This window comes from Rhodopseudomonas rhenobacensis (assembly GCF_014203125.1).
Lineage (GTDB): Bacteria > Pseudomonadota > Alphaproteobacteria > Rhizobiales > Xanthobacteraceae > Rhodopseudomonas_A > Rhodopseudomonas_A rhenobacensis.
The window spans coordinates 113,672-170,397 of sequence record NZ_JACHIH010000005.1 but is presented as its reverse complement, the minus strand read 5'-3'; the positions used below and the strand labels follow the sequence as shown (position 1 = coordinate 170,397).

The following is a 56,726-nucleotide window of genomic DNA, read 5'->3' as shown; positions in this document are numbered from 1 at the left end:
GCGGTCAACCCACCGCTTTCCTGCAAAATCGAAGACTTGCACGAACTCGATTAACCCGAAAAATCAGGCGCTTCCGAATTGTTCACGGACGACTCTGGACGTGTCAGGCTATGATGCGTGCAAGATTATCGAAGAACAGGGCTGCTTCTCAAACATTCGCGAAGGCCGGATCTTTCCCTACAAGGGACGATCTGTTGGCACAGCATTCCGTCGCCAGTGTCGAGAACTGAAAATCGCAGACCTTCATTTCCACGATCTACGCCACGAAGCCACCAGCCGCCTATTTGAAGCAGGTTTTTCGATAGAACAAGTGGCGTTGGTGACTGGGCACAAGGATTGGACAATGTTGCGCCGTTACACTCACCTTAAGCCCGAGACCCTGCATCAAATACGCGCGACGCGGATGGCGTGATTCAGTCAATCATCGGTGATGACGTCGTATCGCTACTAATGAGTCTCGCTGCCAAAGAGTTTGGGAGGCGAGTCGGTAGAGCGCTACAGCTTTTCCTCACACCACCCAACTCTGCGATATGTTCTCCGATTGTTTGCTTCACCATTCTCCTGCGCAGGATCGCTCATCTCTGAGATCCCCCCAAAAGAGTCTGTCTAAAAGAGCCGAGCGGCCGCTGCATCCGCTGCCAACTTGTTGAGCGAACGGGCGATCCGCTCCAGGATGAGGTCGATATCCGCGCGCGTCACCACCAGGGGCGGCGCGACGATGAACCATTGTCCGAACCGCCCGCCCGCCGTCTCGCGGGCGTAAACCAGGAGGCCGAGGTCGAGCGCGTGACGACGCAGCCGGTTGAGGGCCTGAAACTCGCGCGGCAAGGGTGCTTTGGTCGATTTGTCCGCGACCAGTTCAACCGCGAGCAGCAAGCCCAATCCACGAACGTCGCCGACCAGCGGACACGATTCCTTCAGCGCCTCAAGACCGATCCGCAGCTCTGTTCCCCGCCTTGTGGCGTTGGCGCAAAGATCGAGCCTGTCGAATTCGTCGAGTACCGCAAGCCCCGCTGCGCACGACACCGGGTTCGCATTGTAGGAATAGCTGAAATTGAACCCACTCAGGCGCGCCAGCGTATCGGCATGAGTTGCTGACACGAACATCGCTCCGAGCGGCGCGTAACCGGCGCCCAGACCCTTGGCCTGCACGATGATGTCGGGCCGGCTGTCGGGCCAATGATGCGCTGCGAAGAACTTGCCGGTTCGGCCGGTGCCGCACACCGCCTCGTCGAATATCAGGAATACGCCGTGACGGCTGCAGGTGGCGCGAATGGCCTTGAAGAAACCCGCCGGCGGCACCACCGCGCCGGTGGAGACCCCGCCGATCGGCTCGACCAGGAGCGCCAGAACGGTCTCGGGGCCGAGCGCAACGATCGTTTGCTCAATGGCCTGGGCGCAGGCCGCGGCACTCGACTCCGGCGTCTCGCCCGGATTCAGGCGATAGGTGAACGGCGCCGGCACCGCGTGCGCCGCTTCGGCGAATCCTTCGAAGAAAGGCTGCAGCAGATCGTTTCCGCCAGCTGCCAGCGACGCGATCGTCGCCCCATGATAGGAGGGATTGAGTGAAATGATCCGGCAGCGCGATGCCTGATTGGTCGCAAGCGCATATTGGCGCGCAAACTTCAGCGCATTGTCGATCGCTTCGCTACCCCCCGACGCGAAACTGACACGTTCGAACCCGGCGCCGGCCATCCCGCACAGCCGCGCGGCGTAATCGAGGTTGGTCCGGCTTCGGGCGACCTGGGTGTAGGCGTAATCGAGTTGCAAAGTCTGGCGCGTCATTGCGGCGACGACGTTGCGATTGCCGTGCCCGAGCGCGCTCACCATGGGGCCGGACGATGCGTCGATGTATTCCTTGCCGTCCTCGTCCCAGAAACGAATCCCCTCGGCCCGTGCCATCATCGGGAGCGGCACCGCCTGCGGCCGGGCGTAGAACACATCCTGGGTCCCGCCGATCTCGGGGAAATCGATCGCCATCAACATCCATCCTTCGGAAGGCCGGGTCCGACCGTCGTCAGGTCAACACCATCCCGGACTACGGCTCGCCTTCCTCCGCAGGGCATCAGTCCAGCAGGCATTCTGTAAGCGCATGTAGCGGAGCTGTTCGATCGCGGTCGCCGGCCTGCTCGAAGGCAAACCGCTCGCCCCCGAATGCCGGCCGCATCTGATCGAGCCAGGTTGCGCCGGGATCGAAGGCGGCGAAGAACACCGTCTGGTTCAGTCTCGCGTCCCGTGCCTGAAGGAAATCGCAGACCAGAATCTGCTCCCGCGGATCGGCCGATGGCATGGCGCCGCCGCCGTTGTGCAACACCGCGGGCAGTTGGCGATCCAGCAATTCGCTGCGCGCGACGACCCCGAGGATTCTGATCTTTCCGGGAAGCACGGACATCGTCGGCCCTTGCGCCGCGCGCGCCAGGCCGGAGACGTTCGCGGCGGCACGCCGGAAAATCTCGTGGGCGCGGACCAGCGGCACCGAGAAATAGTCGCGGGGGCCGGTGTCTCGCTCGATGAACATGTAATACGGGATCAGTCCGAGCCGCACGCCGCTGCGCCATAGCTCCGACCACAGCTCGGGGGCATCGTTGACGTGACGGATCAGCGGCGCCTGCATTCTGATCTGGGCGCCGGTGTCGCGGATGCGCCGGATCGCCTCGCGGGCGAGCGCGGGCTTAAGTTCGACCGGATGAGTGTAGTGCCCCATGATCGCGAGATGGCGGTTTGCCGCAGCAACCTCCTCGAACAGCCTGAGGCAATCGTCGGCGTCGGCATCGGACACGAACCTGTGCGGCCAGTAGGCGACCGATTTGGTACCGATCCGAATGTTCTGGATGTGCGCCAGTTCGGGTGCCAACAGCGGCTCGATGTAGCGCCGAAGCGTTCGGGTTGCCATGATCATCGGATCGCCTCCGGTGATCAGAACGTCGGTGACTTCCGGGTGCGCACGGAGATAGGCGACGAGGTCGGAGGTGCTCCGCGTTTCGATCCGCATGCCTTGCATGCCGACAAACTGCGCCCAGCGGAAACAATAGGTGCAATAGGCGTGGCAGGTCTGGCCCTGGGCCGGAAAGAACACCACCGTCTCACGATATTTGTGCTGCACGCCCGGGAGCGGACGACCGGCGAGCGTCGCCGTGTTGTGGGTGAGCTGGCCGCCGGGATGCGGGTTGAGGCGGCGGCGAATCCGATCGACCGCACGCGCCAGCGCCTCGCTATCGTCGGCGCTCTCCACCAGGGTTCGAACGTCGTCGAAATCAGCCTCCGACAGCATGCCACGCTGTGGGAATACCAGCTGAAAGATCGGATCGTCCGGCACCCGCGACCAATCGATCAGGTTCTCTACCACGTAGCGGTTGGTGCGGAACGGCAGCACCCGCGCCACGATGTCGATCTCGTGGCGAAGCTGCGCGTCGAGCTTCTGCCACTCCGGCAGCTCGGAAAGGTTGCTGCGGCCGATCGCGTGATAGTGGGTCGGCTCTGTCGAGCCGGGCATCGTCACGGTCGTCATGCTCGCCCCCCGAACAGGCCGTTGTTTCGCCATCGCGCGACACAATGCATGATCAGGCTTCTCGGAGTCGTCCCGCTCCGCCCCTGCCGCTGCAGCCTGGCCTTGTTCGAGGATCGCTGCTTGGTTCGCCGCATCATGCTGTGAGTTTCCATTTCATCTCGATCTTCGATCGGACGGTCGGCTGTGATATTCCGGACCGCCTCAGGCCAGTCGCTGGGCGATGTAGGCGGCACCGATCGCGCCTCGCACCTGCGGATTGTCGACGATGTAGATGCTGGTCTGCAGTTTATCTTCGAGCGCGCGGACCACGCCGCTGTTGAGCGCCACGCCGCCGCTCATCCCGACCGGCCCGCTGATTCCGACCTGGCGCAGCAGCACCACCGCGCGCTGGGCGATCGAGTCGTGAACGGCGCGGACGATGTCGGGCACCGGCGTTCCGACGGCGACCAGGGAAACGATCTCGGTCTCGGCAAAGACCGCGCAGGTGCTGCTGATCCGCAGCGGGTTGCGCGCCAGCGCCGAGGCTTCGCCGAGCTCGGAGAGCCCGATGCCCATCGCACGCGCCGTCACCTCGAGAAAGCGTCCGCAGCCGGCGGCGCATTTGTCGTTCATGACGAACTGTTCGACGCGCCCGCCGTCGTCGATCCGGATGGCCTTGCTGTCCTGGCCGCCGATCTCAAGAATGGTCCGGATGTCCGGGTTCCTGAGATGCATGCCGATGCCGTGGCAGGTGATCTCCGAAACGTGCTTGTCGGCGAACGGCAGGTTCTCCCGCCCGTACCCCGTCGAAACCACGAATTTGACGTCGCCCCGCGTCAACCCGGACGCCGCGAGCACGTTTTCAAACGTCGTTTCGGCGGCTTTGCGGTTGGTGCCGCCGGTCAGGACCACGTCGAAAGCCACCACCTCGTCGTTCTCCATCAGGACCGACTTGGTCGACAGCGAACCGATATCAATGCCGAGCGTAATCATCGCATCCTCTCATTCACTGCAATGTTTCCAGAAACGCGTCGACGCGGTTCTTGATATGGGGGAAGGCGTAATTGTTGCGATCGACGGGATCGATGCTGATCGTCAGGTTCTTGATTCGCTTGCGAGCCGCCAGAGATCGGAACGTCGGACCGATCGCCATCATGTTGCGGCATCCCCAGGTGTTGGCGATGATATATCCCTCGACCTGGTACGCGTCGCTGATGTGATCGAGGTCGCGTTCCATTCGTTCCGCGTTCCAGTGATAGCGGATCGCGCGCTCGGCAATGCTTCGCAGCGGTTGCTCTTCGTCGAGCGCCATCAGGTTCGCTTCCCACAGCGGCGCCCAGTACAGCACGTCGACGGATCGGCCGAGATGACGAAGCAGTTCGTCGGATTCGCCCGGGGTCTGGCCGATCCACATCACCCGCGGGCGCGTCGGCGCCTCAGCCTTGGCCAGTACCACCGCCTCCTCATACAAGGTCTTGCAGAGATCGATGTTCTCCGCGGCGCCAAAATAATTCATCCCGAAGATCTCCAGAAGCTCGCGCGCCACGCCGGGCAAGGCGTGGCGTTCGAGCAGCAGAGCCGCTTTCCGGTAGTACTCACGGGCGCGATTCGAATTCACGATGCTGCTGCGCAGGAACTCCGGATCCGGATCGGACTGAAACACCCCGGCGATCCGGGTCAGCATGATCTCGATCTGCTGGACGAGATAGTCGAGCGCATCCTGATCCAGCAGGTTCGGCGTGTGCAGCGCGAAGGTCGGCACCCCGTAGCGCTTGCCGGACATGAAGATGGTCTTGAGAAGCCCCTCGCAGGGCTGGTCGTTGGTGAGCACGAAGTCGGGCCGCGGATAGCATTCGGCGAGCATCATCCCGAACGGCCCGCGAAGGAACGAACAGATGTCGCGGGACAGCTCGCGCTCCTGGGTGAGCCGGAACACCTGGTCGATGTCAAGCGACTGCGCCAGCATGTTCGACATCGACTCGATGTTCCACGGCAGAACACCGGCGGCGAAGACGATCTCGGTCGGGAACTGCTCGGAAACATAAGCGACCTTCGCATCGGCCCTGTAGGCCTCGGCGATCCGGTCGCAGTTCACGACCGAGCGCATCCGGGTCGCGGCGAGCGCCGGCGCGGCATCCTCCGATGGCGCCCGCTGGCGTCCGATGAGACGTAGCATGTTCTCGTATTGAGTGGCGCGCTGCTGCGCGATGCTGTCAAAGTCCATCTCGCCTCCTCAGAAAAATCGCGGCTCCAGGAACGTCTCGATGCGCGTCTTGATGCTGGCGATATTGCTGCCGTTGTGCTCGCCTTCGATGAACAGAACGGGGATCTGCTGCTCGCGCAATTTTTCCTTGATGTAGGGGTAGTCGTGCAGATTGGTGTCGCAGAATTTCAGGGCGAAGTAGATCACCGATTCCACGCGATAGTCCCGCACCAGGTCGAACAGGTGCCGCAGCCGAATGTCGGTGTCGATGCAGCGCGCGCTGGTGTGCTTTTCGAGATAGTAGTCCGCGATGGCCGCGACCGGCTCCGCGTCGGCATCGATCCGCCCCTCGAAATACTTCACCCCGTTGCTGATATCCCCGCAGACGATGTCGGCGCCGGTGGCCTCGATGACCTCCACGATCGCCGGCTGGTCGAAATAGCTGCCGCAGATCAACACCCGGTGCCGCGGCCGGCCGGCCCGGGGTTGCTGCGACGCCGCGGCGTCGAGCAGCGCCGCCAGGCGATCGTTGAATTCGTCCTTCAGCCCCGTTGTTGCCGCCTTCACGAGGTCGATCGACTGCTGGCCCGTCAGCAGCGGGCTGCCGCGCTTGTTGCCGTCGTAGAGCCGCTGCATCAGCTCGCGCGTGCGGTTGCACCGCGCGATGCCGTCGCGCAGCGCACCCTCGCCGATCGGCCGGCCGTAGCGCTGCTCCAGCCGGCGGATCAGCTTGCGAAGCTGACCGGCGAAGAACGATTTCGACAATGGACTCGCGTCGTTGGGAAGTTCGAGGAACCAGCTTTCACAACCGGGAACGGTCCGGGCCCAGGTCTCCCACAGCCGCTTGCGCATATCGCAGGCATCGACGAACACGACCGCGTCCGCGAAGCCATAGACGCCGGCGAGCCCCTCGCCGAAACAGCTCAGCACGTAGGAGCAGTAGTTGCTGCCAAGATGCACGCTCGCCCCGTCGGTTTCGGTGCTGAACTCGCCGGTCAGCCGGAACGGGATCGCGCCCGCGGCCAACAGGATTTCCTCAGGGGTCTGGATCGACAGGTAACCGATCTTCGGCCGGTCGATGCCGGCGAGGAGCGCAAGGCGATCGCGGTGCAGCTCGAGCACATCTTCAACCGCGGCGGCGATGGAATCCGGTCGCGTCATGGCGGCGTCGTTTCCCCTGTTGGCGTGATGGCCTGGCGTTCGCCGCGCAAAGCCTCCGAGAGATGGCGGGAAAGGTTCGCGATCGACGGCGCCTGCAGCCATCGGCACAGGTCCGGGGCGACGCCGAACCGGGCCGCGAGGCGCGCCTGCAACGTCATCGCCGCAAGCGAGGTCAGGCCGACACTGCGCAGGTCGGCCGCGGGGTCGACTGCGGACGCCCCGACAAGCTCCTCGACGATGGTCCGGATCTCGGGAACGAGGCTCGGCTCCGCGGCATCTTCCGCCGGCATCGGCGGCGATGGCTGCTCCGGTATCGGCAGAGCCTCGACTTCGACCCGATCCGTCTCGTCGCGCTGGATGGCGGCGACCTGGACATAGGCCTCCGGGATCATGTACCGCGGCAGCCACTCGGCGAGATGTCGCTTCAGGTCGCGGACCAAGGCCGAGGCCGATTCCGGCAGCACGCCGGTGGTGACGATGAGCGCGCACAGCGTCGGCTGGAGCTGATCCGCCTCGCCCTGCACGATGGCCGCGTCCGCAACGTTTGCATGCCCGCGCAAGCAATGTTCGATCTCGGCCAGATAGACGCGATGGCCGTCGATCTCTACAACGCCGCCGCGGTCCATCAGTTCGATGCCGCCGTCCGCGAGCCGTTTTGCGCGAAGACCGGAGCGAAAGATGCGACCGTCGGGGACGTGCGGGTTTGCCGTGAAACGCCGCGAGGTCGAAGGCTCCTCGCCGAGATATCCGCGCGCCAGGCCGGCCCCGCCGAGGCAGAGTTCGCCGGTTACCCCGATCGGGAGAAGGCTGTCGTCGTGACCGAGGATATAGGTCTGCGAACCGACAATAGGCGCGCCGACGAGGCTTCCGGCGGTCTCGGACGTCACCGGCTTGCACGTCGTCACCTCGCTGTGCTCCGGCAGGCCGAAGCAACTGACGAGTTCGTAATTGCCGCGCCGCAGCGGGGTGATGGCGCCGCCGGTTGTGATCAGCGTCCGCAACGGCAGATCCGCGGTCCCGGCGAGCCGATCACATAGCATCGCCGGCAGCCAGCCGACCGTGACGCCGTGGTCGCTCACGCCCTTCGCCAGCGTCGTGGCAGACCGCCGCGCCTCCTCCGGTGCGATCCAGACCGAGGCGCCGGCGCACAGCGTCGCGATCAGCGTGAGCAAGGCGGCGCCCGAGCTCAGGTCGCCGTACATCACAGTGCGATCAGCCTCGACGATCGCGAACCTGGCGATGAACCATCGGGCGCGGTCGAGCAGTGATCGGTGCTCGATCATGACGTGCTTGCGAATGCCGCTGCGGTCCGTCGCCACGCCGACGACGGCAAGCGCATTCGGATCAGCCGGACCATCGGGGAGAGCCGCGACCGTTTCCGCTTCGCTCGCGTCGTCGAGCAGCAGCGCCGGGATGCCGAGTTCGGCCAGCTTGGCGTCGTGGTCGCAGACCAGCAGCGCCGCGCCGGTCTCGGCGAGCCGGGCCGCGACCCGCCGCGGCGGATCGTCGGCTGCGAGCGGAATGCAGACTGCGCCGGTCGCCCAGATTGCAAGGACCGCGGCGACCATCTCTACCGAGGGACGAGCGAGGAGCGCCACAATCATTCCCGGCCCGACACCTTCCGCCGCCAACCGCCTTCCGAGCCGCTGCGTGCATTGGTGGAGGGCGCGGTAGGTTACGGTGCCGCCGTCAAAGGCCACGGCGACGCGATCCGGAGCGGCGCGGGCCCGCCGCTCGAACGGGGTGGCCACGGTTGCCGCCGCCCAAGCGTCGTCGTCGCCGGCCGGAGCGGCGTCCCCGATGCCGGTTAGCAAGGCCGCCTTTTCGGCCGGCGTCACGATCTCGATTTGCCGCAGCGTCCGGCTGGGATCCGCAACGACCTGGCCGAGAATGTGCAGATATTGGCCGACAATCCGCGCCGCCGTACTGCGGCGGAACAGATCCGTGTTGTATTCGATTTCGATATCGAGGCGCCCCGGACGCTCGACCGCCCCCATCGTCAGGTCGAACTTCGCCACGTTGTAATGCGGGTCGATCTCTTCGATCTCGAGCCCTGGAATCTCGATACTGGTGAAGGCTTGATCCTGAACGACGAACACCGCGCTGAACAACAATTTCCCGGTGGCGGCGTTGTGCTGCACCATGATGTCCCAGAGCTGATACTCCTGGTGCTCGACGGCGCCGCGCACCCCGGCCTTGACCTCCTGAAGGAATTCGTCGAAACGCCGCTCGGCGCGCGGCCGGCTGCGGATGACGTGGGTGCTGACGAACATCCCGACCACGTCGTGAACGTCGGCGAGATAGCGGCCGACCGTCGGGACGCCGACGATGATGTCCTCGCTGCCGCTGTATTTGGAGAGCAGTACGTTGTAGGCGGCGAGCAGCAGCACGTAGAGCGTGACGCCCTCGCGCGCGCAAAGCGCCTTGAGGCCGTCGTGCAGCGCCGTCTCCGCGGTGCAATTGATCCGGCTTCCGGCGAATGCGAAGGCCTCTTTGCGCGGAAAATCCGACTCAAGCCGGATCGTGGCGGGAGGCGAATCCAGGACCCGGCGCCAATAGGCTTCATGGGCGCGCATCCGATCGCTGCGCAGATGGCCTTGAAGCCACTCCGCAAAATCCTTGTAGGTGATGGCGGGACACGGCGGATGCGAACCGGCATAGAGCGCCGCGATCTCCTTGAACAGCAACCCCATCGAGGTGCCGTCGCTGACCAGGTGGTGCATGTCGATGAGGAGAACATGGCGGCCGGGGCCGCGCGGCACCACCGCCGCGCGGATCAGCGGCGGCGCCGACAGCTGGAACGGCCGGATGAAGTCGCGCGTCACCTCCCCGATCTCCGCATCGCCGCAGCCGGGCAGACGGGCGATCGAGAAACCCACCTTCGGAACGACGTATTGGACAACACCGCCGTCCACGCTGATGAAGCCGGTGCGCAGCGCTTCATTCCGGTCGATGACCTCGCGGAACGCGGCTTCGAGCCGGGCAATGTCGAGGTTGCCGCCGATCTCGAACGCCATCGGAAGATTGTATTCGACGCCGCCGCGGGCCGTGCAGACCGCATAGAGCAGCGCCTGGGTCGGCGTTGTGGCGTAGTGCAGGCGGTTCTCCACCGGCACCAATTGCGGCGTCGCGCTCTCCGACCCCGCCGCGAAGTCCTCCGCCAACCTGGCGACGGTCGGCCGGTCGAATACCGCGCCGAGCGCGACGGCGGAGCCGAACGCCTTGTTGGCCTTGGCGATCATGATGGTGGCGCGCAGCGAATCGCCGCCGATCGCGAAAAAATTGTCGTGAATGCCGACATGCTGCCGGTCCAGAACCTGCTGCCAGATCGCGGCCAGCCGAGCTTCGGTGGAGGTGCGGGGAGCCTCGCCGGTGTCCGGGGCGTCGCTGTCCGCGGGCGGCAGCGCCGCCAGATCGACCTTGCCGCGCGCATTCAGCGGGATTTCGTCCAGCGTCACGAAAAACGCCGGCAGCATGTAGTTAGGAAGCCGCTGGCCGAGAGAGCCGCGCAGATCGGCGAGGCGCGCGGCGTCGCGCCAGGCGATATAGGCGCAGAGCTGCTTGTCGCCGTTGCGATCTTCGCGGGCGACGACGACGGCATCCTGCACCGCCTCATGGCCGAGGATCGCGGTTTCGACCTCGCGCGGCTCGATGCGGCAGCCGCGAATCTTCACCTGGCCGTCGCTGCGTCCGAGATAGTCGATCGATCCATCCGGCCGCCACCGCGCCACATCCCCGGTCCGGTACATCCGTTCGCCCGGTTCGAACGGGTTGGCGACGAATTTCTCGGCCGTCCGCACCGGATCGCCGAGATAGCCGCGCGCGAGCCCTGCTCCGGCGATGCACAGTTCGCCCGGAACGCCGATCGGAACCAGCTTGTCGGCCTTGTCGAGCAAGTAGACGCGGATATTGCCGATCGGCTTGCCGATCGAGATCGGTCCGTCTGCCGCGACGACAAAGCCGCTGGTCGCCACCACGGTGCTCTCGGTCGGCCCGTAATTGTTGACGAGCTGGTAGCGGCCGCGGCCGCCGCGGCGCAGCCGGTCGCCGCCGGTCAGCAACAGCCGCAGCGACCGATTGTCGAACGGCAAAAAGAGTTCGCAAATCTGCGTCGGCAGGAAGCTGACGGTGATGCCAGCGTCGTCGAAATAGCGCGCCAGCCGGGCGAGGTCGAGCCGGATCTCATGCGGGACAATGTGCAGCGCGGCGCCGGCCTGCAGCGAGGGAAGGATCTCCCACACCGAGGCATCGAAACTGAAGCGGGCGTATTTGGTGGTGCGGTCGGCGCTGGACAGCGCGAAGCTGCGGATGTGCCAGGCGCAAAGGTTGTTGACCGCGGAATGCTCGACCATGACGCCTTTCGGCACCCCGGTGGTGCCGGAGGTGTAGATGACATAGGCGAGGTTTCGGCTGGATGCGGTGCCCCCGAGATTGCTGTCGTCGCCCTGGTAGAGCGCCGGCTGGCTGAGGTCGAGCGACGGCCGGCCCGCCTCGCCCCACGGCTCGACGCCGGCGAAAACAACCAGCTTGGCCTTGCTATCCTCCAGCATCATCGCGGCGCGATCGGCGGGGCAGTCGGCATCGATCGGCAGATAGGCCGCCCCGGCCTTGAGGATCGCCAGGATGCCGATCATCATTTCGGGCGACGGCTCTGCCACGATGCCGACCACATCCTCGACGGCGATGCCGGTGCTAACCAGCAGGCGCGCGAGCTGGTTGGCGCGTCGGTTCAATTCCCCGTAAGAGAGCGTCTGCATGCCGGACACGACGGCCGCTGCGTCCGGCGTCCGGTCCGCCTGCTCCTCGATGAGTTCGTGAACGGTACGGTCTGCCGGATAGCTGGCCTCGGAGCGGTTGAACTCCACCAGGACTTGCCGGCGCTCCTGCTCGGTCAGCGGATCGAGATCGCGGAGCATCCGCGCTGGGTCAGACGCAATCTGCTCCAGCAGATGCACGAAGTGGTCCGCCATGCGCTCGATGGTGTCGCGCCGGAACAGGCCGGTGCAGTATTCCAGTTCGAAGACGATGGAGTCGTCGCGCTCTTCGGCCAGCAGGGTCAGGTCGAACTTCGAGATCTTCCAGGGCACGTCCTCAAGGCGAAGGGTGACGCCATCGGCCTGGAACGCCCTGCGTCCGCCCTCGAGCGTCGCAAACACCGTGTCGAACAGCGGATTCCGACCGAGATCGCGTTCGATCTCGAGCCTGTCCACCAACTCTTCGAACTGGTAGTCCTGGTTGCTGTAGGCATCCAGCGCGTGCGCCTTCACGGTGTCGAGATAGTCGACGAAGCGAAGCTCGCCGCGCGGCCGGTTGCGCGTCGCCAACGTGTTGACGAACATCCCGACCACCCGCTGCAGCGAGGCCATCCTCCGCCCCGCCACCGGGATGCCGACGACGATATCCTCCTGGCCGGTGTACTTCGACAGCAGCACCGTGTAGGCGGCCAGCAGCGTCATGAACGGGGTCGCGCCGGCCGCCCGTCCGATCGCGCGCAGCCGTTCGGCGAGCGCCGCATCGATCGTGAAGCGCACGAGGTCCCCATCGAACGAGCGGATGGCCCCGCGCGGAAAATCGGTGGGAAGCGCAAGGACCGGCGCTCCTCCCTCGAACACCGCTCGCCAATACGCCTCCTGGTCCCGAACCTCCGCGCTCGCGGAACGGGCATGCTGCCAGGCGGCGTAGTCCCTGTACCGGACAGCCACGCCCTCCAGCGTCTGGCCTTCGTAGAGCGCGCGCAGATCGTCGATGATGATGTCGATCGAAAGCCCGTCGGCGACGCTGTGGTGGAGATCGACGAGAATCGTGTGCTCGACCGGGCCGGCCTCCAGGATGGTCGCTCGGAGCAACGGCGCCCGCTCGAGGTCGAACGGGCGGACAAACCCCTCGATCGCCTGCGCAAGCGATGCAGAGGCGCTGGAAGGCTGGCCTTCGAAGGCGAAATCGACCTTAGCATGCACCTTCTGGACGATCTGGTCGTCGATCAGCAGGAATGAGGTCCGCAGCGACTCGTGCCGCGCCAGCAGCGCGCGGAAGGCGCCGAGCCAGCGCGCACGATCGAACGGCCCGGTCACGTTCAATGCGAACGGGACGTTGTACTGAACATCCTGTGGCGCCAGTTGATGGATGATGAACAGCCGCTTCTGCGCCGCCGAGACCGGGTAATATTCCCGCGGAGCGACGGCTGCTATCTCTGCGCACGGGTCCTCCCTGGTTTCATCGACCAGGCCGGCGAGGCCGCGGATGGTCCGGCGCACGAAGGCGTCGCGCAACGTGACGCCGGCGTGCAGCTCGCGGTTGACGCGGGCAATCATCAGGGTCGCCTTCAGCGACTGCCCGCCGAGATCGAAGAAGTCATCGTCAAGCCCAATCCGCTGAACGCCCAGCACCTGCTCCCAAATGCCGGCGATCGCGCGTTCCGCGGCGGTGCCGGGCGCGGCTGAGCCGCGGCTTCCGGTCGGCTCGCCCGGATCGGGCAGCGCTGTCCGGTCGACCTTGCCGCTGCGCCCGATCGGAAGGCGATCGACGAGAACCACGCGCGCCGGGACCATGTGCGCCGGCAGGCACTGCGCCAGATGGCGACGGAGGACGGCGGTCTCGATCGCGCCGGTCGCGACGACATAGGCGCACAGATAGCGATCGCCGGCGGCGTCGGTCCGCGCCGCCACCACGGCATCGATCACCCCGGCGCAACGCAGCAACGCCGTCTCGATCTCTCCGAGTTCGATCCGGAAGCCGCGCAGCTTGACCTGGTCGTCGTTGCGCCCGAGGAATTCCAGCGCACCGCTTGGCAGAGCGCGCGCGAGATCACCTGTCTTGTAGAGACGGATCTCGCGGCCACCGAGGCGCTGCATGACAAACCGTTCGGCCGTCATCTCGGGATTGTTCAGGTAGCCGTCGGCCAGGCAGGCCCCAGCGATATGCAATTCGCCGATCGCTCCCCTCGGCACCGGCAGCCCGTAGCGGTCGAGCACCAGGACCGCGACATTGTCGATCGCCGTTCCTATCGGTACCGACGCCGCCTTGTCGACCGCCGGGTCGAATTTGTAGATCATGCAGCCGACTGCCGCCTCGGTCGGTCCGTACTCGTTGTAAAGCTCGACACGGCCGTCGAAGCCGCTGTCGACTTTCCTCGCCAGGCCGGTCTTGAAATCCTCACCGCCGACGATCAGCGTGCGCAGCCGGCGGTTGGCGGGAGCACCATCGCGCATTGCCTCGGCGAGCAACGCCAGATGCGTCGGAGTGAGCTTGAGCACCTCGATCTGATCGTCGCGAAGAATATCCCGCATCAATCCCATGGCGTCTTCGTTCCGGTAAACGACGATCCGGTTTCCCGAGACCAGCGGCGCGAAAACAGATGTAATGGTGAGATCGACCGAAAGCGGCGAATGCAGCGCGAAGGCGGCGGGCGCATCGCCGATATAGGCCCGCACCGCCCAGCCGACGTAATTGGCGAGCGCGCGGTGCGAGATCATCACGCCCTTCGGCACGCCGGTCGAGCCCGAGGTGTAGATCACGTAAGCAAGGTCGCCGCCGGTCACCGCGGCGGGGTCCGGCAGCTCGCTCCCCACGTCGCTGGCGGCGAGGTCGAGGATGAGATCCACCGGACCGAGGCCCGCGAGCGGATGGGCGTCGCTCGGCAGCAGCGCCACCGCCATCCCCGACCCCGCCGCGATCGCCCGGAAGCGGTCCGCCGGCGTGCTGGGGTCGAGCGGAAGGAATGCGGCGCCGAGTTTGAGGATGCCGAGGATCGCCGCAACCGCCTCGATCGACGGCGCGGCGACGAGGCCGACGATCGCCCCCCGTCCCGCTCCGGCCGCCTGCAGCCGCACCGCGACCGCGTTCGCGAGGCGGTCGAGCGTCGCGTAGTCGATCGTCTTGCCGTCGCAGGCAATCGCGGGTGCCGCCGGATTTGTGCGAGCCTGGATCTCGAACAGTTCCACCACGCTCCGCGCCGCCTCCGTCGGCTGCGGCAAACCCGTGACAACGGCACGCCTTTCCTCGACGCTCGACACGTCGATGTCACGCAGCGAAATTGCGGGGTCGGCCACAACGGCCTCGAGCGCCGTGACGTAATGGGCGGACAGGCGTTCGATCGTGTCGCGACGGAACAGGTCGGTGCAATACTCGAAGTCGAATTCCAGCTCGCCGTGCTGTTGCTCGATCACGGTCAAGGTGAGGTCGAACTTGGCGATCGCATAATCGAGCTCGTAGGGGCTGAATTCGATGCCGCCATAGGCCGTCGGCGTTGCATTCGAGGACAGCGCGGTGAACATCGTGTCGAACAGCGGGCCGCGGCCGAGATCGCGCGGCGGTGCGATGCGATCGACGAGATCTTCGAACTGACTGTCCTGGTTCTCGAATGCGTCGAGGCACTCGTCGCGAACCTGCTGCAGGTAGTCGCCGAAAGCGAGCTCGCCGCGAGGCCGGCTGCGCAGCGCCAGGGTATTGACGAACAAGCCGACCACGCCCTGGAACCGCTCGGCGTTGCGGCCCGCTGCGAGCGTGCCGACCACCAGGTCGTCCTGGCCGGTATATTTCGAGAGCACGACGTAGTAGGCGGCGAGCAGCAACATGTACATCGACACGCGGTGGCGCGCCGCGAGTTCGCGCAACGCGGCGCTGAGCCGCGGATTGGGACGAAGCCTCACCCGGTCGCCGTCAAACGATTGCGTGCTCGGCCGCGGGAAGTCGGTCGGCAGATTCAGCGCCGGCCGCTCGCCCGCGAGCAGGCCGAGCCAATAGTTCTGCTGCTGCCCGGCCGCCTCGCTGCCGGCGAAGTCGCGCTGCCAGAGCGCGAAATCCTTGTAGTCGGCCGGCAGCGGAGGCAGCGTCTGGCCGTCGTAGAGCCGGCCGAGTTCGTCGCTCAGGATGTCGATCGACACGCCGTCGCAGATGATGTGGTGCAGATCGAGCAAAAGCACGTGCTCGAGCGAGCCCAGCCTGATCAGACAGGCCCGCAGCAGCGGCGGGCGATTGAGATCGAACGGCCGGACGAAACGCCGCTTGATCGCTTCGACCTCGCTCTTGCTGCGCGCCCTCTCGACATCGAGCGGGACGCGGAGCGGCGCCTGACGCGTCTGGATGATCGTCTCGTCAGCGATCCCGAACGACGTCCTCAAGCTGTCATGGCGCGTCACCAGCGCCGACAGCGCGTCCTGCAGCCGGGCCGTGTCGAGCTTGCCGTTCAGCCGGATCGCGACCGGCACGTTGTAGGCGATACTGTCCGGCGACAGCCGGTTGAGGACATACATCCGCCTCTGGTTCGCGGACGCGGGAAAGTTGCCCTGCTCAACCGGCGACGCCATCTCGGTGCTCCATTTGCGCCAGTGAGCCGACCAGCCGCGCCAATTCCGCCACGGTCGGCGCATCGAACACGTTCCTGAGCGTGATCTTCAGTCCGAACATCTTGCTCAGGCGCGAAGCCAGGGCGCTGGCTTTCAGGGAATGGCCTCCGATCTCGAAGAAATTTGCGGTCGCGCCGACATTCCGGGTCTCAAGCAGCTCTTCCCAGACCCTGGCGATGGCGATTTCCGCCGCGCTCTCGGGGGCGCGGACGGACCGCGGTTCGGCCATCCACCGCCGTGGCTCCGGCAGCGCGCTGTAATCGATCTTGCCGTTCTCGGTCAGCGGCATGAAATCGATGCGGCAAAAGGCGGACGGCAGCATATAGGCCGGAAGCCGAGCCGCCAGTCGCTGCCGCAACTCCTGCGCGCCGACATCGGTGGCGGCAATGTAATAGGCGCACAGGAACACGCCGCCGTCGTCGGCCTTGGCCGGGACGACGCAGGCCTCGCGAAGGCGGCCGTCCTCGAGAAGCCGGTTCTCGATCTCGCCGGGCTCGATGCGGAAGCCCCGGATCTTGATCTGCCGGTCGGCCCGGCCCACGAACTCCAGCACCCCGTCGGCGCGGCGGCGGACCAGGTCGCCGGTGCGGTAGAGCCGCTCCCCCGCCACGTGGGGATTCATGACGAAGCGCTCGGCGGTGAGTGCGGGACGATGAAGATAGCCCCGCGCAAGGCCGACGCCCCCGACGTAAAGCTCGCCGACCACGCCGATCGGGGTCAGCAGCATGTCGCGGTCGAAGACATAGGCCGTCGCGTTCGGGATCGGCCTGCCGATCGGTATCGTCCGCGGCTCGACCCCGGTGACCACGTGACAAGTCGAATAGGTGGTGTTCTCACTTGGGCCGTAGGCGTTGATCAGCGTCAGCCGGGGGTTGGCTTTCCGAATCCGTTCGACGTGCCGGGTCGACGCCACGTCGCCGCCGGTGATGAGATAGCGCAGCGGACGGAACACCGCGGGGTCGGCATCCGCGAACTGGTTGAGCAGTGCCGGGACGAGAAACAGGATCGTGATGTTGTGCCGGGCGAGTTGCTCGCCAAGTGCGGTGTAGTCCAGCAGGGTGTCGTCGTCGATCTGGTAGAGCGGCAATCCATTGAGCAAGGCGCCCCATATCTCGAATGTTGTCGCATCGAAGGCGGGCGCCCCGGTCTGAAGCATCCGGTCGTCCGGGCGGAATTCGAGATAATCGACATTGGTCACGAGATTGACGACGCTGCGGTGCTCGACCATGACGCCTTTGGGTTTCCCGGTCGAACCCGACGTGTAGACGACGTAAGCCAGATTGGACGGCCCGGTCACATTCGGCAGCGGCCCGTCGTCGAGGCCTGGAGCCTCGGCGTCGCGCAGACGCAGCACCGGGACGTCGAGATCGAGGTCGCGCCGATCGTCATTCGGCATGATCACGACCTGCGGCCGCGCATCGCGCAGAATGTCGTCCAAAAGCCGGCTCGGGCTGTCCCGGCCGAGCGGCAGGTAAGCGCCGCCCGCTTTGAGAACGGCGAGTTCGCCGAGCACCATCTCCACCGAGCGGCGGCCGATGACCGCGACGATGCTGTCCGGCCCGACCCCGCGGTCCCGCAACAGCCGGGCGAGCCGATTGGATGTGCGGTCGGCTTCGCCATAGCTGATCCGGTCGATGCCATCGGCCAGCGCGAGCGCCGCCGGCCGGCGGCGAGCCTGCTGCTCGAACAGCTCGTGGATGCAGCTCTGCGCAGCGAACGGCGACGGCGGCGGGTTGCATCCTTCGAGCAACTGACGCGCCTCGGCGTCGCCGACCACGGCGAGACGATCGAGAGCAATGTCCCAGCCACCCGCCAGCCGATCGAGCAAGGTGACGTAGTGGCGCCCCAACCGGGCGACCGTGCCGCGTTCGAAAATATCGGTGTTGTGCTCGATCCGGATCTCCGCCCCCGCCGATCCCCAATGGATGTCGAAGATCAGATCGACCTGAACCGCTTGGGTCTGGGTGGCGACATCGACCCAGCGGGCCTGCGCAACGCCATCGAATTCCGTGGCATCCTCGGGGTCCGGCACCAGGTTGAACATGGTTCGGACCAACGGAATGCGGCCATTGCCGCGGGCCGGAGCCAGCTTCTGAATCAGCCGCTCGAACGGATAGTCCTGCATGAAATAGGCTTCTTCGACCTGTTCGTGCACCGCCTGCACCAACCGTTCGAAGCTGTCGTCGAAGCGGACGTCGGCGCGCACCGCCACCATGTTGACGAAGAATCCGACGGTGTTGGCGAGTTCCGCGCTGTAGTGCCGGCCCGAGAACAGCACCCCGGAGGTGATGTCCTGCTGCTGACAGATCTTCTGCAAGAGCACGAGGTAGGCGGCGAACAGGCTGGAAAACAACAGAACGCGCTGTTCCCAGCTCTGCCGCTGGAACGACTCGATCAGGTGGAGTGGAATCGCAACGATCTCCAACCCGCCGTTCAAGGACATCGCCGGCGACGGCGCCGCATCGGTGGGCAGATCGAGCGCCGGCGGTTCGCTTTCGAACCGTGCCAGCCAATAGGCCTCCTGCTCGCGGGTCCGCTCCGCATCGAAATGACGGCGCTGCCAATGCGCGTAATCCGAATAAGTCAGCGTCGTCGGCGATGCCGCGACCGGCGCATCGCGGCTGAGCTCGTTGTAGATCGACGTCAGATCCCGCCACAGGATCAGCACCGAGGCGGCGTCCGCGATGATGTGGTGGACCCGCAGCAGCAACGCCTGATCGTCCGGGCCGAGCCGCAGCAGCACCACCTCGAACAATGCATCGTCGGGTCTCCATCGCGTGATCGGATTTCGGCAGATCGCCGCTATCTCACTTGCCAGTGCGGCATCGCGGTCGGGGCCGGCCGCCGCCGCCGCGTCGATGTGCCGGACACCGCGTTTGAGATCCTGATCGAAGCTCTGCACCGGGCGCTCGCCGCGCCGTGACACCCGGGTACGCAGCACGGCATGTGCGGCGGCCAACAGCTCGACCGCCCGGTGCAGCCGCCGCAGGTCGAGCTGGCCGACCAGCCGCTTGCAGGTGTTGATGTCCCAGATCGAGCTGGCGGGATCTAGCTCGCAGAAATGCAGAACCCGCTCCTGCTGAAAGGTCAGCGGACAAGGAATGGTCCGGTCGCCGGCTGGGATCGGCGGATATCTGCGAATCCCGATCGCTGTCATGGCGAGCCGTCTCGGCAAGACATGTCGGCGGGCGGCGCCGGTCGGGCCGGAATCTGCACGATGACGATGCGATCCTTGATCGACGATGGCTGCTGAAGCATCGGTTCGATCAGCACAGCGATCTCGGCGATGGTCGGCAGCCGGAGAAAGTCCATCGCCCTCAGCCGGGTCCCCAGCGCCTTGTCGAGGGCGGCGATGAAACGCAGCGTCAGCAGCGAGTTGCCGCCGAGGTGGAAGAAATTGCTGGCCGGGGTCAGATCGCGGAGGTCGAGCAGGTCTTCGGCGATCGCGATGATCTTGCGTTCGAGCTCGGTCGCCGGACGTTGCGCCGCGGCCGCCGGCGCGCCGGTCAGGGTCGGGGCCGGCAGGCGTTGGACGTCGATCTTGCCGCTCGGCAGCCGTGGCAGGCGGTCGAGCGGCACAAACGCTTCGGGAATCATGAAACCTGGCAGCCATGCGACCAGGTCGCTCGAAATCCGCTCGATCGAGGTCGGACGATCCTTGTCGAAGGTGAGATAGGCGACCAGGCTGTTCTGGCCGAACGCGTCGCTCCTGACGGTCACGGCGGCCTCGGCTACGCCGTCGCAGGCGCGCAATTTCTGCTCGACCTCCGCGACCTCGACGCGGAAACCGCGGATCTTGACCTGGGTGTCGGCGCGGCCGAGGTAGTAGATCAGCCCGTCGTCGCCCCATTTCGCGAGGTCGCCGGTGCGGTACAGGCGGCGCCCCGCCAAATCGGGGCTCGGGCAGAATCGCTCCGCCGTCAGGTCGGGCCGGTTCAGGTATTCCGTCGCAAGCCCGACGCCGGACAGGCACAATTCGCCGATCACACCGACCGGAACCGGACGCAGCGCCTCGTCAAGGATATGCGCGCCGGTGTTGGAAACCGGCCTGCCGATCGGCACCCGCGCCGCCTCCGTGCCGCGCGGCAGCGAATGATAGGTCGCGTAGATCGCGGCCTCGGTCGGACCGTACAGGTTTTCGAGCCGGACCTTGGGAATCAGGCGATGGAAGCGATTCACCAGATCGGGCTTCAGCGCCTCGCCCGCGGCGAAGACGTAGCGAAGCCGATCCAACGGCGACGCGGCGCCCGCCGGCTGGCTCTCCAACAGCACGTCCAGCATCGAAGGCACGAAATTGACGTGCGTCACCGCAAATTTTTCGATGGCCTCGAGCAGAGCGCGGCTGTCGCGCTCGGCGCCGAGGTCGAGCACCGCGAGCCGGCCGTCGTCGAACAGCCAGCCGAACAGTTCGGCGGCCGACACGTCGAATGTGAAGTTGGTCTTGAACAGGATGGTCTTGCCGGCCAGCGGATAGCTCGCCTCCAGGAATTCGAGCGTATTCATCAAGGCGCGATGGCTGACCACCACCCCCTTCGGATGGCCGGTCGAGCCCGAGGTGTAGATCACATAGGCCGGCCGCTGAGGGTCGAAGCGGTGGTCCGGGTCGATGCCGGGTCCGGCGTAGGACGCCGCATCGTCGACGCGGATCACCGGCAGCGGGCCTCGCCGCCCCTGCCGATCGGATGGCGACTCGCCCGCCGCCAGCAGGCAGCGGACGCCGCCGTCCTTCAGGATGAAGTCGATCCGCTGCGGCGGAAAGCTCGGATCGATCGGCAGGTAGGCCGCGCCGGCCTTCAGCACCGCCAAGATCGCCACGACCATCTCGGGCGAGCGTTCGAGCAAGACCGCAACGATGTCGCCTTCGGCGACACCGGCCTCGACCAGCGTGGCGGCCAGCTGGTTGGCCTTGCGATTGACCTCACCGCAGCTGAGCGTGCCGGCGGACGAGAGCAGCGCCGGCTGGTCGGGGGTGAGCGCCGCGCGGTGTTCCAACAGGCCGACAATGCCGCGGCCGGGCGCCGCCGGGACCACATTGCCTTCGGCGAACGAACGGACCAGTTGCCGCTCGTCCGCGTCCAGCATGGACAGATCGCGCAGGATTGCGTCCGGGCGCTCGATCATCGCGGTGAGCAGCACCTCGTAGTGGTGGAGAATGCGCCGGATGCTGCGCGGCTCGAACAGCTCGGTATTGTATTCGAGGCGCAGCTCGGCGGCATCCGGACCCGTGTGAAAATCGAGCAGCAGGTCGACCTGCGTCGCGGTGATCTCAGGCTCCAGAACGCGCTCGCTGCGAATGCCGCTGAACGCGTGGGTCGGCTCGAAGTCGGTGACCATGTTGAACATCGCCCGGAACAGCGGATTGCGGCGATGTTCGCGATCCAGCGCGAGGCGGTCGACGAGACGTTCGAGCGGATAATCCTGCATGCGATGGGCGCCGGTCACGCGGTCGTGGACCTGGCGCACGAAGTCGCTGACGCAGGCCTGCGGGTCGACCCGCAGCCGCAGCGCGACGCTGTTGGCGAAGAAGCCGGCGAGCGCCTTCAGCCTGGGATCATGGTGCCGCCCGGAGAACACCGTCCCGATGATGATGTCGTCCTGCCGGCAATATTTGCACAGCAGCAGAGCCTGCGCGCCGAGCATCGTCGAGAACGGGACGACGCGATGCTTCAGGCTGAACGACTGCAGCCGGGCGACGAAATCGGGCGACAGCGGGCGCGATTCCACGGCGCCGCGAAATGACAGCTGCGGCGGCGTCGGAAGGTCGGTGGGAAGATCGAGCTCCGGCGGCTTGTCGGCGAACTGTGACAGCCAATAGGCCTCCAATTCGTGGGTGTTGCGCTCGGAGAAGCGGTCTCTCAGCCAACTCGCGTAATCGACATAATCGAGGTCGAGCGGCGCCGGGTCGCCGGTGCCGGCGCGCCGCGCATTGTAGAGACGCTTGAGGTCGTTCCACAGGATGCGAATCGTGATCGCGTCTGAAATGATGTGATGCAGCTTCAGGATGAGTTGCCACTCCTGCTCCGACCAGCGCACCAGGACAACCTTGAACAGCCGGCCGCCGTCGAGCGTGAAGGAGAGCCCGTACTCCTGGTTCAGCAGGCTCTGCGCTTCGGCCTCAAAGGCCGCGGCGCTGTCTGCGCCGCCGCGGTCCGGGCCGGCAGAGCGATCGACGAACGCGAAGCTGCCGTCGGCGCCGTCGAGCCGTGACTGGAACAGGGTGCCGTCGACGAGGGTGATCCGGGTGCGAAGCGCGGCGTGACGATCGATCAGCGCCGCGACCGCATCTTTCAGGGCATCGATGTCGAGCACGCCGGACAGCCGGCGGCACGATGCCCGGGTCCAGATCGATTTCTGCGGCGAGATCTCGTCCAGGTAGAAGATGCGTTCCTGCTGGAACGACAGCGGATACAGCGCCGTGTCCGAAGCCTGCGCGAGATTCCGGTTCGCGATGTTGATGGTGGGCATCCCCGTCTCCCTTCACCGACCCGGAATCCGGGGCGAACGCGCCTTGATCATCTCGTCGGCGATGATCAGACGCTGGATTTCCGATGTGCCGTCGCCGATCTCGGTCAGCTTGGCGTCGCGATACAGCCGCTCCAGCGGCAGGTCCCTGGAATAGCCGGCGGCGCCGTGAATCTGGATCGCGTTGCGGGTGATCTCGACCGCCATCTCGGAGGCGAACAGCTTCGCCTCCGACGCCACCTTGGCCAGCGGCAGCCCGCGATCGCGTAGTTCGAGGCCGTGCGCCAGCAGCAGAGTGGCGGCGTCGATACTGGTCTCCATGTCGGCGAGCATCCGCTGCACCAGCTGGAAGCGGCCGATCGGCTTGCCGAATTGCCGCCGGCCGACCGCATGGTCGACGCATAGATCGCGGGCGCGCTCGGAAATTCCGATGGCGATCGCAGCCATGTCGAGCCGGGCCGCCGGCAATGTCTGCTGCAGGATCGCGAAGCCGCCGTTCCGGCGTCCGATCAAATTGTCCTTGGGAACCCGGACATCGGTAAACGTGAGTTCGCCGGTGTCGGAGGCCCGCATGCCGAGCTTTCGCTCGCGCCGCCCCGTCGCCTGGAATCCCGGCATCCCTTTCTCGACCGCGAACAGGCTCAATCCGAGGATGCCGGCGGCCGGTGACGTCTTGGCCACCACCACGGCCACGTCGGCGACATTGGCGTTGGTGATGAAAACCTTCGCGCCATTGAGAAGATAATGGTCGCCGGCCTCCGTCGCCGTGGTCGCGGTCGCAGCGATGTCGGAGCCACTACCGGCTTCGGTCATGGCGAAAGCACCGATGGCGTCGCCGCCGATCAAAGCCGGGAGCAACCGTCGCTTGAGCCGCTCGGAGCCGCCGAGGAAAATCGGCAGCGCCGCCAGCGTGGCGTGCGCCACGGCGCTCATCGCGGTCGAGGCGCAGGCCTGCGCGATCTCCCGGATCAGCCCGGCATAGACGGCGAAGCCGAGCGCGAGGCCGTTATAGTCGCTCGGAAAGCCCGCGCCGAACACGCCGAATCGCCCGACCGCCCGAAACACATCGATCGGAAACTCTTCGCGCTCGTCGGCGGTCGCCGCGCCCGGCGCCACCACGCGCTGGACGAAGGATCTTGCATTGCTCAGGATCTCGGTCTCTGCGCTTGTCATGCCGCCACCCCGAATGCCCGGTGCCACGCATCGAGTGCGACCAAGGCGTGCGCGGTCCTGAAGATCGCAAGGTTGTCGGTGCGGGCGAACTGGTTCTTCTTGTGGAAGAAGTCGTCGACCTTTTTCCTGTCGAAATAGCCGGCGATGCGGGACTCCGGTGCCTGCACCAGCGCGTTGGCGCGATTGCGCTCGGTCCAGATCGATTTCGGATCGACCGGGATGGGAACAGGCCGCTTCCGCCGCGTCACCACGGCGGCGGGCAGCAGATCGGCAGCGAGGGTCCGCAGCACCACCTTGTTGCTGTCCGGCTTTGCCTTGTACGCCGCCGGCAGGTCGAGGACATACTCCACCAGGCGGTGATCCAGGAACGGCACCCGCGATTCCACGCCCCAGGCCATGCTGGTCTTGTCGAGACGTTCGAGCATCTCGACCAGATAGTACTTCAGGAACAGGTAGAGCAGCTTGTTGAGCGGATCGTCGCTCTCGAAGCTCGCCATCTCGGCCGACAAGGTGGTCCGGATCCGGTCGCGGCACCGCGTTCTCGCCACCAAGGCGGGATCGAGAAGTGCTGCGACCTCGTCGAGATAGGGCGCCCAGGGGAATTCGATCGGCGTGCCCGCGCCGCATCCCTCGAGAAAGAAATGGTAGCCGGCGAACAGCTCGTCGGCGCCCTCCCCCGACATCACCACGGTCACGTTCGGCTTGACCTCGCGATAGAGCAGAAACAATGACGGCGCGGTCAGATCGACCGGCTTCTCGACGTGCCAGGTGACGCGGCTCATGACGTCGCGATACTCGTCCGACCGAAACAGAAATTCGGTGTGGTCGGTGTGATAGGCGCGCGCCACCAGCTCGGCGTAGGGGCCGTCGATGTCGTCGTGCCGAAGCGTGTCGCCGTGGTCGTAGCCCATCGCGAAGGTCTTGAGCCGCCCGCCGACATGTCCGGCGGCGAGCGCCGAGACCAGGCTGGAATCGAGGCCGCCGCTCAGAAGCGTGCCGAGCGGAACGTCACTCACCACTTGCGCCCCGACCGCCGCGTCGAGCATTCCGCGCACCACGTCCCGGCTGTCCTCCAGCGAGGTGCCGGCGTGGCGCACGGCCGCGCGCGGCATCGACCAATAGATGTGCAGCCGCAGTTCGCCGTCCTGCAGTGCAAGGATCCCGCCGGCAGGCAGCGAACGAATGCCCCGGAACATCGTTCGGCCGTCGAGCAGCGACGTGCAGAGCAGATAGTCCGCGACACCGTCATGATCGACCTCGCTGTGGGCCGCCGGGTGCGCCAGGATCGCCTTGATCTCGGAAGCGAACAGGAAGATGTTGCCGAACACGCCATAGTACAGCGGCTTGATGCCGAGCCGGTCGCGCGCCAGCACCAGCAGCCGCTTGGTGCGGTCCCAGAGCGCGAACGCGAACATGCCGTTGAATTGCGCAACGCAGTCGATCCCGTCTTCCTCGTAGGCGTGGACGATGATCTCGGTGTCGGAATCGGTGGCGAAGCGATGGCCGCGACGCTGCAGCGCCGGCCGCAATTCGCGGTAATTGTAAATTTCACCGTTGTAGGTGACCCAGACGGTGCCGTCCTCGTTGCCGAGCGGTTGACGTCCGCCGGCGAGATCGATCACCGAAAGCCGCCGATGGCCGAAGCCGACGGCGCCGTCGATGTGGACGCCGGAATCGTCAGGACCGCGGTGCGAAAGCTGCGCCGTCATCGATGCCAGCGCCTCCGGCGAAACCGCCCCGTCGCGCAAGTCGAGGACGCCGCAGATCCCGCACATCGCTAAGCCCTCGGCCGGCAATTATCGCAGGAGCGGCACAGCAGATCCCTTTCGATTTCCGAAGCCAGATCGATGACGGTGCCGCTCGGATCGTTCAGCTTGTTGAGCGCCGCCTCGCGGGACAGGATGCCGAGCCTGACCAGCCGGCTCATCTCGTAATCATAGGGATGGAATTGATACAGGTTCTTGTGCCGGACGATGCCGAACGCGTTCAGCCGGCAATTGGTCGAGCTTGGATCGACGTCGGTGGGCTTCGACCAGCCGAGCTCGGCGAGAACGCGGTAGATCTCGTCCTCGTCGTAGCCGACGATCGGCAGCGGACTGACGATCGTCGGAAACGGGCGGGTTTTGTACTCGTCGGCGGACAGCATCAGATAATCATACGCCCACGATCCGGTGCGCTCCGCCAGCCGCGCGAACAGCTGCCGCCGCAGCGGATGGGGAATGACGTTGTCCTTGAAGATCAGTTCCTGATCCGAGGCGAGCACCTGACCTGGCGTGTTGCCGAGCATCACCAACGGGACATTCTTCTCGATCGCGACGCGCAGCATCGTGGTGATGACGACGCGGATGCACGAGATGCAGACGCTGCTGCCGAACTTGGTCAGGTGGTCCGGATAGACCCGCGCCAGCGCGCTCTCCAGGAACAGCGCATTCATATGATCCTGGCGGTGCCGCACGATGATGTGGTCGATCGCCAGCGCGGAGACCACGTTGCGCATGTTGGTGAGGCAGGCCGCCGAGATAAAACCGTTGTCGAACGTCACCGCCAGCAGCCTGAGACCGAACCGCGATGCCAGCAGATGCAGAAGATAGGAGCTGTCCTTGCCGCCGCTGAACGCCACCACGGCGTCGTAGCGATGGTTCTGTCGCTTGGCGTCCGCGATGATGTTCGATAGCGCCTCGGTGAGGCGGGCGGACGGCCCCGGCGGCTCTGCGGCGGAGAAATCGCGGCACAGCGAGCAGACGCCGTCCTGGTCGATGGTGATGCCAGGGAAGGTCTCGGGAAGCACGCATACGTTGCACCGACGCATCACACCTGCTCCATCCTCAGGCGGCCGCGGTCGATCTTGCTGTTGCCCGTCGTCGGCAGGCTGTCGACAAAGACGACGTCGTCCGGGACCATGTAGTAAGGCAAATGCCGCCGGCAGTGTTGCGCCACCGCGGTCTCGCCGAGTGTCGCGCCGCGTCGGCACACGATGAAGGCGCGCAACGCCTGCGCGCCGCTGGGGTCGGGACGGCAGGTCACCGCGGCCAGCGCGACCCCGTCGAGCGCTTGCAGGCAGGCCTCGACGTCCTCGGGATAGAGCTGATAGCCGAGCCGCTTCACCATGGTGTCCTTGCGGCCGACGAAGCGCAGATAGCCGTCCGCATCGAGCGTGCCGAGGTCGCCGGTGTAGACGCGACCGTCCCGGAACGTCGTGGATGTCGCACGCTTCCAATACCCGGGCGACACGAACGCGCCCGCATGCACGATTTCTCCGACGGTGCCTGGGGGACAGGGCTGTCCGTGCTCGTCGACGATGCTGATGGTCACGCCGGACAGCGGCCGGCCGGCCGAGCCGAGCTTGGTAAAGAACTCCGCCGGAGCAAGACAGGTCGATCGGAACGCCTCGGTGGTTCCGTACATCATGTAGAAATCCGTCGACGCCAGCGTGCGCTTGAGCCGAAGCAGGTCGGCCTCGGGAAAACTCTCCCCGATCAATGACAGGTAGCGCAGGCAAGGCAGCGCCGCGTCGGCGAAGGCGGGGTAGCGGTCTTGCATCATGCGCCAGAACGAGGGAACCGCATGAACGCCGGTGATCCGCTCGGCGGTGAGCGTCGCCAGCACATCCTTCGGAAACAGCGAGTCCTGTAGAACCAGCGTCCCGCCGACCAACGTCATGGTAAAGAGCTGGCTCAACGCGCCGTCGAACGAGAACGGCGTCAAGCTGATCAGGCGGTCGTCGGCGACGTTGCCGAGCAGTTGCGCAGAGACCAGCGTCGCCTGCGACAGGATCCCGTGGGTGACCATGATGCCCTTTGCGGACGCCGTGGTGCCGGAGGTGTAGATGATCGCCGCAAGATCGTCAGCGGCGCTGGAAACGTCGGCGAAGGTCTCGCCGGCCGCAGCGAGATCGTGCAGGATTGTCGAGAGTTCGATCGCCGCGACGCAACCCGCATCCGGGTCGGCGGCGACCACCGGGCCGTCGGCGCCCAGCCGGATCAGCAGCGGCGGCAGTGCCGAGGCCCGGGCGGCGCGCGCGACCGCTCCGCGCTTGCGCGGATGAAAAAACAACGCAGCGGGCTCGCACTCCGCCAGCACGTGACGGAGCTTGTCGTCGCGGAACGCCGGGTTGACATGGACCAGGACCGCGCCGAGCTTCATGATGGCGAAGATCACCGCGACCTCCTCGACGCATTTCGCGGAGTAGATCGCGACGCGCATACCGCGCTCAACGCCGGCGTCTTTAAGGAATGTCGCGATTTGGCTCGACATCTCGTCGAGCGTCGCATAGTTGATGCGCCCGCCATGCCAGGCAATCGCCTCCTTGTCGGGGCGGTCGCGCGCAGTCCGGCGCAACATGTCATGAACCGGGATCATTCCAGGTGGGCTACCCATGTGAACGCGCGGCGGCGGCGTGAGCGGTGTTCGCCTGAAGAGTGAGGACCAGGTTCACCAGACCATCGACGGTGCCGAAACTGGCCATGTCGATCTCATCGCCGGTGATTTCCAAGCCGAACGTCTCTTCGATAAACGCCACCAACGACAGCACGTCGAGCGACGTCAGCACGCCGCTTTCAAACAGGTTGCTGGCATGGTCGAATCCGCGTTCGGATGAAATCTCTTCGATATAGACGACGATCGAATCGCGAATGCTCATCGGCATTTCCTCGGGCGCTGGCGCTTGCTCGGTTACTCTGGGCAGTTCAACTTTCGACACTTTCGCTCGCGAGACTTCAACTACTGACGAATTTTCGACTCTCGACTATTTTGCTCACGACAGTCTCTCTCGTCTCTCTCGTCTCTCTCGACCCAATCTCTCTCGACCTGCCGCCGGAACGCCGCGCAATGGCGACAGGCCCGGCGCATCATTCGCAGGCGCAGCCGTTCTCAGCAGCAGGCGTGACCAGATCGGTCCGCCTGCGCGCGTTGAATCAGGGGATAGGTTTAGTGCACGTCCGGGCCGCTCAGGCCGCCTGATCCGTGCTGGGAACGACGGTGAGCCAAGTGCCGGCCGCCGCGACCAGAACGGCCGGGACCTCGATCCGCCGCGTGAGAACCGCATTCGGATTGATCTTGATGAACGCCAATCGAGGCTCCTGCGTCGACGCCGGCTTGTCAGCGCGTTCCTCCGTCGGCTCGGTGTCGACCTGTTCTTTCGCAGGCGGCTGCTCGCTCTCGGGAGGCGGCGCCTCCGCGGCGACCGGACCGAGCGCCGGATACTCAATGTCGATTACATCCCCGGCGGCAATCTCGTACTGCGCCCCGTTGAGATCGACGAGGTGAATGGCCTCGCTGCTCGTCAACACCGTCGCGACGATCAGAACATCGGCTGGTGCCGCGCCTGCCTTGGTGTCGGTTGTCGACGCCGGCCCTGCTGCTGACTGAAGTGCGGCTGCCAAGTGATCGACGGTCATTTTGCGCTCCTCTGAGTGACCTCTCGTTGCGGACCCAAGCGTCGTAAGCGCCCCGCCCCAAAACATCGGGCGCCTGATAGGGGAGTTGTTTGTCGGAGCGACAGAAGCGGAGAGCGTACTGACGAGCCTAACGCAGCGCAGGCACCCGCGAGCTCTTTCGCGGAACAGATTACCTACGCGCTTTGCGCGCCTTTGAATGTCGATCCGTATGTGGTCTTTGTTGTTGCGGACGAAAAATACCGCCCGAAAGCTTGATAATGTCGACGTTTCCGTTGAGCACCGCTGGAAGACAGCTTCCGGGAAATAGAACGACCCAGGCTGCTACGAATGCGATGCCATGAACGTCTCGCGTCTTGAACGACGACCTGATCAAAAAATAACATATCGTATCGTTTTGGCAACTACTAATTGTAGACTTCCGTCGAAGGTATTACCGACTGCAGGATGTCGCAGTGATCACATCACTGAACGACTAAGCCGCAACAACTTCCGGTGTGGGGCACAACTGCGATGTGGGAACGTGTCGTCGAGGTGACTGCCATTTTCCCCGGCGATACGCAGGTGTACCTCGCGCAGATCGGGCCTCCCGCGCCGTCGCTCGCTGAAATGAGCATTCTGAGCATCGAGGAACGGACACGTGCGGGAGTATTCGAGCTCCCGTTCCTGCGCTCTCGTTTCGTGTGGCGACGGGTTCTTCTGAGAACGGTAATTGCCGCCCGTCTCGGCTGTCGACCCGACGAGGTCGACCTGCGGTCTTCTTCCATGGGCCGTCCGTTCGTCGCAGGAGCGGAAGTTGACTTCAGCATGAGCCATTCGCGCGACGTCGCGCTGATTACCGTCACGAGCGGCTGTGGGCGGATCGGCGTGGACGTGGAGGCGGTGCTGCCGATACCGGATCAAGAGCAGATTGCAGAGGTCGCATTCACCACGCAGGAGCGGAGAGAATTGAGGCGATATGATCTCTCAAGCGAAGCGTTCTACCGAATTTGGACATGCAAGGAAGCGTGCCTCAAAGCAATCGGGACCGGCTTCCAACTGGACCCGCGAGCCGTGGAAATCGGCATCATGGATCTAGCCGCACCGACAGTGCGACGCGCCCCTGGATCCTCTCGACTCTCATTGATGTGCTTCGAGCCGACCAATGGGTACACCGCCGCCCTGGCGCTGCAACCTGAAGAGTGATCGGGGCAGCCAATACCACTCGATCAAGTACACCGAGCGCCTGGCCGAAGCGGGCATCGAACTTTCTGTCGGCAGCGCTGGAGATTCCTACGACAATGCTCTCGCCGAGACCATCAAGGGCCTCAACAAAGCCGAGGTGATCCATCGGCGCGGGCCATAGCGCAGCTTCGAAGCCGTCGATTTCGCCACCTTGGAATGGGGCGACTGGTTAAACAGCCGAAGGCTCCTCGAACCTATCGGCAACATGCCGCCGCCGGAAGCCGAGCAACGCTGCTACGCCATGATGGAACAACCAGCCATGGCCGCATCGCATTCGTTTTGAAGCAGGCGGAAGATGGCTCGGCAGTCACAGAGGTTTGCCGCAAGGCCGGGATCAGCGAGGCGACGTTCTATAACTGGCGGAAGAAGTATGCGGGGCTGATGCCATCGGAGATGAAGCGACTGCGTCAACTCGAGGAAGAGATCAGCAAGCTGAAGCAGATTGTCGCCGACCTGTCACTGGACAAAGCCATGCTGCAGGATGTGCTCTCAAAATAGCTCTGAGGCCTGGCCGCAAGCGTGAGCTTGTCGATAAGGTGCGGGGCGAATGGAAGATCTCGATCAGACGGCCTGTTCGACACTCCGGATTGATCGCGCACTTTACGTCTACAAGTCGAAGCGACGTCAACGGCGCGATTTCCAGGGCGGTTGACGTGCTTCTGGCCGACACTCCGAGCCGGGCTTTGCGAGACCGCCTGGCCGCGCCGGAGGCCGAACGCGACCAGATCGAGGCGGCCATCGCCGACGTCGCCCCTGCGGTCGTCGAATTTCACCCCAATGCAGCGAAAGCTAACCGAGAGAAGATGCGAAACCTCAAAAGCGCCTCGCCGCATCAGACGGGACAGGCCGGTGGCGGCGAACGAAGCGATTCGGGAGATTGTTGAAAAGGTCGTCATTCATCTGCACGGACCCTACAAACCCGCGGAGATAGAACTTTACGACCAATTAGCCGCCCTTCTCAGGATTTCTGAGAGGCGGCCTAGCCTCTAGAGGCTAGGGGGGGACTGGTTGCGGGGAGGCGCAACCACCGAAACCGACACTCACTGCTGGTAGTTATCTGACTTTCAAATAAACAGCGACAAGAACGAGCATACTCTGCCGCAGGCTCAGACCAATCCGTTGTGGTCAGAGCTGCTTCATCCGTCCCGTGGATCGCGCTTGCAACACAGGTCCGGCCTCGACATCATCCAGTCAGCCGAGGTGCTTGACCTGAACCGTCCACTCCGGTGTGTTGCGGCGTGGATTGGGCGCCGATCCGGGGTCCCGATCCGATGCCGATTGACACCTTGCTTTGATTATCGACGCAAAGCTGTGGGCGATTCACCGTTGCCGAAGCCGTGCCGCTGGATCATTGCGGAATTCAATCCAGTGAAGTGAGCGGAGCCCTTTAGAACCGACTGCGGCTGCCGATTTCTGGGCAAAACGATCTTGACACTTCAGTTGATCTGGACCTGCGTTATCTAGCCCAATGGCGCCCAGATCTGTTGCTTTCGCTCCAATCCTCGCAGGACAAACGAACCAATGAGTTCGAGTGGACGTCCACAGCGTTCGGCGAAAGTGTCGGACACCAAGATCGAACGACACACACGATCGCACAACTCCTCAATGCGGCTTGCCTCATTCACGGCCCGACCGATGACTGTGAAGTCAAGCCGACGACTTGCTCCGACATTACCATAGACTACGTCGCCAAAGTGCAGGACAAGGTCGACTTCCAATTCCGGTAAGCCCGTCGACCGACGCCGATCGTTCAACGCATGATTAAGCGACAGAGCCTGCACTGCCGCATCCAGCGCCATTCCACAAATCGTGGATGATTGGTTTTCGGGTTCCTGCACGCGAAAAATGCCCAGGAATCCGTCGCCGGTGAATTTTAGGATCTCGCCACCGCATCTGGCGATTGGCTCGCCGACGGCATCGAAATGCTCGTCGAGCCAACCAACAACCTTTACCGGATCATCGCGATCTGCCAGCGCCGTAAACGCGCGGAAATCGGCCAACAGGATTGCGGCGGCGACCGTCTCGCCCTCGCCTCTCCGGATATTCCCATTGAGCACGCGTGAACTCGTTTCGGAACCGAGATAGATTCCGAGAGTTTCATGCAAAGTACGTGACAAGCTAAATTTGCACATGGCGAGCCCGAGCGATGGAAGCACTTCAGCCACCATGGCAACGTCCTGGTCATTGAAACCCGAAGGGGCATCGGTCGCAAACGAGACCGCGACGCCCTTTAGCGCGGTTCCCGGCGCAAACCAAATGAGATGCAGGACATAGTCCGTGCCGCCCTCTGCGTGCAGATCGACGAGCGCGGGAATCGGGCGTGTCGGGCACAGCTTGTCATTAAGACGCCACCGGGCAAAAGTCCGCCCCTCCGCGAGAAGGGCATAAACGGGACTACGCTCGAAGGCGTCGATAATCCCATCGCCATATGCAACAGAAAGCAGCGAGGTGCCGCGCTCGCGTTGCCAGTCGATGCTGAAGCCGCGCACGGAGGGGTCGATTGCGGGGACGACGACACTTACTCGCCAGAGCGGCAGCCCCTCGGCGCGCAATTTCGTGCAGAGCTCATCAAGGAAGCCGGATCCATTGTCCAGCGCCGTCGCCCTTTCGGCGATCCACCGCACGATTTGCCGGAGATGCAGCTCCCTGGCCACCTGACTCTCATTGATTTTTTGCGGATCTTTTTCCGAACCAGCCGACAGCGTCCTGTAAGCCGATAGGCGCTGGACCCAGGTTAACAGCTGTCCGTACCAACGCAGCAACGACCCAAATTTGCTGCCCGGGATCACCTGAGCTGTGCCACAAGCGTCTCAGCCCCCTTGTCAAGCCCGGCCTCGGCCGCAGGCAATGCGCCCACGCTTGCCTTGATGTTGAGCGGGTTGGGATATTGCTTACTCACGAAGGCACTGAGCAGGCGGGAGGTTGCGGCATCGAAGACCTCTACGGCGTACACCGATCCGGTCATCGATCCCTCTTCGTCGCGTGCGGCTTGCGCACCGTTGTAAACTCCGCCGGCAACATCGAACCGCGACAGCGTGCCGAGCACGGGGGTGTTGGTGACCGCTCCTGTCAACGTCAGTCTCACGCGAACTGTGTTGGATCCTCGCTGGTTCACAAGCGTGAAACGCCGTCCCAGTTTTTCCACAAACCGAGTCTGCATATAACTCGCGAGCGAAATCTTGTCCTCCTCGGACATATCGGCGAACTGCTGATCCGGACCGCGGTATATTACGACAGGTTCAATGATGGCCTTGTTGTAGGAGCGCCAGTCCACTGGGGTGGAATAGAGATACGGTATGTGCCCAGACGAATCGGACGGATTCGGCGCCAAATACGACGACGAAGCCATCGCTGAATATGGAACCGGCCCAATGCTTGCCCATCCCGCCAAAGTCAAGCTCTGCACCAGAATTGACAGGCGATTCATCGACGCACGGGCATCCATTTCGATCTCCTGTTCTGGTAAGTGCAAACGTGTTGAAGCGACCAGCCAGCCGACACGAAAACGTAAGGCGCCGTGCAGCGCTACTTGACCACTTTGACGATCTTTGCGGACGATGGTGGCTTCGCGACCGGCCGCGTCCATTCTGCATCGGGCTTGGGGCCGTTGAAATCCCCCGTCATCCCAACCAACTGACCCGGAAGAGCATCCACGGTTTGACTCCACGTCTGAGTGGAGCAGAGGACCGAGAGCAGACAGCCCTTCACTTTCAAATCCCTCGTCTCTCGCCAGAGCGAGATCTCGTAAGACTTGCCATTTTCCGCGTTGTAGATCTGTCCGATGAAAACGCCGTCCGGGCTTGGTGCAAGACCCATGATCAGTTGGTGACCAAGAAGAGGCCGGGATCGTTTTGTGACATCAGGATTCTGCTGATCCAAAAGTTGTTCACGTTTGGCGCCGACGGGCGCCCTCATCCAGACGATGTAGCCACAAATATGCTCCAGCTTCGGTCCGCAGCGCTCGATTCGAATCCGCGCGCGACCGTCTTCCGTAAGCCAAGTCCCGCTCGGATCGACGGGAGTCGCGGCAATGCCGGGACTTGCAGCAGCTACCCAGCCGGCGGCAAGAGCCGCGCACATAATCCTTCGGAACATCAACATCTTCGCCTCATTCTTCTCTTGCCGCGCCCATGCTCGGCAGCGAGGTTTTTGCAGGCCATTAATCAGACTACGTCGTACTATTACACTCTTTCGTGGCCGTCGGCAAGCCGATATGCAAAGTATCCGCAGAGTGAGTGCAGGACCGATCGCCCCACAGTCGTGGACGATCTGGAGAAGATCTGAATGAATGTCACCAAGGCCAAGCCGAACAAGGTTGTTAGACGACGCAGCGGGCGGCCGACCAAAGAGCAGGCCGGGCAGATCACCGACCACATCGTGGTCGTGGCGACGCGCCTGTTCTCTGAGACAAGTTTTGAAGCGACGACTGTCGACCTTATCGCTGCAAAGGCCGGCATATCGAAGCAGACCTTTTACGCGCGCTTCGACTCCAAAGAGGCATTGTTTGCCGCCGTGATCCGGAAGCGGATGAACGACCTCTTCTTGGCGAGCCCCGGCCAACCTGATAGAGCCGGCCCGATCGAGCCGACGCTGGTGAGGATCGGCGTCGAGCTTTCAAAGCGCGCGCTATCGCCGGCGGCCATTGCGATCGATCGGCTCATCTCGTCAGAGGCGTATCAATTTCGGCAACTTGCCCTCGCCTACCAGGAGAGCGCGACCCACGCTCGGGGTCTGATCGCCGGGATATTCTCCAATGCTATGCGCGAAGGCCAGATAACAACGGCAGATTCTCGCTTTCTGGCGCAGCAGTTCCTGTTTTCGGTGGTGGATGGTCCGACCCGTGCACTGATCCTCACGGGCAAGACCGCTAAGCCGGAACAAGAGCTCCGCGAGCAAGTGAGAGCTGCAGTCGACTTGTTTCTTGACGGATGCCGACCTTCGGATCGGTCCGCGTAGATCGGCGATAGTCAGCGGGGAAGCACCAACGCTGTCGCCGCGCGGCGCGATCGCCATGACGTCGCCGCGGCGCGAGTCGAGGGCTGCCCCGTCGTGCAACCCCAGTGTCATTCAAATAGCTTGGAGATGTCGTCATTATATGATCTGGACCCCGGTCGTGTCCGGGCGGACAGGTCGCCGCTCAGATTGGGCACGTCCCGTTGAACGGAGGGGTTAAGTTCTGGGCGCCGATTCGGGGCCCGATCCGATGCCGATTGACACACCAGATACCCTGACGCTCGATTCATGACAGCGATTCATAGGCCCAAGTTGTTTCACACGGCTAATCAGGATGGCGGAAGGAAGCTATCGTAGGCATGCGGCCGCAGCGACATCATCTCCGCGTCCGGCCCGATCGAGATCGGCCATGCCAATGCTGGACCAGCAACAGATCGACTTCAGGTGCTCCATTTGCGGCGGTTGCTGCAAGGGGCGCTACGTCCCTCTCTCCCTCGGCGAGACCCGAGCATGGCTCCACCGCGGCCATCGCGTCGCAATCCTGCTCGAGGCCTTCGCACGGCAGCAGCACGCTTCGGATCCGCGCCAATACATCTACGACGCGAATCGCGGCGCGCAGGCACGGTCCGGCGATCTCGACATTTATCTCATCGCGGCGTTCGCCGCCGATGCGATCCCGACATGCCCGCAACTGGGAGAGAACCACTTCTGCAACATCTACGAGCAGAGGCCGGCCGTCTGTCGAATCTATCCGTTTGAGATGAACCCGTTCGTCGCATTTCGAACGGAGCAGAAGGATTGCCCGCCTGAAGCCTGGGTTGCCCCCGAGGAGGCTGCTGCGGGCCACCGATCGGACAACACGCTCGCGCAACTGATAGAGGCGGCCAGGACCGCAAACGTGGTCGATGCAGCGGCCAAAATCGCCATCTGCGAACGGCTTGGCCTCTCCGTGACGGCTTGGCGTGGCAACGGCTACGCCATCCATACGCCCGAGATCGCCGAGTTTGAGGCCGCTATTCACGTCATCGACACCATGGCAGAGCCGGCCTCAAATCGGCTGGATTGGCAGATCCAGGTGCACGGCGCCGGCATCGCGCAGTTGCTGAGCGAAAGGAACGCCAAGTTGTTCAGCGCCGAGGTCGGCCACCACCGCTTTGTCCACTTCGGCGGACCAGCGTGATGGAGCGCCAGCACTCGATCGCCAACCGGAACAACGCGTCAGAAACGCCGACGCGACGCTCGGCCGCTCGGCCGATATCGCTAGCGCCATGACGGGCCGTCGCCAGGTGGTGCGGCGCTTCGGGCATACCGGGTTTATTACGGGCGATCTCGAACAGCCAGAAACCGAATGATAGCCTCTCGGCAGCGGCCTTTCTAGCAACCGTATCCTGCCGGGAAATCTTCGACGACCGCAAAGCCGTCCGTCCGCCGGACGTTGCCCATCACGCAAGAGACGCGAAGCTTCGCATCTCGCACTTGGCGCTCAATCATACAATGCGTCGCTTGCAGACATCAACGTCGGACGCGGTCACGATCGATCCTGTCCAGGTTCGGCCGGCGCCAGCTGCGCGGTGTTGCGCCGCCATTTCCTCTCGCGCAGCCGTTGGAACACGACGTAGAGCATCGGGATCACGAAGATGCCGAGCAAGCTGGCGCCGATCATGCCGGCGAACACCGAGGTGCCGACCCCGCGGCGGCTGATCTGCGCCGCACCATGCGCCACCACCAACGGCGCCAGCCCGAGGATGAAGGCGATCGAGGTCATCATCACCGCGCGGAATCTCATCCGCGCGCCGGCGATGGCGGCTTCCTCGATGCTGCTGCCGGCCTCGCGCTGCTCCTTGGCGAATTCGACGATCAGGATGCCATTCTTCGCCGCGAGCGCAATCAGAACGACGAGACCGATCTGGGCGTAGAGATCGAGCGTCAGCCCGGCGACCAGAATGCCGACGAAAGCCGTCAACACGCCGACCGCCACCGACAGCAGCACCGGGATCGGGATGATCCAGCTTTCATAGAGCCCGACCAGGAACAGGAACGCGAACAGCACCGCCAGCGCGAGAATGATTCCGGTCTGTCCCGAGGCCTGCTGCTCCTGATAGGCCGAGCCGGTCCATTCGAAGGAATAGGATTGCGGCAGCGTCTTGCTCGATACGTCCTGCATCGCCGCCAGCGCGGCGCCGGACGACGCTCCCGCGGCCGGACTGCCATTGACGGTGACCGACCGGTAGTTGTTGTAGCGCGTGATCACCTGCGGACCCAACACGGTCGATACCTCGGCAATCGATCGCAGCGGCACCATCTCGCCGTCGCGGTTGCGGATCTGGATCTGCCACAGCGCTTCGATGTCGCGCCGATTGCTCGCCTCGCCCTGGATGTTGACCTGCCAGGTGCGGCCGTAGAGATTGAAGTCGTTGGTGTACAAGCCACCGAGCGTGGCCTGCAGCGCCGAGAAGATGTCGTTCATGCCGAGGCCGAGTGCCTGGGCCTTGGCGCGGTAGATGTTCAGGTAGAGCGACGGGTTGGTGGTGGTGTAGGTCGAGAACACCCGCGCCATCCGGTCGTCGCCATTGGCCGCCGCGACCAGTCCCTGCATCGTGCTGCCGAGCGCGACCGCGCCTTGTCCTTCGAGCGCCTCCAGCTGATACTCAAAGCCGCCGCTGGTGGACAGGCCGATGATCGGCGGCAGGTTGAACGGCTGCACCATGGCGGTTCTGATCTGCGAGCCCTCCCGCGCGGTCTTTGCGATCAGCGCCTGCACCGAGTCCGACGCTGCGCGCCGATCGGCAAACGGTTTCAGCTTGGCGAAGACGAACGCGGCGTTGGACTCCGACGCCGAATCCAGCAGCGAATAGCCGAGCACGGTGAACACGTCGCGGACCTGCGGCATGTCGCCGACGATTTTCTCGACGCTTCGGACCGCCTCGCTGGTGCGCGCCAGCGACGCGCCGTCCGGCAGTTGCACCGAGACGAAGAACGCGCCTTGATCCTCCTCGGGCAGGAAGCTGGTCGGGGTGATCCTGGCGAGGCCGAAAATGCCGACGCCGCAGCCGGCAATGATGACCAGCGACACGCTCGACACCCGAACGAGGCGCCGAACGATCGAAGCGTAGCCGTTCTGGGTCTTCTCGATGCCGTTGTGCAGGCTGGCCATGATGCCGTGGCGCTGTCCTTCGTGGCGCAGGAAGATCGCGCACAGCGCCGGCGACAGCGTCAGCGCGTTGACTGCCGAAATCAGCATCGCGGCACTGATCGTGACCGCGAACTGCCGGAACAGTTGACCGGACAGCCCCGGGATGAAGGCGATCGGCACGAACACCGACAGCAGTACCAGCGTGATCGCGATGATCGGCGCGGTGATCTGCGCCATCGCCTTCTTGGTCGCGTCCGCGGGGCTGAGATCCGGCTCCGCCTCCATCACGCGCTCGACATTCTCGACGACGACGATCGCATCGTCGACTACCACGCCGATCGCCAGCACCATGGCCAGCAACGAGACGGTGTTGGCCGAATAACCCATCGACAGCAGGATGACGAAGGTGCCGATCAGGCTGACCGGCACGGCGATGGTCGGAATGATGGTGGCGCGCAGATTGCCCAGGAACAGGAAAACCACGATCACCACCAGGACGAAGGCTTCGGCCAAGGTGTACGCAACCTCGGTCATCGTATCGGTCACGAACGTCGTGGTGTCGTTGACGACCTTGGACGTCATGCCCTCGGGAAAGCGCTTGCTGAGCTGCTCCAGCTTGGCGTTGACCAGGGCCGCGGTCGTGACGGCGTTGGCGTCGGGCGCCAGATAGATCGCCGCCGCCACCGTCGGCTTGCCGTTGAGGCGGCTGTCGATGTCGTTGTTCTGCGCGCCGAGCTCGACGCGGGCGACATCGCGCACCCGCAACATCGATCCGTCGGGATTGGCGCGCAGCACGATCTCGCCAAATTGCTCGGGCGTGGTCAGGCGGCCTTGCGTCTGCACGTTCATCTGGAACTGCTGATCGTCCTCGACCGGCGGCGCGCCGATCCGTCCGGTCGGCGCCTGGACGTTCTGCGCCTCCACGGCGGCGGCGACGTCCGACGGCGACACGTTGAGACTGATCAGACGCTGCACGTCGTACCAGATCCGCATCGAATAGCGCAGCCGGGCAAACAGCTGCGCCTGTCCGACGCCCGGAATCCGCGAAATCTCGTCGAGGACGTTGATGGTGATGTAGTTGGCGATGAACAGCGAATCGTGCTTCTCGCTGGAGAAGCCGATGAATTGCAGGATGGCCGAGGATTGCTTGCGGACCGTGATGCCCTGGCGCTGGATTTCCTGCGGCAGCTGCGGCAGTGCGGTCTGCACCCGGTTGTTGACGTTGACCGTATTGACGTCGGCATTGGTTCCGAGCGCAAAGCTGATCGTCAGCCGGTAGCTGCCGTCGTTGGCGCTGGTCGACTTCATGTACAGCATCTTGTCGACGCCGACAATCTGCGCCTCCAGAGGCTGCGCGACGGCGCTTTCGACCACCGCCGCCGAGGCGCCGGGAAAATTCGCCGAGACCTGGACCTGAGGCGGCACGATGTTGGGAAACTGGGCGACCGGCATCTGCATCATGGCCAGCGCGCCGGCGATGGTCATGACGATGGCGATGACGACGGCTAGCCTCGGCCGATCAACGAAGACGGATGAGATCATGGATTATTTCTGTCCGACGGTGGTGGGACTTGGCGTCATCGCCGCCGGCGAGACCACCGCGCCGTTGCGCACGCGCTGCAGGCCCTCGACGATCACCTGCTCGCCGTCCTGCAGGCCATCGGCGACCACGGCGAGCGCCGGCGTCGCCGACGGATCCAGCGTGATGCCCCGTCGGGTCGCCTTGTTGTCTTTATCGACCACGAAGACGTAGTCGCCGCCCTGGTCCGTCAACAGTGCCGCGCGCGGGATGGTGAGCCGGCTGATCGGCTCCGCGCCTTCGAGCAGCACGGTGACGAGCTCGGCGTCGACCAGCGCACGATGCGCTTCTCGATTGGCCTGTTCGGGCGCCATGGCCGGATTCGGAATGACGGCGCGTAATTGCAGCGTGTCGGTGTTGCCGGTGACGCTGTTGTTGATGAAGTCGAGCTTGCCGGTCTGCTGATAGATATCGCCGTTGGGAAGTCTGATCCGCACCTTCAGGGCGTCGAAGCCCTCGCTCTGCGCGAGCTTCTCGCGCACCTCCAGAGCGGTGCGCGTCGGGACGGGAAACAGCACATACATCGGGTCCTGACTGACGACCGTGGTCAGCGTTCCAGAACTGGGGCTGACGACGTTGCCTTCGGTCACCGAGGTCCGGCCGATCTTGCCGTCGATCGGCGAGCGAATTTCCGTATAGGCAAGGTTGATCTCGGACTGCCGAAGCTGCGCCTGGGCGGCGGCCACCTGGGCCTGCGTCGACAGCTGGGCGGCCTGGGCGTTGTCGGCGGTCGCGACCGTGCCCGCGGATGTCTTCAGCAGCTGCTCGGCGCGGTTAAGCGCAAGCTCGGCATTCTTCAACTGCGCCTCGAACTGCGCGACCGAAGCCTGCCGGGCCTGCACATCGGCTTTGAACGGATCCTGCTCGAGCAAGTAAAGCAAGTCGCCCTGCTTCACCTCGGCGCCTTCCGTAAATGCCCGCTTGGTCAGGAACGCGGTCACGCGAGGCTGGATCTCGACGCGACTGACCGCCTGGACGCGCCCCAGGAATTCCGAACTCTCGGTGATCGGCTTGCGCTCCGCCCGCGCAACGCCAACGGCAGGGGGCGATGGCGGTGGGGACTGCTGGGCATTTGATGAGGTTGCGGCCGCGATCAGGACGACTGTGAAAGCGAAACGGGACAACTGGTTCATGAAATCTCTGCGCAGGAACTCGATCAAAATTAGCTAGGGTGGTGGGCGTCAATCGACTAGGCCCGTTCCATTGCATGAACTTATGTCGAGCATTCATCAATCGCTCATGGCTGCCCCGCCCCTCCGCCGGCTTCGCATGCGAAACTCGCGAAGCGCGGCGGTCGAGCGGCGTAGCGAACTGTCGCAGGTTCACCCCACCTCCGGCATGCGGTCGAGCAGCTTATCCAGCGTGACCGGATAGTCTCGCACCCGAATGCCAGTGGCGTTGTAGATCGCATTGGCCAACGCCGCGGCGACACCGCAGAGGCCGAGTTCGCCGATGCCCTTCGCCTTCATCGGCGAGGACATCGGATCGGTCTCATCCAGGAAGATCGTGTCCTGATGCGGAATGTCGGCATGGACCGGCACTTCGTAGCCGGCTGGATCGTGATTGACGAAGAAGCCTGCGCGTTTGTCCACGGCAAGTTCCTCCATCAAGGCGGCACCAACGCCCATGGTCATGGCGCCGATCACTTGGCTGCGTGCCGTCTTCGGATTCAGGATACGCCCGGCGGCGCAGACGGCGAGCATTCGACGAACGCGGGTCTCGGCGGTTGCAACATCGACGCCGAGTTCGACGAAATGCGCGCCGAAGGTCGATTGCTGATGAGTCTTCGCCAGTTCGCCGTATTCGATCGCATCCTCGGCGACGAGTTCGCCGTCCGACGCGGCCTGCCGCAGCGGAACGCTGCGGTTGCCCGACGACACCCGACCGTCGGAGAACGCGACATCGGCCGAGTTGAAGCCGAGCTTCTGGGCAACCGTCTCGCGCAGCTTGACGCAGGCCGCGTAGACCCCCGACGTCGAATTGTTGGCGCCGAACTGCCCGCCCGAGCCGGCCGAGACCGGAAACGTCGAGTCTCCGAGACGCACGACGACGCTCTCGAGCGGCAATCCCATCATCTCGGCGGCCGTCTGTGCGATGATGGTGTAGCTGCCGGTCCCGATATCGGTCATGTCGGTCTCGACCGTCACGATTCCGCGACTATCCAGCCGAACCCGCGCGCCTGATTTCATCAAGATGTTATTTCGAAATGCCGCCGCCATGCCGACGCCGACCAGCCATCGGCCGTCGCGCTGCTGGCCGGGCTGCGGGTTGCGCGCACGCCATCCGAAGCGCTCGGCGCCGACCCGCATGCACTCGACCAATTGTCGCTGGGAGAACGGCCGATTCGGCTTTTCCGGGTCCACCTGCGTGTCGTTGCGGGCGCGGAATTCGATCGGATCGAGCCCCAAACGCTCCGCCATCTCGTCCATCGCGATCTCCAGCGCCATCATGCCCGGCGCTTCGCCGGGCGCCCGCATGGCGTTGCCTTCCGGCAAATCCAGCACGGCGAGGCGAAGCGCCGTCATGCGATGCTCGCCGGCATAGAGCAGACGAGTCTGCTGAACCGCCGTCTCGGGCTTGCCGTCCGGCAGATTGCCCGACCAGCTTTCGTGGCCGATCGCGGTGATCTTGCCGTCACGGGTCGCGCCCATGCGAATCCGTTGAATCGTCGCGGGCCGATGCGTAGCGGATCAATTCCTGCCTGACGCTTGCGGTGATGCACGAAGGCAGCAGCGTTACCACGATCGAGGGCCTCGGGACCCCGGAGAACCTGCACCCGATGCAGGCCGCCTTCATCAAGCACGACGGCTACCAATGCGGCTACTGCACGCCTGGCCAGATCTGCTCCGCGGTCGCGGTGCTCGATGAAATCAAGTCCGGCGTGCCGAGTCACGTCAGCGGCAGCCTGACGACGGCGCCGGAATTCAGCGCGGCCGAACTGCGCGAGCGTATGAGCGGCAATATCTGTCGCCGCGGGGCCTACTCGAACATCGTCGAAGCGGTCACCGAAGTCGCAGGGAGGCCGGCATGAAATCCTTCACCTACGAAAAAGTGAATTCGCCCGCCGCGGCGGCGACCGCCGGCAGCACGACGGGTAGCGCGAAATTCATCGCCGGCGGAACCAACTTGCTCGACCTGACGAAGCTGGAGATCGAGACGTCGGCGCATCTGATCGACGTCAACGGCCTCGGCCTCGACAAGATCGAACCGACCGCCGAGGGCGGTTTGCGGATCGGCGCACTGGTACGCAACACCGCGCTGGCAGCAGATGAGCGGGTGCGTCGCGATTACGGGTTGTTGTCGCGTGCGCTGCTGGCGGGCGCATCCGGCCAGTTGCGCAACAAAGCCACCACCGCCGGCAACCTGCTGCAGCGGACGCGGTGCCCTTATTTCTACGACACCAATCAGCCGTGCAACAAGCGCACGCCGGGCAGCGGCTGCTCGGCGATCGGCGGCGTCGCGCGTTCGCTCGCGGTGATCGGCGCCAGCGAAGCCTGCATCGCCACCCATCCAAGCGACATGGCGGTCGCGATGCGCGCGCTCGATGCGACGGTGGAAACCGTCGGTCCGGACGCCAGGACGCGCGCGATCGCGATCGCCGATTTCCATCGGCTCCCTGGCGACACGTCGATGGATCTGGCCCAGGCGCAGGCCGCCCCGGGCGTGCTGGCGATCGTAACGGCCGACAACGCCGGCAAATCGGCAAGGGCAGTTACAATACGGCGAAGCTGCTCGGCGGGCCGGAGATTGAGCACTATCACCAGGCCGTAGCGGTGGTGGTTGCCGAGACGTTCGAGCAGGCGCGCGCCGCCGCGAACCTGATCCGAGTCGCGTATAGCGAAACCAAAGGGGCGTTCGATCTGGCAACCGGACGGGACGGTGCTGCCAAGCCGCCCGGTCGCGGCGACGACCAGTCCGACACGGCCGTCGGCGATTTCGCAGGCGCATTCGCGGCCGCGCCGGTGCAGTTGCCCGTCGACGATCACCGTGCAGGCCCCGCACTGACCGTGGTCGCAGCCCTTCTTGGTGCCCGTCAGTTGCAGATGCTCGCGCAGCGCGTCGAGCAACGTGGTCCGCGTGTCGAGCTCGAGGTTGCGCAGCGCGCCGTTGACCTTAAGCGAGACTTTCGAAGCGGGAGCCGTCGGAACAGATGCCGCGGAACTCGTGATCTGTGCTTCGGCCGAGCCCGCCGCGGTGGTCGCCGCCAAGGATGCGCCCGCGACGATCAAAAGATCGCGACGCGATAGCGAAAGGTCGTCTGATTTCGGCATGGGTGCACACCCTTTCTCACGCACGGCAGCAAAGTCCGCCGAATCGCCCCCACCAACGCCGACCGTCGTTCAATGGTTCGAGCTGATTACCTGCGCCGGATGGCATGAACCTATGATCAGGGCTCATGAATTCCGCGTGCGAATGTCGCGGGTTGCCGGCGAACCGAGTCGAAGCTATTCGCGATTATCGGAAAGCTGGGAACTGGGCGTCGTCTCGAAACTGGCCGCGCGTTCGCGACTTCCGCTACGTCATGCGGCTGTCCGTCATGCGGCTCGCTCGTTCGTCACCGCTATGATCTGGCCCGGTAACGTAGCGCCTCAACCAGCAGCGTGAAAGCGGCCAACGGCTGGCGGCGGTTCGGATAATATAGATGGTAACCGCCAAACGGCGGACACCAGTCGTCGAGCACGGTCACCAGCGTGCCAGCGGCGAGATGACCCGCGACCAGGTCCTCCATCACAAAGCCAAGGCCGAACCCGGCCGCCGTGGCGCGGACGATCATCGCGGAGTTGTTGAAGGCCAATTGCCCTTCGACGCGCACGTTCAACTCACGTCCGCCCTTCTGCAGCTCCCACGGATACAACCCGCCCGATGTCGGCAGGCGAAGATTGATGCATTTGTGGTTGGCAAGGTCGAGCGGGTCGCGCGGAGCATCGTGACGGGCAAGATAGGAAGGCGCCCCTACCACCACCATGCGCAGATCGGGCCCGATCCTGACCGCGACCATGTCCTTGGCGATCGACTCGCCGAGCCTGACGCCGGCGTCGAAGCGCTCGGCGACAATATCGGTCAGACCAGGGTCGAGGTTTAGCTCGACATGGATATCGGGATGGCTCGGCAGGAAGGTCTCCAGGGCAGGCCATAACAGGGTCCTCGCGGCGTGTTCCGACGTCGTGATGCGGATCGTTCCCGCTGGCTTCTCGCGTAGTTCTCGGACCGAGGCGAGCTCGAGCGCGATGTCGTCGAGCGCCGGACCCAGCGTCTTCAGCAGCCGTTCTCCGGCGGCGGTGGGCGCCACGCTGCGCGTCGTTCGGGTCAACAACCGGACCCCGAGGCTGGTCTCCAACCTGCGGATCGTATGGCTCAGCGCCGATTGCGAGGTGCCAAGCTGCACCGCCGCACGGGTGAAGCTGCCCTCCTTCGCCACCGTCAAGAAGGCGTACAGATCGGCCAGTTCTTCGCGCCGCATTCATGAACTCCGGATATGACTTCATCCGGATTATAACTCCTAATAGCTGACCCGTGTCAGGGCTAATTTTACCTGTGCAAGGGGTGGTGGCACCGCCGCGTCCTGCCCTACGATGAAGCCCGCGGCGCTTCAGGAGTCGACATGACGAAACCCCACATCGTCTGCCACATGGTTTCCTCGCTCGACGGACGCCTTTCGCCGAGCAATTGGACCGCAAGCCCGGACGGCAATCGCAACGACTGGTCGGCGGCCTATGCTGCAATTCACGAAAAACTGAAGGGCGAAGCCTGGATCGTCGGCCGAGTGACCATGGCCGAGATGGCGAAAGGCGTGCCGCACGCGCCCGCCGTCAATGGCGAGATCGAGCGGCCGCTTTACTTGGCGCCCCATGGCCACGCCCCTTACGCGATCGCGCTGGACGCCTCCGGCAAACTTCATTTCGACCGCGCTGACATCGACGGCGATCACATCGTGGTTCTGCTTGGCCGCGATGTTTCGGACAGCCATCTCGCCGAGCTGAAAGCCGACGGGATCTCCTACATCGTTTCGCAGTCGACACAGGTGGAGCTTCCGGCCATGCTCGACGTACTCCGCGGCGAGCTCGGCATCCGACGCCTGCTGCTGGAAGGTGGCGGCGGCATCAACGGCTCGTTCTTCGCAGCCGGACTGGTCGACGAGCTCAGCGTGATCGTGGCGCCCGCGCTCGATGGACGATCCGGCGGCAAATCCATCGTTGACTCAGGCGAGGTCGGGCTGGCCGGCAAGGTCGAACTGTCGCTGACATCCTGCGACAAGCTGGAACATGGCGCCATTCATCTGCTCTACGCGGTGAAGCCAAACCAACCCAAGTGCTGAAGCCTCCCATGCGGATCATGCGGGACGGTTAGGCCGTCGCGTCATGTGATAACGTGGCGTCCCGCTAAACTTTCAAAATCGTTCGAACTGGTACGCCGACGCGGGCACCCCGCCTCCGCCATCCGCACGCTCCCTGATGAGCAGCGCGGACGGCTCAATGCAACGAGCGTTGCACAGCGCGCCGGCGTTCACCGGATCGAAGCCAGCGTCCCTGATCCATGCGGTCGCGCGATGTCGGCGCATCAAAGCTGCGCGATCCGGGTGCGATCGCGTCTCGTATCCCAATGCTTGGCGATGCGCGGGAGGCTGATCTCGATCCAGTCGGCGAGTTCCTGAACCTTGGTCGCCGCTTCTTGCCCCAATGGGGTGAGCGTGTACTCCACATGCGGCGGCACGATCTTGTAGGCTTTGCGCGCGACCATGCCGTCGGCCTCCAGCAATTGCAGCGTCTGCGCCAGCATCCGCTCGCTGACCCCGCCGATCTTTCGGCGCAGGTCGCTGAAGCGCTCGGTGCCAGGCCGCAGCGCGATCAGAACCAGCACGCCCCAGCGGCTGGTCAGATGCTTGAGCACATCGCGCGAGGGACAAGCGGCCGCCATCAGGTCACCACGCGCGAGTTTCTCCGACAATGTCGCGGCCGCGCCGCGCGCATCGCCTTCCGCGGGGGCAGCGATATCCATTCCATACTTACCTTTGTGTTCGTACTGACGAAACATCACCATGCGGCCCATATGGCATTCAGCATCCACTGAAACAAGGAGTTCGCCTCGTGACCATTGCCGTGACAGGAGCCACCGGCCAGCTCGGAAGGCTGGTCGTCGAGAAACTCAAGCAGAAGCTGCCGGCCTCCGCCATTATTGCGCTGGTGCGCAGCCCGGAAAAGGCGGCTGACCTGGGCGTGCCGGCCCGCGCCGCCGACTATGGCAAGCCTTCCACGCTCGACGCGGCATTGGCCGGCGTCGATACCCTGCTGCTGATCTCCTCCAACGAAATCGGCAAACGCGCCGTGCAGCACAACAACGTGATCGAGGCCGCGAAGATGGCAGGCGTGACGCATATCGTCTACACCAGCCTGCTGCATGCCGACACGTCGCCGCTCAGCCTGGCCGACGAACATCGCCAGACCGAAGCCGACCTGACGTCTTCCGGCGTTCCCTTCACCATCCTGCGCAACGGCTGGTACAGCGAGAATTACACCGGCTCGATCGGGGCAGCGCTTGCGGGCGGCGCCTTCATCGGCAGCGCCGGCGACGGCAAGATCGCTGCCGCGCCGCGTGCCGACTATGCCGAGGCGGCCGTGGCTGTCCTCACTCGTGATGGCGATGCAGGGAAGACCTACGAACTGGCAGGCGACACCGCCTGGACGCTCTCCGAGCTTGCTGCCGAAATCTCGAGGCAAACCGGCAAGGACATTCCTTACAAGAACCTTGCCGAAGCGGACTACGCAGCCGCCTTGAAAAGCCATGGCGTGCCGGACGGCTTCGCAGCCGCCATCGCCTCGTGGGATGTCGGGGCCGCCAAGGGCGCGCTGTTCGACGACGGGCAGCAGCTCTCCACGCTGATCGGCCGGCCAACCACGCCGCTCTCGGTTGCGGTCGCGACCGCTCTGAAGTCGTAGACTCGGAAATCTGCCCCCGCAGAGCGCTAGCTGCAGCCCAAACACACTTCCCTTCACCGAAGACAGAGCCGGTTTTTCGGCTCTGATCGTTGACCTCGTTGAGCGACGCTCACGGAAAGAACCATCATGGCCTATACTACGATCAATCCCTACACCGGCGAAACGTTGAAATCCTTTGCCGACGCCAGCGACGCCGAGGTCCGCGATGCGATCAGCAAGGCGCACGACGCCTTCCTCGCCTGGAAGGAGACACCCTTTGCCGAACGCGGGCGCATCCTGCAAAACGCCGCAGACATCTTGCGCAAGAACAGCGACGGCTATGCCAAGTTACTGACACTTGAAATGGGTAAGCTGTTCTCCGAGGCGAAGGCCGAGGTCGAGCTGTCGGCCAAGATCTTCGAATATTACGTCCGCAACGCAGAGGCGTTGCTCAAGCCGCAGACGCTACCGGTGTTCGATCCGGCCGAAGGCGATGCAATCGTCGTTCACGATCCGCTCGGCGTGCTGCTCGCGATCGAGCCGTGGAATTTTCCTTATTACCAGATCGCCCGGATCCTCGCGCCGCAGCTCGCGGCCGGCAACACCCTGCTCTTGAAGCACGCTTCGAACGTGCCGCAAAGCGCGGCCGCCTTCCAGGATCTGATGAAGCAGGCGGGATTGCCCGACGGCGCCTTCCGCAATCTCTATGCTACGCGCGCGCAGATCGAGCTCATCATCAACGATGACCGCGTCCAGGGCGTGGCCCTCACCGGCTCTGAAGCAGCCGGCTCGATGGTCGCCGCGCAGGCCGGCAAGGCGTTGAAGAAATCCACCCTGGAACTCGGTGGTGCCGACGCCTTCGTCGTGCTGGCGGACGCCGATCTGGAGAAGACCACCAAATGGGCGGTGGTGGGGCGGCATTGGAACGGCGGACAGGTCTGCGTTTCGTCCAAGCGCATGATCGTCGTCGACGCGGTCTATGACGATTTTCTCGGCCGCTATCGCAAGGGCGTCGCGGGTCTTGTCGCCGGTGATCCGTTCGATCCGACGACCACGCTCGCACCGCTCTCCTCGCAGAGCGCTGCCGACGAAGTGAAGGACAAGATCCGCGAGGCGGTGAAGCTCGGTGCTAAGGCCGAGCAAGTCGGACCGCCGGTTCCCAATCAAGGGGCCTTCGTGCAGCCGACCATCCTGACCGATCTCGCGCAGGATAATCCTGCCCGATACTGGGAATTCTTTGGACCGATCTCGATGCTATTCCGCGCCAAGGACGAGGACGATGCCGTCCGCATCGCCAACGATTCACCATTCGGTCTCGGCGGCTCGGTGTTCACCTCCGACCCTGCGCACGGGGCGGACGTGGCGAAACGGATTTCGAGCGGCATGGTCTTCGTCAACCACCCGACCAAGGTCGAGGCCGACCTGCCGTTCGGCGGCATCCGTCGTTCCGGTTACGGCCGTGAACTGATCGGGCTTGGGCTCAAGGAATTCGTCAACCACAAGCTCATCGACGTCGTCGATATCGACGCGCGTTTCTAGCGCCTGCTGAGCTGCTCAGGCCCCGTGCCGCCCGGGACCGCACCATAGCTGCGGAGACCGCCGTCCGTTGGCTGGCGGATCGCTGTAACCATCGCGATAGCGGGCGATCGTGTTCGGCCTCGCTTATCGCCGGAGGGCCGTTCGGCGACGAACTGCTGGATGAGCGCTGGTAATGCCGCGGCGATGCTGTGCCATATCGCTCGGCCACGCTCCGAATCGCCGGACCAAGATTCGTTGCTGTCTTGCCCACCCAAGGGCTGAGCTTCGCGGCACGCCTCCACATTCATTAGGCCGTCTTATGAGAGAATGCCGATAAGAGAGACTAATCCTCATTATCTCTTACGGTTACGAATATCCGACGTGAACAATGTCCAGATCACAGATCAGACCTCGCAGCTGTCGGCAGAGAAGATACTTGAATGACGTGCCTGCGCTGAAGCTGGCGCCACACGTTCCCCGTGGATCAAACACTGGAGTTCGAAGTGACCGATGACGTGATCAACAAGAAGAGGCGGGAATTCCTCAGAGCCTCGGCGCTCATTCTCTCAGGTGCAGTGTTAGGAGCTTCAACAATGAGCAATGCCACCGCCGTCGCGGCCGATCACAACCAAAATCCGTTCACCTTGGTCTATGGCGGCGCCATCACGAATAATGAGCCAGGCAAGGTCAATATCCACCCGGTCAATTACAAGCTTAATGGTCTGGATATCGCCGCCAACGTCTACACTCCGGCCAACTATGATCCAACCAAGAAATATCCTGCGATCGTCGTGGCACACCCGAACGGCGGAGTGAAGGAGCAGGTCGCGGGCTTGTATGCCCAGCACCTCGCGGAACAGGGCTACGTCACGATCACGGCGGATGCCGCATATCAGGGTGGGAGTGGTGGTGCGCCGCGGAGCGTGGACAAACCTACGTTCCGCATCGAGGACATCCACGGTATGGCGGACTTCATCACCCGCTATCCCGGTGTTGACGCTGCGCGTCTGGGGCTGTTCGGCATCTGCGGCGGTGGCGGCTACTCGTTGGCGGCAGCCAAAACCGACAAGCGCTTCAAGTCGATCGCGACGCTGAGCATGTTCAATTCCGGGCGGGTCCGTCGCAACGGCTATGTCGATTCACAACTGCAGACCATCCAGCAACGCCTGCAGCAGGCCTCAGATGCCCGCGCCCAGGAAGCCGGCGGCGGAGAAATCCTCTACGCCGGTGACGCCAATCTGACAGACGCGCAGATCGCCGCACTGCCGTTTGATCTGTACCGGCAAGGTTATGAGTATTACTGGAAGACGCACGCGCACGCCGGCTCGACATTCAAATACACGATGAGCAGCTTGCTTGACCTGATGCGTTGGGATGCCACCGACCAGATCGAACTGATCGACAAGCCGCTGCTGATGCTCGCCGGCAGCAAGGCTGACAGCCTGTACATGACCGAGGATGCATTTGCGAAGGCCACCGGCACGACCGACAAGGCGTTGTTCAGGATCGACGGCGCAACCCATATCGAAACCTATTGGGTCCCCAAATATGTGGATGCGGCAATGGGCAAGCTGACACCGTTTTTCGCTCGGACCCTCTAGCTTCGGGCCCGGTCGTTGCAACTTTGTTGAAGCCAGCTCACCAACTCCGGAACGGTTAGTTTCGGCTCGGTGTCATGGTCCGCGATAGCGCAAGGCATCGACCATGATCGCGAACGCCGGTGACGCGTGGCGGCGGCTCGGATAATAGAGATGGTAGCCCGGAAATGGCTCGCACCAGTCCTCGAGCACCCGGATCAGCCGTCCCTCGCGGATATGATCGAGCGCGTGGTCCTCGGGCATATAGGCAAGGCCCAGCCCCTGGAGGGCGGATTCCAGCCGCAGCGCGATATTGTTGAAGACCAACTGGCCTTCGACCCGGACCTTGACTTCGTGGCCGCCCTTCTCGAACTCCCAGGCGAACAAACCGCCATAGGTCGGCAGCCGGATGTTGATGCAATTATGCGCGGTGAGTTCCTGCGGCGTTCCCGGCTTCGCGTGCTTCGCGAAGTAAGCGGGCGAACCGACCACCGCCATCCGCATGTCCGGCCCGATCCGCGCTGCGATCATGTCCTTGGCGACCTGTTCCCCGAGCCGGACTCCTGCATCGACGCCGTCGGCGACGATATCGGAAAGGCCGTAATCGACGATGATCTCGACATTGATGCCAGGATAGTCCGGCAGGAACCGGGCGAGTCCTGCCTGCAGGACGGTGATGGCAGGATGCTCCCCTGCCGTGATGCGGATCGTGCCGGCGGGCTTTTCGCGCAAGGCGTTCATCGCCGCCAGCTCCTGCTCGATCTCCTCGAACCGAGGTGCGACCGTTCGAAGAAGCCGTTCCCCTGCTTCAGTCGGGGACACGCTGCGGGTGGTGCGGGTGAGCAGTCGAATGCCAAGCCGCTCTTCCAGACTCTTGATGGTCTGGCTGAGCGCCGACTGCGAAACCGCCAATTTGGCGGCGGCGCGGGTGAAGCTACGCTCCTGGGCGACGACCGCGAAGGCCGCGAGCGTGTTGAAATTCTCGTTCGACATTCATTAGGCCACCTTATGAGGGATTGCCGATTATAGCGCCTAATCGCGCGGTGAGGCGAGTTCTATCTTCAGGATCAGATACGGCGCCCACAGCGGCCGAGACAGCCGCCGCGCAACCTTCAGGAGTAACACCATGCAAAAGCGCACGCTCGGAAGCGGCAAGCTCGAAGTTTCAGCCATCGGTCTCGGCTGCATGGGCCTGAGCTACGGCTATGGACCGGCCACCGATCGCAAGGAGGCGATTGCGCTGATCCGCGCGGCGCATCAGCGCGGCGTCACCTTCTTCGACACCGCCGAGGCCTATGGGCCCGGGCTCAATGAAGAGGTCGTCGGCGAAGCCCTCGCGCCGGTCCGCGATCAGGTCGTCATTGCGACCAAATTCGGCTTTCGCAACGGCGTGCCCGCAGATGGCCTCGACAGCCGGCCCGAGCGGATCCGCCTGGTCGTTGACGAGTCGCTGAAGCGGCTCCGCACCGGCCGGATCGACCTGCTCTATCAGCATCGCGTCGACCCGAATGTGCCGATCGAAGACGTCGCCGGCACCGTGAAGGACTTGATAGCTGCCGGCAAGGTCGCTCATTTCGGCCTCTCGGAGGCCGGCGCCCAATCGATCCGGCGCGCGCATGCCGTGCAGCCGGTGACGGCGCTGCAGAGCGAGTATTCGATGTGGTGGCGCGAGCCGGAGGCGGAGATTCTTCCCGTGCTGGAAGAACTCGGCATCGGCTTCGTGCCCTTCGCGCCGCTCGGCAAAGGCTTCCTGACCGGCAAGATCGACGCCAACACCACCTTCGGCGACGGTGATTTCCGCAGCACGGTGCCGCGCTTCTCGCCTGAGGCGCTGAAGGCAAACCACGTACTGGTCGACCTCGTAGGCGATCTGGCCAAGACCAAGAGCGTGACGCCCGCGCAGATCGCGCTGGCCTGGCTGCTCGCACAGAAGCCCTGGATCACGCCGATACCCGGCACCACCAAGCTGCACCGGCTTGAGGAGAACATCGGCGGCGCCAGCGTCGAACTGACCCCGGACGATCTGGTCCGGATCGAACAGGTACTGGCTTCGGTCAAGCTGCAGGGCGACCGCTATCCGGCGTCGCACCAGAGCTTCGTCAACCGCTAATTATCAAGGAACTTTTCAATGACCATCAACACTAAGCTGGCTATGAACCGCCGCGGCCTCCTCATGGCCGCGGGAGGCATGGCGGTGGGGCCGATGCTTGCGAGCACCGCGCCTGCGTCTGCACAGACGTCGCGTAGCGAGGGCGGTGGCGCAGCGGCGGCCGCAACCGTCGGCCGCCGCAAACTGGGCTCGCTCGAGGTCTCGAGCATCGGCCTCGGCGTGCAGAACATGCACCGCACCTATCAGACGACGATCCCAAGCCGGCCGGAGATGATCAACATCATCCGGTCCGCCTTCGACCGGGACGTCATCTTTTTCGACACGGCGGAAGCCTACGGTCCCCTCGAAGATGAGCGGATCCTTGGCGAAGCGGTGGCGCCGTTCCGCGACAAGGTGGTGATTGCGACCAAGTTCGGCTGGAACATCGATCCCGAGACGGGCCGGCGACTTCCGGGTCTCAATAGCCGCCCTGATCACATCAAGAAGGCCGTTGAGGGTTCGCTGCAGCGGCTTCGGACGGACCGCATCGAGCTGCTCTATCAGCACCGGGTCGATCCTCAGGTGCCGATCGAGGACGTCGCCGGCGCGATCAAGGACCTCAGGGCGCAGGGCAAAGTGTTGCACTGGGGATTGAGCGAAATGGGCCCGAACACGCTGCTGCGCGCGCATGCCGAACTGCCCGTCACCGCGGTCGAGAACGAGTATTCGATGCTGTGGCGCGGGCCGGAGCAGCAAATCATTCCGCTGTGCGAGCAACTCGGCATCGGCTTCGTGCCGTGGAGCCCGCTCGGCGTCGGCTTTCTCACCGGCGCGATCGACGCGCAGACGCGCTTCGCGGCCGGTGACATTCGCGGCGGAGAGACCCGCTTCTCGCCCGAAAACATCGTCGCCAATCTGGCGCTTGTCGAACTCCTGAAACGCTGGGCCGAACGCAAGCGGGCCACGGCCGCGCAGATCGCGCTGGCCTGGCTGCTGGCGCAGAAGCCGTGGATCGTTCCAATTCCCGGCACCACGCAGATGGCGCACATGATTGAGAACGTCGGAGCGGCGGCGGTGCGATTGACGTCGGCGGAAGCTACCGAGCTGAACCGTGCCGTCGCGGCGATCCATATTCAGGGCGCTCGGCTTCCGGATGCGGTGCAGGTTCTTTCGGATATCGAAGCACCGCCGAACAACCGACGCTGAAGACAACATACGCAATGCACGAAGCCAATTGGAGTAAGACGATGCAACAGCGAACGCTAGGCAAGAACGGACTGAAGGTGTCCGCATTGGGGCTCGGCTGCATGAGCTTTGCCTCCACCTACGGCCCGGCCGGCGACCGGAAGGACGCCATCGCGCTGATCCGCACCGCGGTCGACAAGGGCGTCACGCTGTTCGACACCGCCGAGGCCTACGGGCCGTTCACCAACGAGGATCTGGTCGGCGAAGCGCTGGTGCAGGTCCGCGACCGGGTGGTGATCGCGACCAAGTTCGGATTTGACATCAATCTCGAAACCGGCGAGCGCAACGGCGGCACCAATAGCCGGCCGGATCACATCAAGGCTGTCGCCGAGGCCGCTCTGAAGCGGCTGCGCACCGACCGCATCGACCTGTTCTATCAGCATCGCGTCGATCCGGCCGTGCCGATCGAGGATGTCGCCGGCGCGGTGAAGGAGCTTATAGCCGCCGGCAAGGTCGGCCATTTTGGGCTGTCCGAAGCGGGCCCGACGACGATCCGCCGCGCCCATGCGGTGCAGCCCGTCACCGCGCTGCAAAGCGAATATTCGCTGTTCTGGCGCGAGCCCGAGCAGGAGCTGCTGCCGCTCGTCGAGGAGCTCGGCATTGGCTTCGTGCCGTTCAGCCCGCTCGGAGCCGGCTTCCTCACCGGGCAGATCGACGAGAACACCGTCTTTGCACCCGGCGACTTCCGCAATCATGTACCGCGCTTCTCGCGCGAGGCCCGCAAGGCCAACATGGCGTTGCTGGATGTCGTCAAGCGTGTGGCCCAGCGACGGGCCGCCACGCCCGCCCAGGTCGCGCTGGCGTGGCTGCTTGCCCAGCGGCCGTGGATCGTACCGATCCCCGGCACCAGCAAGCTGTCCCGCATGGAAGAGAATCTCGGCGCGGTCGAACTCACGCTCACACCGGGCGATCTGGCTGAGATCGACGCCGGAACCGCCGACTTCGCCGTCGCGGGCGAACGGCTGCCCGAGGCGATGCAGAAGATGACGCGACTTTGATGCCCCGTTTCAGCGCATAGGAAATCATCATGTCCGACAAAGCCCGCACTTGGCTGGTCACCGGCTGCTCCAGCGGCCTTGGCCACGCCCTCGCCAAGGAGTTGATCGCCCAGGGACAGCGTGTGTTCGTGACCGCCCGCGACCCCGCGCAGCTCGCCGAACTGGTGGATGGTCACGACAACGCCACCGCGTTGAAGCTCGACGTCACGTCGGCCGAGGACGTCGCGGCCGCTGTGGCTCAGGTCGAGCAGGCCGGCGGGGTCGATGTGCTCGTCAACAATGCAGGCTATGGCTATCGCGCCGCCGTCGAGGAGGGAGAAGACGCGCGGATCGCGCAGCTGTTCGCCACCAACGTGTTCGGGCCGCTTGCGATGATCAAGGCGGTGCTGCCGGGCATGCGGTCGCGCCGCAGCGGCACCATCGTCAACATCACCTCGATCGCCGCGCGCCTGGCGATGCCGGGCTCGGGCTTCTACTCGGCGACCAAGTTCGCCATGGAGGGCCTGTCGGACGCGCTGCGGCGCGAGGTCGAGCCGCTCGGGATTCGGGTGCTGATCGTCGAGCCGGGTGCGTTCCGCACGGAATTTGCCGGGCGCTCCTTGCAAGGCACCGCGACCGCGATCGACGACTACGCCAAGACCGTCGGACCGCGTCGCAAGGAGAATGACAAGACCGGCGGAACCCAGCCAGGCGACCCGGCGCGGGCGGCCCGCGTGCTCGTCGAGCTGATCGGAGGCAACAAGCTGCCGGTGCGGCTTTTGCTCGGCAGCGACGCCGTCAAGATCGTCGGCGACGAAGTCAACGCACAGCGCCGGGAGATCGACGAGTGGACCGCAGTCAGCGCCACCACCGACTTTCCAGCCGCGAGTTGAGGATGACGGCGAAAGGCGGCTGGCAATGATATCGACGAGCGATGACTGGATGCCCAAACAGGCGCATCAGGCGGATCTTCAGGCCATCGCGGTGGCCGCCAACATCGCCGCGATCGAAGCCGGACGCGAGCCGTCCTACCGCTTCAAACCCGAACTGGTGTGCATCGTCGATACGCTGGACGCGGGAATGCTGGTGTTCCGCAACGAGCGCTTCAACTTCGTCGGACCGAAGCTGAAGATCTTCCACTGGCTGAAGCGGATCTTCGAACGCCACGACCTGACCACGTTCCGCTGACTTGGCGCGGATCGACCAGCAGGATGCCGGATCAGAGGAGAGCAGGATGAAATTGAAAACTATCGATGCCCGCGAAGCCGATCGTCTGGTCGCCTGCGGCGCTACGC

36 protein-coding genes and 8 pseudogenes (1 of these 44 cut by a window edge) are annotated in these 56,726 nt (G+C 64.2%); 20 read left to right on the top strand and 24 right to left on the bottom strand.

Annotated features, from left to right (window positions below):
* Positions 1–412: tyrosine-type recombinase/integrase (locus tag HNR60_RS07060; RefSeq protein ID WP_184255793.1), on the top strand; the 412-nt coding region annotated here is incomplete at its 5' end.
* A gap of 194 nt (positions 413–606) precedes the next feature.
* Here the strand turns inward: HNR60_RS07060 and HNR60_RS07055 are convergent.
* The 14 genes from HNR60_RS07055 to HNR60_RS06985 all read right to left on the bottom strand — a co-directional run bounded on the left by HNR60_RS07055 (position 607) and on the right by HNR60_RS06985 (position 29,226).
* Positions 607–1,980 (bottom strand): aminotransferase family protein, encoded by a 1,374-nt coding sequence (locus tag HNR60_RS07055; RefSeq protein ID WP_184255791.1) that lies wholly within the window; start codon positions 1,978–1,980, stop codon positions 607–609.
* 85 nt (positions 1,981–2,065) lie between these two features.
* The gene (locus HNR60_RS07050) at positions 2,066–3,508 is read right to left on the bottom strand and encodes a KamA family radical SAM protein (RefSeq protein ID WP_184255789.1); all 1,443 of its coding nucleotides are present in this window, start codon (positions 3,506–3,508) and stop codon (positions 2,066–2,068) included.
* Between the two features lie 201 nt (positions 3,509–3,709).
* On the bottom strand, positions 3,710–4,480 hold the full coding sequence (locus tag HNR60_RS07045; protein ID WP_011472513.1) for an acyl-CoA dehydratase activase: 771 nt from the start codon (positions 4,478–4,480) through the stop codon (positions 3,710–3,712).
* Positions 4,481–4,493: 13 nt separating this feature from the next.
* Positions 4,494–5,711 carry a 2-hydroxyacyl-CoA dehydratase family protein gene (locus HNR60_RS07040; RefSeq protein ID WP_184255787.1) on the bottom strand — a complete coding sequence of 406 codons (1,218 nt, stop codon included), beginning with the start codon at positions 5,709–5,711 and terminating at the stop codon, positions 4,494–4,496.
* Between the two features lie 9 nt (positions 5,712–5,720).
* The gene (locus tag HNR60_RS07035) at positions 5,721–6,851 is read right to left on the bottom strand and encodes a 2-hydroxyacyl-CoA dehydratase subunit D (protein ID WP_184255785.1); all 1,131 of its coding nucleotides are present in this window, start codon (positions 6,849–6,851) and stop codon (positions 5,721–5,723) included.
* Positions 6,848–16,102, bottom strand: coding sequence for a non-ribosomal peptide synthetase (locus tag HNR60_RS07030; RefSeq protein WP_246432851.1), 9,255 nt, complete (start codon positions 16,100–16,102; stop codon positions 6,848–6,850). Before HNR60_RS07030 ends, HNR60_RS07035 begins: the two co-directional genes overlap by 4 nt.
* Before the next feature lie 37 nt (positions 16,103–16,139).
* Positions 16,140–19,352, bottom strand: a complete 3,213-nt coding sequence (locus tag HNR60_RS24100) for a non-ribosomal peptide synthetase (protein WP_246432850.1) — start codon at positions 19,350–19,352, stop codon at positions 16,140–16,142.
* A complete protein-coding gene (locus tag HNR60_RS07015; RefSeq protein WP_184255781.1) occupies positions 19,349–22,660 on the bottom strand; it encodes a non-ribosomal peptide synthetase in 3,312 nt (1,103 codons plus the stop codon). The genes HNR60_RS24100 and HNR60_RS07015 overlap by 4 nt, the downstream gene beginning before the upstream one ends.
* Before the next feature lie 12 nt (positions 22,661–22,672).
* Positions 22,673–23,830 carry an acyl-CoA dehydrogenase family protein gene (locus tag HNR60_RS07010; RefSeq protein WP_184255779.1) on the bottom strand — a complete coding sequence of 386 codons (1,158 nt, stop codon included), beginning with the start codon at positions 23,828–23,830 and terminating at the stop codon, positions 22,673–22,675.
* Entirely contained in the window at positions 23,827–25,605 is a 1,779-nt protein-coding gene (gene asnB, locus HNR60_RS07005) for an asparagine synthase (glutamine-hydrolyzing) (protein WP_184255777.1), read from the bottom strand. The genes HNR60_RS07010 and asnB overlap by 4 nt, the downstream gene beginning before the upstream one ends.
* Before the next feature lie 2 nt (positions 25,606–25,607).
* Positions 25,608–26,639 (bottom strand): adenine nucleotide alpha hydrolase family protein, encoded by a 1,032-nt coding sequence (locus HNR60_RS07000; RefSeq protein WP_184255775.1) that lies wholly within the window; start codon positions 26,637–26,639, stop codon positions 25,608–25,610.
* Positions 26,639–28,171 carry a class I adenylate-forming enzyme family protein gene (locus HNR60_RS06995; protein ID WP_184255773.1) on the bottom strand — a complete coding sequence of 511 codons (1,533 nt, stop codon included), beginning with the start codon at positions 28,169–28,171 and terminating at the stop codon, positions 26,639–26,641. The genes HNR60_RS07000 and HNR60_RS06995 overlap by 1 nt, the downstream gene beginning before the upstream one ends.
* Before the next feature lie 28 nt (positions 28,172–28,199).
* Positions 28,200–28,469, bottom strand: coding sequence for an acyl carrier protein (locus HNR60_RS06990; protein WP_011472503.1), 270 nt, complete (start codon positions 28,467–28,469; stop codon positions 28,200–28,202).
* 307 nt (positions 28,470–28,776) lie between these two features.
* Positions 28,777–29,226 (bottom strand): hypothetical protein, encoded by a 450-nt coding sequence (locus tag HNR60_RS06985; protein WP_184255771.1) that lies wholly within the window; start codon positions 29,224–29,226, stop codon positions 28,777–28,779.
* A 510-nt stretch (positions 29,227–29,736) separates the two neighbouring features.
* Here HNR60_RS06985 and HNR60_RS24385 point away from each other — a divergent pair.
* From HNR60_RS24385 to HNR60_RS06965, 4 genes and pseudogenes are all read left to right on the top strand, one after another.
* Entirely contained in the window at positions 29,737–30,408 is a 672-nt protein-coding gene (locus HNR60_RS24385) for a 4'-phosphopantetheinyl transferase superfamily protein (protein ID WP_184255769.1), read from the top strand.
* Positions 30,404–30,730: pseudogene (locus HNR60_RS06975) on the top strand (transposase domain-containing protein); the annotation flags it as partial. The gene HNR60_RS24385 and the pseudogene HNR60_RS06975, both read left to right, overlap by 5 nt.
* A pseudogene (locus HNR60_RS06970) lies at positions 30,679–31,069 on the top strand (transposase); the annotation flags it as partial. The pseudogenes HNR60_RS06975 and HNR60_RS06970, both read left to right, overlap by 52 nt.
* The gene (locus HNR60_RS06965) at positions 31,035–31,331 is read left to right on the top strand and encodes a hypothetical protein (RefSeq protein ID WP_184255811.1); all 297 of its coding nucleotides are present in this window, start codon (positions 31,035–31,037) and stop codon (positions 31,329–31,331) included. The pseudogene HNR60_RS06970 and the gene HNR60_RS06965, both read left to right, overlap by 35 nt.
* Positions 31,332–31,907: 576 nt before the next feature.
* Here HNR60_RS06965 and HNR60_RS06960 read toward each other — a convergent pair.
* The 3 genes from HNR60_RS06960 to HNR60_RS06950 all read right to left on the bottom strand — a co-directional run bounded on the left by HNR60_RS06960 (position 31,908) and on the right by HNR60_RS06950 (position 34,548).
* Positions 31,908–33,236: an adenylate/guanylate cyclase domain-containing protein gene (locus tag HNR60_RS06960; RefSeq protein ID WP_347339316.1), complete on the bottom strand. Its 1,329-nt coding sequence runs from the start codon at positions 33,234–33,236 to the stop codon at positions 31,908–31,910.
* Positions 33,233–33,874 carry a DUF3313 domain-containing protein gene (locus tag HNR60_RS06955; RefSeq protein ID WP_430694886.1) on the bottom strand — a complete coding sequence of 214 codons (642 nt, stop codon included), beginning with the start codon at positions 33,872–33,874 and terminating at the stop codon, positions 33,233–33,235. The genes HNR60_RS06960 and HNR60_RS06955 overlap by 4 nt, the downstream gene beginning before the upstream one ends.
* Before the next feature lie 98 nt (positions 33,875–33,972).
* Complete coding sequence (locus tag HNR60_RS06950) at positions 33,973–34,548, bottom strand: DUF2147 domain-containing protein (protein WP_184255767.1); 576 nt, start codon at positions 34,546–34,548, stop codon at positions 33,973–33,975.
* Positions 34,549–34,731: 183 nt separating this feature from the next.
* On the opposite strand from HNR60_RS06950, the gene HNR60_RS06945 reads away from it, so the two are divergent.
* Together HNR60_RS06945 and HNR60_RS06940 are read left to right on the top strand one after the other, a co-directional pair.
* Positions 34,732–35,403, top strand: a complete 672-nt coding sequence (locus tag HNR60_RS06945; protein WP_184255765.1) for a TetR/AcrR family transcriptional regulator — start codon at positions 34,732–34,734, stop codon at positions 35,401–35,403.
* 406 nt (positions 35,404–35,809) lie between these two features.
* Entirely contained in the window at positions 35,810–36,580 is a 771-nt protein-coding gene (locus tag HNR60_RS06940; RefSeq protein ID WP_184255763.1) for a YkgJ family cysteine cluster protein, read from the top strand.
* Between the two features lie 348 nt (positions 36,581–36,928).
* On the opposite strand, the gene HNR60_RS06935 is transcribed toward HNR60_RS06940, so the two are convergent.
* From HNR60_RS06935 to HNR60_RS06925, 3 genes and pseudogenes are all read right to left on the bottom strand, one after another.
* The gene (locus tag HNR60_RS06935; protein WP_184255761.1) at positions 36,929–40,075 is read right to left on the bottom strand and encodes an efflux RND transporter permease subunit; all 3,147 of its coding nucleotides are present in this window, start codon (positions 40,073–40,075) and stop codon (positions 36,929–36,931) included.
* 3 nt (positions 40,076–40,078) lie between these two features.
* A complete protein-coding gene (locus HNR60_RS06930; protein WP_184255759.1) occupies positions 40,079–41,245 on the bottom strand; it encodes an efflux RND transporter periplasmic adaptor subunit in 1,167 nt (388 codons plus the stop codon).
* Positions 41,246–41,434: 189 nt separating this feature from the next.
* A pseudogene (locus HNR60_RS06925) lies at positions 41,435–42,802 on the bottom strand (molybdopterin cofactor-binding domain-containing protein); the annotation flags it as partial.
* On the opposite strand from HNR60_RS06925, the pseudogene HNR60_RS06920 reads away from it, so the two are divergent.
* The 3 pseudogenes from HNR60_RS06920 to HNR60_RS24090 form a co-directional block, all read left to right on the top strand.
* Positions 42,799–43,143 (top strand): annotated as a pseudogene (locus HNR60_RS06920) (2Fe-2S iron-sulfur cluster-binding protein); the annotation flags it as partial. The pseudogenes HNR60_RS06925 and HNR60_RS06920 overlap by 4 nt on opposite strands.
* A pseudogene (locus HNR60_RS06915) lies at positions 43,140–43,739 on the top strand (FAD binding domain-containing protein); the annotation flags it as partial. The pseudogenes HNR60_RS06920 and HNR60_RS06915, both read left to right, overlap by 4 nt.
* Positions 43,740–44,083: pseudogene (locus HNR60_RS24090) on the top strand (xanthine dehydrogenase family protein molybdopterin-binding subunit); the annotation flags it as partial.
* Here the strand turns inward: HNR60_RS24090 and HNR60_RS06910 are convergent.
* Positions 44,084–44,383, bottom strand: a pseudogene (locus tag HNR60_RS06910) (2Fe-2S iron-sulfur cluster-binding protein); the annotation flags it as partial.
* A gap of 290 nt (positions 44,384–44,673) precedes the next feature.
* Positions 44,674–45,573 (bottom strand): LysR family transcriptional regulator, encoded by a 900-nt coding sequence (locus tag HNR60_RS06905; RefSeq protein WP_184255755.1) that lies wholly within the window; start codon positions 45,571–45,573, stop codon positions 44,674–44,676.
* 141 nt (positions 45,574–45,714) lie between these two features.
* Between HNR60_RS06905 and HNR60_RS06900 the strand changes: the two genes are divergently transcribed.
* Positions 45,715–46,428 (top strand): RibD family protein, encoded by a 714-nt coding sequence (locus HNR60_RS06900; RefSeq protein WP_184255753.1) that lies wholly within the window; start codon positions 45,715–45,717, stop codon positions 46,426–46,428.
* A 242-nt stretch (positions 46,429–46,670) separates the two neighbouring features.
* Here the strand turns inward: HNR60_RS06900 and HNR60_RS06895 are convergent, their stop codons facing one another.
* Positions 46,671–47,108: a winged helix-turn-helix transcriptional regulator gene (locus HNR60_RS06895; protein WP_210313326.1), complete on the bottom strand. Its 438-nt coding sequence runs from the start codon at positions 47,106–47,108 to the stop codon at positions 46,671–46,673.
* An 89-nt stretch (positions 47,109–47,197) separates the two neighbouring features.
* Here HNR60_RS06895 and HNR60_RS06890 point away from each other — a divergent pair, with 89 nt between their 5' ends.
* The 3 genes from HNR60_RS06890 (at position 47,198) to HNR60_RS06880 (ending at position 51,144) form a co-directional block, all read left to right on the top strand.
* The gene (locus tag HNR60_RS06890) at positions 47,198–48,046 is read left to right on the top strand and encodes an SDR family oxidoreductase (RefSeq protein WP_347339315.1); all 849 of its coding nucleotides are present in this window, start codon (positions 47,198–47,200) and stop codon (positions 48,044–48,046) included.
* Between the two features lie 126 nt (positions 48,047–48,172).
* On the top strand, positions 48,173–49,564 hold the full coding sequence (locus HNR60_RS06885; RefSeq protein WP_184255747.1) for an NAD-dependent succinate-semialdehyde dehydrogenase: 1,392 nt from the start codon (positions 48,173–48,175) through the stop codon (positions 49,562–49,564).
* A gap of 572 nt (positions 49,565–50,136) precedes the next feature.
* The gene (locus HNR60_RS06880) at positions 50,137–51,144 is read left to right on the top strand and encodes an alpha/beta hydrolase (protein ID WP_210313336.1); all 1,008 of its coding nucleotides are present in this window, start codon (positions 50,137–50,139) and stop codon (positions 51,142–51,144) included.
* Positions 51,145–51,216: 72 nt separating this feature from the next.
* Here HNR60_RS06880 and HNR60_RS06875 read toward each other — a convergent pair whose 3' ends face one another.
* Complete coding sequence (locus tag HNR60_RS06875; RefSeq protein ID WP_184255743.1) at positions 51,217–52,113, bottom strand: LysR family transcriptional regulator; 897 nt, start codon at positions 52,111–52,113, stop codon at positions 51,217–51,219.
* Positions 52,114–52,246: 133 nt separating this feature from the next.
* Between HNR60_RS06875 and HNR60_RS06870 the strand changes: the two genes are divergently transcribed.
* From HNR60_RS06870 to HNR60_RS06845, 6 genes and pseudogenes are all read left to right on the top strand, one after another.
* On the top strand, positions 52,247–53,230 hold the full coding sequence (locus tag HNR60_RS06870; RefSeq protein ID WP_184255741.1) for an aldo/keto reductase: 984 nt from the start codon (positions 52,247–52,249) through the stop codon (positions 53,228–53,230).
* An 18-nt stretch (positions 53,231–53,248) separates the two neighbouring features.
* Positions 53,249–54,415 carry an aldo/keto reductase gene (locus HNR60_RS06865; RefSeq protein WP_184255739.1) on the top strand — a complete coding sequence of 389 codons (1,167 nt, stop codon included), beginning with the start codon at positions 53,249–53,251 and terminating at the stop codon, positions 54,413–54,415.
* 41 nt (positions 54,416–54,456) lie between these two features.
* Positions 54,457–55,452, top strand: coding sequence for an aldo/keto reductase (locus HNR60_RS06860; RefSeq protein ID WP_184255737.1), 996 nt, complete (start codon positions 54,457–54,459; stop codon positions 55,450–55,452).
* Positions 55,453–55,481: 29 nt separating this feature from the next.
* On the top strand, positions 55,482–56,324 hold the full coding sequence (locus HNR60_RS06855) for an oxidoreductase (RefSeq protein WP_184255735.1): 843 nt from the start codon (positions 55,482–55,484) through the stop codon (positions 56,322–56,324).
* A 49-nt stretch (positions 56,325–56,373) separates the two neighbouring features.
* The gene (locus HNR60_RS06850; RefSeq protein WP_246432844.1) at positions 56,374–56,619 is read left to right on the top strand and encodes a hypothetical protein; all 246 of its coding nucleotides are present in this window, start codon (positions 56,374–56,376) and stop codon (positions 56,617–56,619) included.
* A gap of 46 nt (positions 56,620–56,665) precedes the next feature.
* Positions 56,666–56,726 (top strand): annotated as a pseudogene (locus HNR60_RS06845) (rhodanese-like domain-containing protein); its annotated part runs 110 nt beyond the window's last position; the annotation flags it as partial.

Bases quoted from the DNA above. Each gene is read 5' to 3' on its own strand.
- HNR60_RS06995 (WP_184255773.1), bottom strand. From the start codon at position 28,171: ATGTTGCGCCGGACTGCGCGCGACCGCCCCGACAAGGAGGCGATTGCC.
- HNR60_RS06950 (WP_184255767.1), bottom strand. From the start codon at position 34,548: ATGTTGATGTTCCGAAGGATTATGTGCGCGGCTCTTGCCGCCGGCTGG.
- HNR60_RS06850 (WP_246432844.1), top strand. From the start codon at position 56,374: ATGCCCAAACAGGCGCATCAGGCGGATCTTCAGGCCATCGCGGTGGCC.
- HNR60_RS07010 (WP_184255779.1), bottom strand. From the start codon at position 23,830: ATGACAAGCGCAGAGACCGAGATCCTGAGCAATGCAAGATCCTTCGTC.
- HNR60_RS07055 (WP_184255791.1), bottom strand. From the start codon at position 1,980: ATGGCGATCGATTTCCCCGAGATCGGCGGGACCCAGGATGTGTTCTAC.
- HNR60_RS06940 (WP_184255763.1), top strand. From the start codon at position 35,810: ATGCCAATGCTGGACCAGCAACAGATCGACTTCAGGTGCTCCATTTGC.
- HNR60_RS24100 (WP_246432850.1), bottom strand. From the start codon at position 19,352: ATGACAGCGATCGGGATTCGCAGATATCCGCCGATCCCAGCCGGCGAC.
- HNR60_RS06860 (WP_184255737.1), top strand. From the start codon at position 54,457: ATGCAACAGCGAACGCTAGGCAAGAACGGACTGAAGGTGTCCGCATTG.
- HNR60_RS06865 (WP_184255739.1), top strand. From the start codon at position 53,249: ATGACCATCAACACTAAGCTGGCTATGAACCGCCGCGGCCTCCTCATG.
- HNR60_RS07035 (WP_184255785.1), bottom strand. From the start codon at position 6,851: ATGACGCGACCGGATTCCATCGCCGCCGCGGTTGAAGATGTGCTCGAG.
- HNR60_RS06900 (WP_184255753.1), top strand. From the start codon at position 45,715: ATGACGAAACCCCACATCGTCTGCCACATGGTTTCCTCGCTCGACGGA.
- HNR60_RS06870 (WP_184255741.1), top strand. From the start codon at position 52,247: ATGCAAAAGCGCACGCTCGGAAGCGGCAAGCTCGAAGTTTCAGCCATC.
- asnB (WP_184255777.1), bottom strand. From the start codon at position 25,605: ATGTGCGGGATCTGCGGCGTCCTCGACTTGCGCGACGGGGCGGTTTCG.
- HNR60_RS07045 (WP_011472513.1), bottom strand. From the start codon at position 4,480: ATGATTACGCTCGGCATTGATATCGGTTCGCTGTCGACCAAGTCGGTC.
- HNR60_RS06935 (WP_184255761.1), bottom strand. From the start codon at position 40,075: ATGATCTCATCCGTCTTCGTTGATCGGCCGAGGCTAGCCGTCGTCATC.
- HNR60_RS07040 (WP_184255787.1), bottom strand. From the start codon at position 5,711: ATGGACTTTGACAGCATCGCGCAGCAGCGCGCCACTCAATACGAGAAC.
- HNR60_RS06955 (WP_430694886.1), bottom strand. From the start codon at position 33,874: ATGAATCGCCTGTCAATTCTGGTGCAGAGCTTGACTTTGGCGGGATGG.
- HNR60_RS06875 (WP_184255743.1), bottom strand. From the start codon at position 52,113: ATGTCGAACGAGAATTTCAACACGCTCGCGGCCTTCGCGGTCGTCGCC.
- HNR60_RS06945 (WP_184255765.1), top strand. From the start codon at position 34,732: ATGAATGTCACCAAGGCCAAGCCGAACAAGGTTGTTAGACGACGCAGC.
- HNR60_RS07030 (WP_246432851.1), bottom strand. From the start codon at position 16,102: ATGTATGTCCTCAACCGGCTGTCGCCGGACAGTATCGCCTACAACGTG.
- HNR60_RS24385 (WP_184255769.1), top strand. From the start codon at position 29,737: ATGTGGGAACGTGTCGTCGAGGTGACTGCCATTTTCCCCGGCGATACG.
- HNR60_RS07050 (WP_184255789.1), bottom strand. From the start codon at position 3,508: ATGACGACCGTGACGATGCCCGGCTCGACAGAGCCGACCCACTATCAC.
- HNR60_RS06930 (WP_184255759.1), bottom strand. From the start codon at position 41,245: ATGAACCAGTTGTCCCGTTTCGCTTTCACAGTCGTCCTGATCGCGGCC.
- HNR60_RS06885 (WP_184255747.1), top strand. From the start codon at position 48,173: ATGGCCTATACTACGATCAATCCCTACACCGGCGAAACGTTGAAATCC.
- HNR60_RS06880 (WP_210313336.1), top strand. From the start codon at position 50,137: ATGAGCAATGCCACCGCCGTCGCGGCCGATCACAACCAAAATCCGTTC.
- HNR60_RS06905 (WP_184255755.1), bottom strand. From the start codon at position 45,573: ATGCGGCGCGAAGAACTGGCCGATCTGTACGCCTTCTTGACGGTGGCG.
- HNR60_RS07000 (WP_184255775.1), bottom strand. From the start codon at position 26,639: ATGCGTCGGTGCAACGTATGCGTGCTTCCCGAGACCTTCCCTGGCATC.
- HNR60_RS07015 (WP_184255781.1), bottom strand. From the start codon at position 22,660: ATGCCCACCATCAACATCGCGAACCGGAATCTCGCGCAGGCTTCGGAC.
- HNR60_RS06895 (WP_210313326.1), bottom strand. From the start codon at position 47,108: ATGGATATCGCTGCCCCCGCGGAAGGCGATGCGCGCGGCGCGGCCGCG.
- HNR60_RS06990 (WP_011472503.1), bottom strand. From the start codon at position 28,469: ATGAGCATTCGCGATTCGATCGTCGTCTATATCGAAGAGATTTCATCC.
- HNR60_RS06985 (WP_184255771.1), bottom strand. From the start codon at position 29,226: ATGACCGTCGATCACTTGGCAGCCGCACTTCAGTCAGCAGCAGGGCCG.
- HNR60_RS06855 (WP_184255735.1), top strand. From the start codon at position 55,482: ATGTCCGACAAAGCCCGCACTTGGCTGGTCACCGGCTGCTCCAGCGGC.